This is a genomic window from Methylobacterium sp. C33D, assembly GCF_053345825.1.
In genome coordinates, this window is record NZ_JBKFAV010000027.1 from 1 (window position 1) to 56,585 (window position 56,585).

Here is a 56,585-nt window from a genome sequence, read left to right on the forward strand (position 1 = left end):
GGCCGCCGCCCTGCGCGCCCGCGCCGGGCGGGGCGCCGGCCGTGCCGGCACCGGGGAGCGCCGCGGCGCCGTCCTGCGTCGGCGCCGTGCCGGCATCCGCATCCGCCTCGGCCTTGCCCGTCCCGGTCGCGGCGCCGCCCTCGGACAGCGCGGCGACGAGGGCCAGCAGGGAGGCGGACGGGCTCGAACCCGCCGTCTGCGCGGCGGGCTCTGTCTTCTGCTGTAGCGCCGCGGCGTCGGCGACGGCCTCGGGAGTCGCCGTGCCGGCCGGGTCGGAGGTCGGATCCTGTCCGGCCGCGACGGCTTCGGACCTCTGCTGCCCGGCGGTGTCCGCCCGGCCCGTCTCGGCGCCGCGCGCCGCGCCCGCCTGTCGAGCTCCGGCGCGCGCACCCGCGGCCGAGGGCTGCCCCTCTGCCTGCCAAGCCCCTGCCGTCGGACCCGGCGAATCCGCCGCCTTGGCGAGGTCGGCCTTCTTGTCCGCGGCCCGGGCCTCGGTCTGAAGTGTCGCATCCCGCGCGCGGTCACTGGCGACCCGCGCGGCGTCCGCCTGATCGCGCAGATCGGCCTGACGGGCGCGGGCCGAGTCGGCGACGTCGCGCTGATCGGCGGCGCGGGCTCGCGCCGCCGCCGCGTCGTCGCGGGCCTGGGCGGCGCTCAAGGCGGCGCCGAAGCGGTCCTGCGCGGAATTGCCGGCCCGGGCCGCGACGCCCGCGGCTTCCCAGCCCGAACGCTGCCCCTGCGCGGCCCGCGCGGACGGGATCCACGTGGTGACATCCAACCGATCCGCCGCGCCGCTTGCCATACCGGACTCCTCTGAGCCGCTCCGCAGCAAGGCGCGCGCCACCGAACCGTCCGGCTAAGTTCCTGACATTGCTCGCTCTCTTCCCTCGGCGCGCGGGGCCTGCCCGATCGAACCTGCCGCCCGCCCGGCAGGATCTGCCCAGTGTCCGGCCCGCCCGCCCTGGAAAGCCGGGCGGAGTCCCGCTATAGACGGCCCGTGCAGCCAGGAAGCTTCCGGGCCGGCGGCTGCGGACCCTCGCGATGAACGCCCTCGATCTTCCCAGAGCCCCCCACGAGACGCGCGTCGTCGTCGCCATGTCCGGCGGCGTCGATTCCTCCGTGGTCGCGGGCCTGCTGAAGCGGCAGGGCTTCGACGTGGTCGGCGTGACGCTCCAGCTCTACGACCACGGCGCGGCGAGCCACCGCAAGGGCGCCTGCTGCGCCGGCCAGGACATCCACGATGCCCGGGCGGCGGCGGAGCATCTCGGCATCCCGCACTACGTGCTCGACTACGAGGATCGCTTCCGCGACGAGGTCATCGAGAAGTTCGCCGAGAGCTACCTCGCGGGCGAGACGCCGATCCCCTGCGTCGAGTGCAACCGCACGGTGAAGTTCCGCGACCTGCTGGGCCTCGCCCGCGACCTCGACGCCGACGCGCTCGCCACCGGCCACTACGTGGCCAGCCGGGCGCTTCCGGGCGGCGGCCGGGCGCTCCACCGCGCCCTCGACCCGGCCCGCGACCAGAGCTACTTCCTCTACGCGACCACGGCGGAGCAGCTGGACTTCCTGCGCTTCCCCTTGGGCGAGATGGAGAAGACCGAGACCCGCGCGCTCGCGAAGGATCTCGGCCTGTCGCTCGCCGAGAAGCCGGACAGCCAGGACATCTGCTTCGTGCCGCAGGGCCGGTACAGCGACGTGATCGCGCGTCTGCGCCCCGACGCGGCGCGGCCCGGCGAGATCGTCGACCTCGCAGGCCACGTTCTCGGCCGGCACGACGGGATCGTGCATTACACGGTGGGCCAGCGGAAGGGCCTCGGACTGTCCGGGCCCGAGCCGCTCTACGTCGTGCGGCTGGAGCCGGACTCGGCCCGGGTGGTGGTCGGGCCGCGCACGGCGCTGGCCACCACCCGGATCCGCCTCTCGGACCTCAACTGGCTCGGCGAGGGGCCGGCGGCGTCCATACGCGACCTGCCGGTGGCGGTCCGCGTGCGCTCGACCCGGCCGCCGCGCCCGGCAACGCTGACGGTCGGGCCGGACGGCGCGGCCGAGGTCGTGCTCGCCGAGCCCGAGGACGGCGTGTCGCCGGGGCAGGCCTGCGCGATCTACGCGGATGACGGCCCCCGGGCCCGGGTCCTGGGCGGCGGCACCATCCGGCGTGTCGACGCGTTGTCGGCCCGGCCCCGCGAGGCCGCCTGATCTCAACCTCTGGAACCTTCGAACGATGCTGAGCGAGCCGCAGATGGCCGGGCCGAGCACGGCCCTGATGCGCAAGGCCTATGCCCGCTGGGCCCCCGTCTACGACGTGGTCTACGACAAGCTCACCGAGCCCGCCGCCCGCGCGGCCGTCGAGGCTGCCGCCGAGCACGGACCGCGGATCCTGGAGGCCGGCGTCGGCACCGGGCTGGCGCTGGGATACTACCCGAAGGCCAGCTTCGTCTGCGGCGTCGACCTGTCCGAGGACATGCTCAAGCGCGCGCGCGCCAAGGTCCGGCGCCGGAATCTGGCCCACGTGAAGGGGCTCCAGGTGATGGACGTCTGCCATCTGGGCTACGCCGACGCGAGCTTCGACGCCGTCGTGGCGCAGTTCCTGATCACCCTGGTGCCCGACCCCGAGGCCGCCATGTCGGAGTTCCTGCGGGTGGTGCGCCCCGGCGGCGGCATCGTGCTCGCCAACCATTTCGGCCAGAGCGACGGGCCTCTGGCCCGGGTCGAGGAGGTCGTGGCACCGCTCTGCACGAAGATCGGCTGGTCGTCGGACTTCAAGGCGACCCGGATCGAGGCCTGGGCGCGGCGCAACGGCGTCGAGGTCCTGGGGCTGAAGCCGACCTTCCCGGGCGGGTTCTTCAAGATCCTGCGGATGCGCAAGCCCGGGTGAGCGGGACCGGCAACGCGCCCGTCGCCGAGGGCCGCGCCGGCCTCCGCGAGGGACGCTGGAAGCGTATGCGGCGCTGGCTCCCGCTCGTGCTCCTTCTGACGGTGTCGGCGGTGGTCCTGGTCTCGGGGGCCGCACAGCTCCTCAGCCTCGATCGGCTGCTCGCGTCGCGTCTCTGGCTGCGCGGCTTCGTCGAGGCCGGCTATCTCCGCGCGCTGGTCGCGGCCTACTGCCTCTATGTCGGTGCCGTCGTCGTGTCGGTGCCGGCCACGCTGATCCTGACGATGGTCTGCGGTTTCCTGTTCGGCATCGTGCCGGGGGCGCTCACCGCGGTCTGTGCCGCCACCACCGGGGCGGCCATCGTGTTCGCCATCGGCCGCGGGCCGGGCGCCGACCTGCTGCGGCGCATGGGCGGCACGCGCCTCGCCGGGCTGGCCGAGGGCTTCCGGCGCGACGCCTTCGGCTACATCGCGGTGCTGCGCCTCCTGCCGCTCTTCCCGTTCTGGGTGACCAACCTCGCCCCCGCCGCCTTCGGGGTGAAGATGCGGGTCTTCGTCCTCGCGACGTTCCTGGGGCTGCTCCCGGGCGCGCTCGTGTACGCGACCACGGGCGCGGGCATCGAGGACGTCGTCGCCACCCACGCGGCCGCCAGGGCGGCCTGCCTCGCGGTGGGGGCGGGCGGCTGCGACGAGGCCCTGACCCTCCGTGCCCTGGTCACGCCCAAGATGGTGGCGGGTCTCGCGATGCTGGCCGTCTTCGCCCTGGTCAGCATGCTGCTGAGCCGGCGCGTCCGGCGCGGCTGAACGGCGGCGCCGCGATACGCGATCCGCCGCCGGCCCCGCTTTTCCCGTGCCCGACGGCCCATGGATCCGCCTGGGGGTGGATATCGTATAGTGCTCGCCGCCGAGAGCCTGTATTCCCGCCTGCGAATCTGTGGCTTGCGAACATGTATCCCGCGAAGGCCGGACCCGGCTCGAGCTTTCTCAATCCTCTCTCCGCCGATCCTCATCCGCGATGCCCGCCCGGAGCGTGACCGGCGTGTCCCTCGAGTCCGATCAGGCCGCGGCGCCGGCAGAGCCGGCGCCCGCTCCGGCCCGCGACCTGTCCGAGCGGCGCACGGCGCGCCTCGGGCTGTCCGGGCGGCTGTTCCTCGTCACCGTCGCGTTCGTGGTGGTGGCCGAGGTGCTGACCTACGTGCCGGCGGTGGCCAATTACCGGATCGAGTGGATGTCCGACCGCTTGGCGGCCGCGCAGGTCGCCGCCCTGGTCCTCGATGGCCGGACCGGCGAGCCGGTCTCCGAGCCGCTCGAGAGCCGGCTCCTGGCCGGCGTGAACGCCCGGGCCATCGCGGTCCGCGGGGGCGGCGCCCAGCGTCTGCTCGCCATCGAGCCGATGCCCGAACAGGTCGCCGATACGGTCGACCTGCGCGACGTCACGGCCCTCTCGGCGATCCGGGGCGCGTGGCGCACTCTCGTGGCGCCGGTCCACGAGCCGATCCGCGTGGTCGGTGCGGGCGGGATCGGTTTCGACCGGGTCGAGATCCTGCTCGACGAGGCGCCGCTGCGCACCGCCATGATCGACTACGCGCTGCGCCTGCTGGTCTCCTCGCTGATCATCGCGGCCGCCGCCGCCGGCCTCGTCTTCGTGGTGCTGCAGGTGCTGATCGTGCGGCCGGTGCGGCGGCTCGCCACCAGCATCACGGCCTTCGCGGACGATCCGGAGGATGCCGGGCGGATCATCGCGCCGTCCCGCCGGAGCGACGAGATCGGCCAGGCCGAGCGGGCGCTCGGGCGGATGCAGCGCAGCCTCGCCGACCAGCTCCGGCAGAAGCGGCGGCTCGCCGAACTCGGTCTCGCGGTCAGCAAGATCAGCCACGAGCTGCGCAACCTGCTGACCGGCGCGCAGCTCCTGGGCGACCGCCTGGAGGGTACCGAAGATCCGACGGTGCAGCGCGTCGCACCCCGCCTCGTCGGGACGCTGGCCCGCGCGATCCGCTTCTGCGAGGCGACCCTCGCCTACGGGCGCGTCTCCGAGCGGACGCCGCTCCTGACCAGTACGCCGCTGGCGCCGATCTTCGCTGAGCTTCCGGATCTCGCCGCCCTGGCGGCGCATCCGGTCTCCGTCCAGGTCGCGGCAGGCGATCTCTCCGTGCAGGCCGATCCGGAGCAGCTGGGGCGGGCGCTGGCCAACCTCGTGCGCAACGCCGTGCAGGCGCTGGACGGCGCGGCCGTGCCGGAGGCCACCGTGCGGGTGGTCGCCTCGCGCACGGCGTCGGGCCGGATCACGATCCTCGTCACCGACAACGGCCCCGGTCTCCCGACCCGCGCCCGGGAGAACCTGTTCGCGCCGTTCCAGGGCTCCATGCGGTCCGGCGGCACCGGTCTCGGGCTGCCGATCGCCGCCGAGCTGATCGGGATCAACGGCGGTACCCTTACCCTCGATGCCTGCGAGAACGAGGGGATGAGCGGCGCGCGCTTCCGGATCGTGCTGCCGGAGGCCTGACGGGGCCGTCCCCGGGCGGGCGTCACCACGGCGATCGCGCGCGACGGGTCGAACCGGAGCGGCGCGACGCGGGCCGGCGTCGCCGCCTCTACTCGGCCGCCGCCCGGACGGGCTCGCCGACCCGGATGCCGAGATCGGCGAGCAGCGCCGCGTCGTCGTCCTGCCCGTTGTTGGCGGTGGTGAGCAGCCGCTCGCCGTAGAAGATCGAGTTGGCGCCGGCGAGGAAGCACAGCACCTGGGCCTCGCGGGTGAGGCTCTTGCGGCCGGCGCTGAGCCGCACGCGGGAGCGCGGCATCACGATCCGCGCGGTGGCGCACATGCGCACGAGATCGAACGGATCGACCGGCGGCTGGTCCTCCAGCGGGGTGCCGGGCACCGCCACGAGGGCGTTGATCGGCACGCTCTCCGGATGGGGGGCGTGGTTGGAGAGAACCTGGAGCATCGCGGCGCGGTCGGTGACACCTTCGCCCATCCCGACGATGCCGCCGCAGCACACGCCGATCCCGGCCTCGCGGACGTTCGCGAGGGTCTGCAGACGCTCGTCGTAGGTCCGGGTGGAGATGATGTCCTCGTAGAAATCCGGGCCGGTATCGAGGTTGTGGTTGTAGGAGGTCAACCCGGCCTCGGCGAGGCGCCCGGCCTGCGCGGGCGTGAGCATCCCGAGCGTCACGCAGGCTTCCATGCCGAGGCCGCGCACGCCGCGCACCATGGCGAGCACCGCGTCGAATTCCGGGCCGTCCTTCGGCTGGCGCCACGCGGCGCCCATGCAGAAGCGCTGGGCGCCGGCGGCCTTCGCGGCGGCCGCCTCGGCCAGGACCGTCTCCACCGGCATCAGCCGCTCGCGGGCGACGCCCGCGCCCTTGTGATGGGCCGATTGCGGACAGTAGGCGCAATCCTCCGGGCAGCCGCCGGTCTTGATCGACAGGAGCGCGGCCCGCTGGATGTCGGCGGGGTCGTTGTGGCGGCGATGCACCTGCGCGGCCCGGAAGACGAGATCCATCAGCGGCAGGTCGTGGATCGCGCGGATCTCCGCAACGCTCCAGTCGTGGCGGATGTCGCCGAGGTCGGGCTGCTGGGAACCGGGAAGGGAAGTCGCGCTCATCCGGTGTTTGAGCCGGATCGGCGGCCAGAAATCAAGCGGGCCGCGCGGTGGAAGTCCCGGCCGATGGGTCGGTCTGGACGATCATGCCGTACCAGCCCAGCCCGCGATAGGTCTCGTAGCCCGGTGTCCGATGGAACGCCGTGACCGTGCCCGTCCGCGGATCCAGCACGACTCCGCTCGTCCGGTCCTCCATCCGGCAGGACACCCGCTCGGTCAGGAGCCCGGCCTGATCCGAGGCGGCGAGCACCCGGCCGCCGGCATCGACCAGCAGCGCGCGGGTGCGGTCCCGATCCTCCGGCGCGACGCGGATCCCCGAAACGATGGCGTGGGCCTGCGGCGCCCAGTCGAAATGGATCGCCAGGACACCGAGCGGGGCTCCGTTCGCCCGGCCGTCCGACCGCACGCTGGCCGCGTAGGTGGCCACCTGGGCGCCGCCCAGCGCATCCTCCCGACGCACGTCGGCGCAGACGAACGCGTCCCCGCTCTGCAGGGCGAGCGCGTCCCGGAACCACGCTTCCCCCGCGACGCTCCGGCCCTGCAGGCCGGGGTAGCGATCGCCGCGGCCGGTCGCGAGGATCCGGCCGTCCAGGCCGCAGATCCAGAGATCCAGATAAACCGTGTAGGCCGAGAGGATGATGCCGAGGCGCTCGCCCGCGAAGGCCGCCGCGGCCGGGCCGGGATCGGCCGCGCAGGCGACGACGGCGGCGTCGGTCGCCCACCAGCGCACGTCGCAGGTCCGCTCGTAGAGGTTGCGATCGATCAGCTCGACAGCGTTGAGCGCGAGATCGACCAGGCGTTCCCCCTGGACGCGGCCCGCCATCGTCTCGACGGTGCGCTGCAGCTCGACGATGCGGCCGGCCAAGTGAAGTTCAAGCTCGCCGGCGATGACGTCCACGGATTCGCCGAGGGCGCGCACCTCCTGAGCGACGACCGCGAAGCCGCGTCCCTGATCTCCGGCCCGTGCGGCCTCGATGAGGGCGTTGAGGGCGAGGATCTTGGTCTGCGCCGTGATCCGCCGGATCCGGCCGGTCTTCTCCTGAGCCGCCTGCTTCACGGCATCGGCCAGGATCTCGATCGATCTGAGCGTCGGCGGCTCGTGGCCCGGTCCGGAGATGCCGTTCCTCGGAAAATCAATTGTCGAAGTCATGTCTGGCCCGATCGGCGGTGCGGGCATTTTACAGGTATAATATAACGCTGCCTTAATTGATCAAAACTCGCGATCTAACTTGCAATATGAAAATCGGTCCAGAATTCAATCGAAGGTATATAGACGCCCCGTCCGGCCCCGGTATCGGGCAATCACCGGTATCGCTGAGGTGTCGCGGAGACCGCGCCGCCGCCGGCGCATGGGCGGCGGCGCGACGTGTCAGTGAGTCGGCTCGCCGGCCGAGACCTTGGCGGTCCAGTCGTCGAAGGCGATGACCTTCTGGCGCTGCTCGCCGAGCCGGTCGATGCGCAGGACCATCTCGTCACCGGCCTTGAGGTAGCGCGGCGGCTTCATGCCGAGGCCGACGCCCGGCGGCGTGCCGGTGGTGATCACGTCGCCGGGCTCCAGAAGCATGAAGTGCGACGCGTAGGCGACGAGCTGGGGAACGTCGAAGATCATCGTGGCGGTCGAGCCGGTCTGACGGCGCTCGCCGTTCACGTCGAGGCTCATGGCGAGGTTCTTCAGGTCGGGAATCTCGTCGAGGGTCACCAGCCAGGGCCCGAGGGGGCCGAAGGTCGGGGCGCTCTTGCCTTTGGTCCAGGTCGGACCGCGGTTCATCTGCCACTCGCGCTCGGAGACGTCGTTGCAGATGCAGGCACCCGCCACGTAGCTCAGCGCCTCGTTGGCGTGGACGTAGCTGGCCCGCCGACCGATCACCACGGCGAGCTCCACCTCCCAGTCGGTGCTGTGCGATCCCTTCGGGATGATGACGGTGTCGTTCGGCCCGCAGAGGCTGGACGGAGCCTTGTTGAAGATGATCGGCTCCGCGGGGATCGGCGAGCCCGTCTCTTCGGCGTGGTCGGCGAAGTTCAGGCCGATGGCGACGACGTTCCGGGTGCCGCCGACGCAGGGGCCGAGGCGCACGTCCGGCGACAGCTTCGGCAGGGTCTCGGGATCCAGGGCGCGCAGACGCGCCAGGGAGTCGGGCGCGAGGGCCGGCCCGGCGATGTCGCGCACGATGCCCGACAGGTCGCGCAGCCCCCCGCTGGCATCCACGAGGCCGGGCTTCTCGTCGCCGCTCGGGCCGTGCCGGAAGAGCTTCATGGTCGCACTCCTCATCCTTCCCTGTACCGGTCTGCGCCGGACGCCGGGACCATGGCCGGGCCTCGATCCGGGTGCAAGGCCGGCCGCGGCTGCGGGTCCGCCCGCCGGGTGTCGCAGCCGGGCCACAGGACGGCGGAAAAATGCTGGGTCGACCGCGTCTGGATTTATTGTTCCTAACGTCGTCTCGGCAGGGCAGCTCGAATCAAGACTGAAAAGCGCCGCTGATTCCGCGATTTGGCGCGTGAAGTCGCCATTTACCGGCGCTGCTCTACTGCTATTCCACTCGGTGCCGAAAATGATCGGGGTCATTGCGATTCTGCCCCTTAAGCCGGCACCATGCACGAAAGGTCGCCGCATAACGGGTCTCGAATAATCGACGGCGCCCAGCAGAACGAGAAGGCTTGGGGGAACAGATGGGCGGGACGGTTCGCGCTGCGATGCTGGCGGCGACGGCGGTGATCCTCGGCGCCGGGCAGGTGCAGGCGGGGGCGTTCGGGATCCGGGAGCAGAGCACCGAGGCCCAGGGGCTGGCCTTCGCGGGCGCGGCGTCGGGATCGGGCGGCGTCTCGTCGATGTTCTGGAATCCCGCGACGATCACGATGAACCCGGGCTTCGTCGCGGAGCAGAACTTCACCTTCATCGGCCTGTCCTCGACGATCCGTCCGGATGCCGGCACCAATCCGGGCTTCGCGCGGCTGGGCGGCTCCGGCGATATCGGCCAGGGCGCGGTCGTGCCGGCGGGCGCCACCTCCTACCAGCTCAACGACCGCCTCTGGCTCGGCCTCTCCACCGGAGCCCCGTTCGGCCTCGTGACCAAGCCGCGCGACGTGTGGGCGGGCGAGGTCTACGGACGCTCGTCGCGGATCTTCTCGCTGGCGATCAACCCGGTCATCGGCTTCAAGGTCAACGAGTGGCTCTCGATCGCGGCGGGCCCGAACATCGAGTATTTCCGCCTGACCCTGCGGCAGGCGCTGCCGATTCCCGGCATCCTGCCGACCTCGTATCCGAGTTCCTTCCTCAAGGGCGAATCCTGGGGCGCGGGCTTCACCGCCGGCGCCACGCTGACGCCCCGCGACGGGACCGTGCTGGGCATCGGCTACCGCTCCTCTGTGCACCACGACATCGACGGTTCGATCGGCGTGCCGCTCGTCGCCCTGGCCCCGCTCGCCGGTCAGGTCCGTGCCAAGCTCAACACCCCCGACAAGCTCAGCGTCGGCCTGACCCAGGCGGTCTCGCCGGTGGCGCGGGTGAATCTCGGCTTCGAGTGGGACAACTGGTCGAGGCTCGGCACCATCGGCATCGTGTCGAAGACGATCGGCCTGCCGGTGAACAACCTGCCGCTCAACTACAAGGACGGGTTCACCTACGCGATCGGCGCCGAGTACGACGCGTCCCCGAACCTGACGCTGCGGACCGGCTTCGCCTACGAGACCTCGCCCATCGACTTCCGGAATCGCTCGGTGCGCCTGCCGGACGGCGACCGGTACAACGTCTCGGTCGGCGCCAGCTACCGCTGGAGCCAGCAGCTGACGCTGAACCTCGCCTACTCGCACTTCTTCCTGGACCGGTCGCGGATCCTCGCGGGCATCGGCCGCGACTACAACATCAGCAACATCGCCTTCGCGGGCGTGGTGGATTCCAGCGCCGACATCGTCTCGGTCGGCTTCCGCTACGTCTTCGGCGCGCCGCCGGCCCCGGCTCCGGCGCCGCTCGTGCGGAAGTACTGACAGCCAGCTCTGCTCGCGCGCCTCGCTGCCGCCGCCTCGGTGACCGCAGCGAGGTGACCCGGGGTCGCGCCGCGCGGACGGGTGCCGCGCTGCCTGGGTCGCATCGTTCCGCTCGCAATGACGGGGCGGCTCCGTGGGCGTCGCGGCCGGTCACCCAGTCGATCCGCGTGCGTCGTGCGCCTCAGGCGCGCATCCGCACGTAGGTGCCGGGCGCCGGGCCCAGCGACTGCAGCGCCTCGCCGCCCGGCTGCCGGGCGGGCACCCGCTCCGGCGCCTGCGCCTCGATCCACTGGAACCAGTAGGGCCACCACGAGCCCTTGGTCTCGACCGCGGCCCTGATCCACTCCTCCAGCGTCCCCTTCACGGGTCCGCCGGTCCAGTAGCCGTATTTCGGCTTGGACGGCGGGTTGATCACGCCCGCGATGTGGCCCGAGCCCGCGAGCACGAAGTCGACCTTCCCGCCGAACACCTTCGAGCCCTCGAAGACCGACAGTGCCGGCGCGATGTGGTCCTCGCGGGTGGCGAGATTGAAGATCGGCACCTGAACCTTCTTGAGGTCGAGGCGGACGTTGCCGAGCACCATCCGTCCCTGCGCCAGCGTGTTGTCGAGGTAGCAGTTGCGCAGGTAGAACGAGTGGTTGGCCGCCGGCATCCGGGTGGCGTCGGAGTTCCAGTACAGCAGGTCGAAGGCTGAGGGTGCCTTGCCCTTGATGTAGTTGTTCACGACGTAGGGCCAGATCAGGTCGTTCGGCCGGAGCATGTTGAAGGCGTTCGCCATCCGGGCGCCCTCCAGGTAGCCCTGCTCGGCCATGCGCGCCTCGACCTGGCGGATCTGCTCCTCGTCGGCAAAGACCTTCAGGTCGCCCGCGTGGGTGAAGTCGACCTGGGTGGTGAGCAGCGTCGCGCTCTTGATCCGCCGGTTGCCGGTGGCGGCCTGCATGGCGAGCGTCACCGCGAGCAGCGTGCCGCCGACGCAGTAGCCCGCCGCCGTGACCTCGCTCTCGCCGGTGGCGACGCCGATCGCGTCAATGGCCGCCTCGATCCCTTCCCGCATGTAGGACTCGAAGTCCTTGTCGGCGTGGCGGGAATCGGGATTGACCCAGGAGATGCAGAAGACCGTCAGGCCCTGGTCGACCATCCACTTCAGGAAGCTCTTCTGCGGATTGAGATCGAGGATGTAGAACTTGTTGATCCAGGGCGGGACCATCAGGAACGGGCGGCGCAGCACGGTCTCGGTGCTGGGCGCGTACTGGATCAGCTCGATCAGGTCGTTGCGGAACACCACCTCGCCGGGGGTGACCGCCATGTTGCGCCCGACCTCGAACCCGCTCGGGTCGGTCTGGCGCACGCGCAGCTGCCCGCCGCCGGCCGCCAGATCCTCCTCGTACATCTTGAGGCCGCGGACGAGGTTGGCGCCGTTCTCCTGCAGGGTGTGGCGGATCAACTCCGGATTGGTCGGCAGGAAGTTCGAGGGCGACAGCATGCTGGTGAGCTGGCGCAGGTAGAACTGCGCCTTGTGACGCGTGTGCGCGTCGAGCCCCTCGGCCTCGTCCACGAGGCTCTCGGCCCAGCGGGTGGCCAGCAGGTAGGCCTGCTTGAGGAAGTCGAAATACGGGTTGGTCGACCACTCGGCATGGGCGAAGCGCGCGTCCCGGGGCTCGGGCAGCGCCACCGGATCGGCGGGCTGGCCCTGCAGGCGCAGGTAGGTCGAGCCCCAGAGCGACAGGAAGGCCTGCGACAGGCGCGCCTGCGCCTCGGCGCTGCGGTTCGGATCGGCGAGCCAGGCCTCGGCCACCTGACCGAGCACCTTGACCGCCTCGTTCATCTCGCTGCCGGGCGCGCCCGCCTGGCCCTCGGGTCCGAGGAGGCGGGCGACGTTGCGTCCCATCGCCTCGACGAACTGTCCGGCATTGCGGGAGAGCGCCTCGATATCCGGCATCGGGGCGACCGTGCCGTCCGGCATCGCGCCGTTCGAGACCGACTTCGGTGGGGCGGTCCGATCCGGCGCCTGCGGGCTCGTCAAACGTGCCTCCCTGTGCTTCATCTGTTGACCCGATGGCGCGGGCCTCGTTTCCGACAAAATAGGGAGCGAGCCAGAGTTTTCGCCAGCCCGGCTCTGGACGTCGTCGAAACATCCGGCCGATCTTTTCATACGCATGTGACGATGGATCGTGCCATTTTGAACCCCGCCGTCAGCCCGCGCCGCGCCGGCCCGCTGCGCTGCCTGACGCGCGCGGCCGGACTGGGCGTGCTGGTCGGCGCGCTCGGCGCCTGCTCGGGCGACGTCGTCCGCTCCCTGGCCTCGGATGCAGGCTACGGGCCGCGGGTCGTCGCGGCCCCGGATTTCGTCACGGACACGCGCAGCAAGGTGCAGCCCGACTTCATGCCGGTCGGCGTCGACGCGCCGAAGCGGCCGGTCCGGGCCAAGTCGGTCACGGGTCAGAAGGCGCTGGAGGCGGAGCTGGAGGGCGCCCGCGGCCGCAACGAGGCCCGGGGACGGGCCGCCGCCAGCGCCGGGCGGGGCGCGGCCGCCACCATCAAGCCGGCCCCGGCGGCGTCGCAGTAGCGGTCTTTTTTCAGGGTCGGCGGCGGCCCGCAACTCTGGTAGAGCACGTGGTTCGCCCGACCGGCCCAGACGAGAGACGCCGGACCCGGGACGCGCCGATGGACACGCCCATGACCGACTTCCACCGCATCAAGCGACTGCCGCCCTACGTCTTCGAGCAGGTCAACCGGATCAAGGCCGCCGCCCGAGCTCAGGGCGCCGACATCATCGATCTCGGCATGGGCAACCCGGATCTGGACGCCCCGAAGCACGTGATCGCCAAGCTGTGCGAGACGGCCGGGCGGCCGCGCACGGATCGCTACTCGGCCTCCAAGGGCATCGCCGGTCTGCGCAAGGCCCAGGCAGGCTATTACCAGCGGCGCTTCGGCGTGACCCTGAACCCCGACACCCAGGTCGTGGCGACCCTCGGGTCGAAGGAAGGGTTCGCCAACATGGCCCAGGCGATCACCGCGCCGGGCGACGTCGTGCTGGTCCCGAATCCGAGCTACCCGATCCACGCCTTCGGCTTCCTGATGGCCGGCGGCGTCATCCGCTCCGTGCCGGCCGAGCCGACCCCGGCGATGTTCCCCGCCCTGGAGCGGGCCATGCGCCACTCGATCCCGAAGCCGGTGGCGCTGGTCGTGTGCTACCCGTCGAACCCGACCGCCTACGTGGCGAGCCTCGACTTCTACCGGGACCTCGTGGCCTTCGCGAAGCAGCACGAGCTGATCCTGCTGTCGGATCTCGCCTACGCGGAGGTCTACTTCGACGACAACCCGCCGCCCTCCGTGCTGCAGGTGCCCGGCGCCATCGACTGCACGGTGGAGTTCACCTCGCTGTCGAAGACCTACTCGATGGCCGGCTGGCGGATGGGCTTCGCGGTGGGCAACGAGCGCCTGCTCGCGGCGCTCACCCGGGTGAAATCCTACCTCGATTACGGCGCCTTCACGCCGATCCAGGTCGCCGCGACCGCCGCCCTCAACGGGCCGGACGACTGCATCCACGAGATGCGCAGCATCTACCGGAAGCGCCGCGACGCGCTGGTCGAGTCCTTCGGCAAGGCCGGCTGGACCATCCCGTCGCCCGCCTCCTCGATGTTCGCCTGGGTGCCGATCCCCGAGCGCTACCGGGAGCTGGGCAGCCTCGAGTTCTCCAAGCTGCTCCTGGAGAAGTCCGACGTGGCGGTCGCGCCCGGCATCGGCTTCGGCGAGTTCGGCGACGAGTACGTCCGCATCGCCCTCGTCGAGAACGAGCAGCGCATCCGACAGGCGGCGCGCAATATCCGCCGGTTCTTCGACGCCACCGACAAGACGCTGCACAACGTCCTGCCGATGGCCCGGACCGGCTAGGCCGGCCCGCGCAAATTGTTGCCGCGGGGCGACAGGCGCCGTCAAAGGTGTCGGCGCCCCGCTCCGGCGCTTGTCAGGGCCGGGCGCGATGGCCAGGGTCAGGTGCGGGGGTCTTCCCGCGTCCCGAGTGTCGCATGCGCCGCCTGAATCTGATCGCCGCCCTGCTGCTCGCCGCCGCGGCCTCGGCCTGCGCGCCGAACCCGATCATCGCCCGGGATCCGATCCCCGCGCCGGGACCGGCGGACGTGTACGCGTGCGACTCGAAGCCGTTGCCGGTGAACGCCTTCATGACGGATTGCCGCCCCGTTCCGGCGAGCCCGCAGGTCGTGCTGCGCGCGCGGGGCTGATACCGCCCGGGATTTCGGTAACCGGTCGCTCGGATGCGCCGGACAGGCCGCCCGCGATCAGCTAGACTGTAGGCCAGATGCCGGCTCGTCCGGCCCCCTGACGGAGCATCGCGTGAGCACCAAGACCCTGATCGCCGCCGGATTGCTCGCCCTCCTGGCGGGGCAGGGCGCCTCGGCCTCCGACGCCGCCTACCCGCCGGCGCCCTACCAGCCCCGCGCCTTCGTGTTCACCGCCCCGAACGGCCCGACGGTGCTGCAGACCGAGGGCTGCTGCCAGGTCGTGGTGCCGCCGGGCCGGCCCGATCTCGCCCAGCCCGCGGTGCCGGTGGCCGAGGTGATGAACGGCGGCGGCTTCGGCTACACCGGGTTCGACTACTACAACGACCAGATCACCGAGGGGCGGTTCGGCGCGCGCAAGCGGCCGAAGGAGTACGTGATCGCCCCGTCCTACATCGTGCCGCCGCGCTACTGAGACGCCTCGCTTCCTGCGGGCCTCAATCCTTCTGCGGATCGTGGCCCCAGTTCATCAGCGACATCCGCCAGGGCGAGTCCGGGTCCTTCCGGGCCGCGCCGCCCTGCTTGAGATGGCGGTGCACGTAGCCCACGACCTTGCCCATGGCGGCGTAGTCGTCATCCGTGAGGTCCGCCTTCTTCTTGTCCTTGATGGCCAGGATGCGCCGGCCCATCTCGTGGCCGGTCGATTCGCCGCCGTCCTTCTTCTGGCCGACCTCCTTGCTGGCGTCGCTGTCGAGGTGCTTCTTCAGCGCGGCCGGCGTCATGTTGACGGCCTCGTTGAACTCCTTCCACGTCGCCGCGTGATCGTCATCCGCCATCCGCGGGTCTCCTTCTTCCGTGCCGGTCGTGCCCGACAACGCGTCCGGTGCGGACCGGCTCGCATGGATCCCTGCGGTCGGGCGCCGCACGGGGATAGGGCGCGGCGGCCCGGTGGCGTTTACAGGCCGGGTCCCGGGGGGTATCACCCCGGCCGAGTACAGAACCCCGTTCCCGAACCCCTTTCCCGAAAAACCAGATGCGCGCCGAGATCGAGCAAGCCTCGGATGCCGCCAAGCAGTCTATAGGGCTGCTGAGGAGGCATCTTTGACTGGGACACAGTCGATAAACGCCTCGCGGAGCTGAACGCGGCTTCCGAGGACCCCGACCTCTGGAACGATGCCGAGGCCGCCCAGAAGGTCATGCGCGAGCGCCAGCAGCTCGACGAGGCCGTCACGGCGATCAGGAAGCTCGAGCGCGACCTCGAGGACGGCTTGACGCTGATCGAGCTCGGCGAGATGGAGGGTGACGAATCCTCGATCCGCGAGGGCGAGGCGGCGATCCTGGCCGTCGAGAAGGAGGCCGCGAGCCGGCAGGTCGAGACCCTGCTGTCCGGCGAGGCCGACGGCTTCGACACCTATCTCGAGGTGCATGCCGGCGCCGGCGGCACCGAGAGCCAGGACTGGGCCAACATGCTCCAGCGCATGTACGCCCGCTGGGCCGAGCGCCGGAAGTACAAGGTCGAGGTCGTCGAGATGACCGACGGCGAGGAGGCCGGGATCAAGGGCGCCACGCTCCTGATCAAGGGCCACAACGCCTACGGCTGGCTCAAGACCGAGTCCGGCGTGCACCGGCTCGTGCGGATCTCGCCCTACGATTCCAGCGCCCGGCGCCACACCAGCTTCGCCAGCGTCTGGGTCTACCCGGTGATCGACGACCGGATCGAGATCGAGATCAAGGAATCCGACTGCCGGATCGACACCTACCGGTCTTCCGGCGCCGGCGGCCAGCACGTCAACACCACCGACTCCGCGGTGCGCATCACCCACAATCCCACCGGGATCGTGGTCGCGTGCCAGCAGGAGCGCTCGCAGCACAAGAACCGGGCGACCGCCTGGAACATGCTGCGCGCCCGGCTCTACGAGGCGGAGCTGAAGAAGCGCGAGGAGAAGGCCAACGCCGAGGCCGCCTCCAAGACCGATATCGGCTGGGGCCACCAGATCCGGTCCTACGTGCTGCAGCCGTACCAGCTGGTGAAGGACCTGCGCACCGGCACCCAGTCCACCGATCCGGACGAGGTGCTCGACGGCGATCTCGACCCGTTCATGGAGGCCTCGCTGGCCCAGCGGGTCTACGGCGGCGGCGAGGCGGTCGAGGACATCGACTGATCGGCGGTCTCGATCCGCAACGCCGTCATCACGAGCGGAGCGAAGTGACCCAGGGCAGCACGCGATCGCTCAGCGTGGCGCCACCCGGGATTGCTTCGCTCCGCTCGCAAAGACGATATTCGGACAAGGCTCGCCGTTGCCCGCACCGAAGGATGAGCGCCGGAGGCGCCCATCCTCACACACGCATCAATACCCCAGCGCCGCCCCATCCTTGCGCGGGTCCGATCCCGCCGCCAGCGTGCCGGCCTTCCGGTCGATCCAGATGACCTGCCCCCCGCCGAGCGGCAGCGGCGCACGGATCGCCGGGTGTCCGCGCTCCGTCAATCCCGCCATCACCGCGTCGGGGATCCCGCCTTCCACCTCCAGGCTGCCGCCGTAGGCGAAGCTGCGCGGGGCATCGAGGGCCTCCTGCACGTCGAGGCCCCGGTCGAGCAGACCGGAGAGCAGCTCGACATGGCCCATGGCCTGATAGTGGCCGCCCATGACGCCGAACGGCGCGACGGCCTGCCCGTCCTTCATCAGCATGCCGGGGATGATCGTGTGCATCGGCCGCTTGCCCGGACCGACGCTGTTCGGGTGGCCGCCCTCGGTGCGGAACGACAGGCCGCGGTTGTGCAGCAGCACGCCGCTCTCGGGTGCCAGGATGCCCGAGCCGAACCCCTGGAAGATCGAGTTGATCAGCGACAGCGCGTTGCCGTCCCGGTCGACCACGCAGAGGTAGACCGTGTCCTTGTGGGCGCGGCCCTCGGCCATCTCGCGGGCGATCTCGGGATAGATCTCCGGCGCGCGGGCCCGGTCCATGTCGATCGCCCCGTGGGCGGCGGCCTTCCAGGCGTCGGAGAGCAGGTGCTCGACCGGCACGTTGGCCAGCGCCGCGTCGCCGAACAGTACGTCGCGGTGGTGGTAGCCCTGCTTGCAGACCTCGGCGAAGAGGTGAAGCCTGTCCAGTTCCGACAGGGCGCCGACATCGTAGTGCGACAGCACGTTGAGCATCATCAGCGCCGCCAGGCCCTGGCCGGCCGGCGGGCACTCGTAGACGTCGTAGCCGCGGTACCGGGTCGAGACCGGCACGACCACGTCAGGCCGCGCGGCGGCGAAGTCGTCCAGGGTGTGCAGGCCGCCGAGGGCGTTCAGCCGGCTCACCATGTCCTCGGCGACGGAGCCCGTATAGAAGGCGCGCGCGCCCGCCTCGGCGATCGTCCGGAGCGTCGCCGCCAGCTTCGGCAGGCGGACGACGCTGCCGATCGCCGGCACCTGTCCGCCGGGCAGGTAGGTCTCGGCGGCGTGCGGATCCGTGGCGACGCGCTCGGCGCCGCGCAGCCAGTCCCAACCGACCCGCTGCTGGACGACGAACCCGTCCTCCGCATAGCGGATCGCCGGCTGGAGCAGCTCGCCCAGCGAGCGGGTACCGTGCTCGCGCACCAGCAGGTCCCAGGCCGCGACCGCGCCGGGCACCGTCACGGCGTGCGGCGAGGTCGGTGTGATGGTGACGCCGTGCTCGGCATACCAGTCGGGCGTGGCGGCGGCGGGCGCCCGGCCCGAACCGTCGAGGGCGATGGGCTTGGTGGCGCCCGCAGGGGCGTAGAGGGCGAAACAGTCGCCGCCGATGCCGGTCATCAGCGGATCGACCACGCACTGAACGGCGACCGCCGCGATGCCGGCATCGACGGCGTTGCCGCCGGAGCGCAGCATCTCGATGGCGGCGAGCGTCGAGAGCGGGTGCGAGGTCGCGACGGCGGCGTTGGCGGCGTAGACCGGGGAGCGGCCGGGGGCGGAGAAGTCTCTCACGGGGTGTCCTGTCGTTTCAAACGCATCTGAATTTCCCCTCCCCGCAAGGGGGAGGAGAGGGCCGCCATCTCACCCGGCGCCAATACCCGGCAGCGCCACCCAGTGCCCCGGCGCCACCTCGGTGAGCGGCCCGTCGGGCGGCTGGTCGTGGCCGGTGAGGTCGCGCGCGGCGAGGCGCGCCCGCTCCTCGGCCGGGTCCGGCACCGGCACGGCGGCGAGCAGGCGCCGGGTGTAGGGATGGCGCGGGTCCTCGTAGAGGGCGTCGGCCTCGGCCAGCTCGACGATCCGCCCGCGCCAGAGCACCGCGACCCGGTGGCAGAGGTAGCGCACCATCCGCAGGTCGTGCGAGATGAACAGGTAGGACAGGCCCATCTCGTCCTGCAGATCCTGGAGCAGGTTCACCACCTGGGCCTGGATCGAGACGTCGAGCGCCGCGATCGGCTCGTCGGCGACGATGAAGCTGGGCTTCAGGGCGATCGCCCGGGCGATGCAGATGCGCTGGCGCTGGCCGCCCGAGAACTGGTGCGGGTAGCGGCCCATGAAGCGCGGATCGAGCCCGACCCGCTGAAACAGGGCCGCCACCGCCTCCCGCCGCTCCGGCCCGCGCATGTCGCGCCGGTGCAGCTTGAACGCCTCCGCGACGTAGTCCCCGGCGCTCATCCGCGGGTTGAGGGCCGCGTACGGATCCTGGAACACGGTCTGGATCCGCGCCCGCATCTTGCGCATGGCGCCCGCCGAGAGCTTGGCGAGGTCGGTGCCCTCGAAGGCGATCGTGCCCGAGGTCGGCGGGTTGAGCATGGTCACGGCCCGGCCGATGGTCGACTTGCCGGAACCGGACTCGCCCACGAGGCCCAGGGTCTCGCCGGGGCGGATGTCGAAGCTGACGCCCTCCACGGCGCGGAACACCGACGCCTTGCCGCCCCACCACGAGCGCAGGGGATAGTGCTTGGACAGGTCGCGGACCGAGACGATCGGATAATCCGGCCCGCTCATCGCGCGGCCTCCTGGCCCAGAAGCTTCGGCAGGTCGTACCAGGCGGCGACGAGGTGGCCCGGCGCGGCGCCGGGCGCCTGGGCGAGAGGCGGCATCTCGGTTCGGCAACGGGCCGTCGCGAAGGCATTGCGCGGCGCAAAGGGGTCGCCCGGCGGGAGATGACGCATGTCCGGGGGCGCCCCCTCGATCTGGTGGAGGCGCCGCCGCCCGGCCCGGCCGCCGGACAGGTCCGGCAGGGAGCGCAGCAGCCCGAGCGTGTAGGCGTTGCGCGGATCCGCGAAGATGTCGTCGACCGGGCCGCGCTCCAGGATTCGGCCGGCATACATCACCTGCACGGTGTCGCTGATCCCCGCCACAACCCCGAGATCGTGGGTGATCCAGATGATCGCCATGCCGAGTTCGCGCTTCAGCTCCTGCACCAGGGCGACGATCTCGGCTTGGACCGTCACATCCAGGGCGGTGGTCGCCTCGTCGGCGATCAGCAGCTTCGGCCGGCAACTGAGGCCGATGGCGATCATCACGCGCTGGCGCTGGCCGCCGGAGAACTCGTGCGGGTACTGGTCGAGGCGCGCGCCCGCGTTCGGGATGCGGACGAGGTCGAGCAGCTCCCTGGCCCGGGCGCGGGCCGCCCGGGCGTCGAGGCCGAGATGGATGCGCAGGGGCTCGATGATCTGCGCCGCCACGGTCATGCCGGGGTTGAGCGAGCTCATCGGATCCTGGAACACGAAGCCGATGGCGCCGCCGCGGATCTTGCGCAGCTCCCGCTCCTTCAGGGCGAGGAGGTCGCGCCCCTCGAACAGCACCTGACCGCCGGTGATGCGGCCGGGCGGGCGCGGGATCAGGCCGAGCATGGCGAGCACGTGCACGCTCTTGCCGGAGCCGGACTCGCCGACGATGCCCAGCGTCTCGCCCTCGTGCAGGGTGTAGGAGACGCCGTTGACCGCGTGGACCGCGCCGCCGTCGGTGTCGAAGGCGACCGCGAGGTCGCGCACTTCCAGGAGGGGCTTCGTCATGTCCGCTGCCTCGGGTCGAGGGCGTCCCGCAGGCCGTCGCCGAACAGGTTGAAGGCGAGCACCGCGAGGAAGATCGACAGGCCGGGCCAGATCGCCATCCAGGGGGCTTGGTCCATGAAGTTCTTGGCGGTGTTGAGCATGGCGCCCCAGGACGGCTCGGGCGGCTGCTGGCCGAGGCCGAGGAACGACAGGCTCGCCTCCGCGATGATGGCGGCCGCGATGGTGAGCGTCGCCTGGACGAGGATCGCCGGCACGATGTTGGGCAGGATGTGCACCCGGGCGATCCGCCAGGGCGGGTTGCCCATGGCACGCGCCGCCTCCACGAACTCCTCGGCCGCCACGGCGCGCACCTGCGCCCGGGTCAGGCGGATGAAGGTCGAGGTCGCCGAGAGGCCGATGGCGATCATCGCGTTGACGAGGCTCGGGCCCAGGAAGGCGGCGAGCGCGATCGCCAGGATCAGGAACGGGATCGCCAGGAGCGCGTCGGTGAGGCGCGAGATCGCCCCGTCGATCCAGCCGCCCGCGTAGCCGGCGAGCAATCCCAGGGGTAGGCCGAGGGACACCGCCAGCGCCACCGAGACGAGGCCGGCGCCCAGCGAGGCCCGGGCGCCGAAGATGATCCGCGAGAGCACGTCGCGCCCGACCTCGTCGCCGCCGAACGGGTGCGCGAGGCTCGGCGCGCCGCGGACGTTGGCCCAGTCGGTGGCGGTCGGATCGTAGGGGGCGATCCAGGGGGCGAAGGCCGCCATCACGATCAGCAGGCCGACGATGACGAGCCCCGCCACCGCGCTCTTGCGTGCGCGCAGGCGCCGCCAGAAGGCCGCGAGCGTACCGGGTTCCTGGATCAGAGCCGGGGCTCCGGCGGGGGCGCCGAGACCGGACGCCTCGGCGATGGGGGTGCCGGTGCTCATGCCCGCCTCAGCTTCGGGTTCACGGCCGCGGAGAGCAGGTCGGCGGCGAGGTTCAGGGCGATGTAGGTGGCGGCGGTGCAGATCACGACGCCCTGCACGGTGGCGAAGTCCCGGTTGAACACGGCATCGACCATCAGCTTGCCGAAGCCCGGCACCGAGAAGACCTGCTCGGTGAGCACCGCCCCCGACAGGAGCTGCCCGAATTCCAGCGCCCCGAGCGTGATGATCGGGATCGCGGCGTTGGGCAGGGCGTGCCGCAGGGTGACGCGCAGCGGCGAGACGCCCTTGGCGCGGGCCGTGCGGACGTAGTCGGAGCCGAGCACGCCCAGCATTGCCGCGCGGGTGTGGCGCATCATCACCGCCGCGATGGCGTTGCCCAGCACGAAGGCCGGCATCACCATGGCGGCGAGGTTTTCGGAGAGGCTCTCGAAGGGCGAGACGTAGCCCGAGGCCGGCAGCCAGCCCAGTTCCACCGAGAACAGCAGGATCAAGAGGATCCCGAGCCAGAAATTCGGCACCGACAGGCCCCACAGGGCGATCCCGTTGGCGACCGTGTCGGCGGCCTGGCCGCGCTTGACCGCCGAGAGCACCCCCATCGGCACGCCGATGGCCAGCGCCACCAGCATGGCGAGGCAGGCGAGTTCGAGCGTCACCGGCAGCTTCTCGACGATCAGCTCCGAGACCGGCTTCTGCAGCCGGATCGACTCGCCGAGATCGCCCCGCAGCACGCCGCCGGCCCAGTAGGCGTAGCGGACCGGCAGGGGCTCATCGAGATGATACTTCTCGCGGATGAAGGCGATCACCTGCGGGTCGCGCTCCTCGCCGGTGAGCGCCGTGGCGACGTCGCCCGGCAGCAGTTGCTGCAGGGCGAAGATGATCATCGAGGCGAGGATCAGGGTCGGAACCGCCAGGGCGAGGCGTCGCGCCAGGAATCGAAGCATCAGGCGCGCAGCATCAGTTGAGCTTCAGACCGGTGAAGCGCACGAGCCCGTCCGGATAGGGCACGAAGCCGGTGATCTTCTGGCTGTAGGCCCAGAGCAGCTTGCGGTGCAGGATGTAGATGCCGGGCCGGTCCTTCAGCACCTGATCGGCCAGCGCCTTCCAGGCGGCCTTGCGCTTGGCCGGATCCACGGTGCCGCGCTCGGCCTGAAGGGCCGCGTCGGCCTCGGGGCTGCAGTACTTGGGATAGTTCAGCGCCGCCTTGCAGAAGAGGAAGCTGAATGTGTTGCCGTCCGGGTCCGAGCGGCCGCTCCAGGAATAGAGCTGCGCCTCGTAATTGCCCTTGTCGGCGGCATCGAGCGCCGTGGTGAAGTCCACGGCCTGGATCTTCACGTCGAAGCCCGCCTCCTTGGTCATGGCCTGGATCACCTGGCCGACCTGCGGCGACTCGCTGTTGGCGTAGACGGTCAGCGTGATCTGCGGATGCGGCTTGCCGGCCTCCGCCAGCAGGGCCTTGGCCTTGGCGACGTCCCGCTTCGGGATCGGGTACTCGGCGACGTAGTTCGGGTTCTTCGGGTTGACCCATTGGTTCCCGGCCAGGAACTCGCCGTTATAGACGACCTGATTGATGGCGTTGCGGTCGATGGCGGCCTCGAAGGCTTCGCGCACCTTCGGGTCGGAGACCGGCGAGCCCGCCTTGTTGGGGTTGAACAGGATCTCCTGGAACCCGAGCTCATAGGTCGAGTCGAGCTTCAGCTTGGCGTCGCGCTTCACCTGCGGCACGTCGGTGGGGGCGAGGCGCTCCAGCAGGTCGAGCTGCCCGGCGCGCAGGTTGGTGAGCCGCACCGTGGCGTCGGGGATCGGCCGGAACTCGATCCGCTGGATGTGGATCGCGTCCTTGTTCCAGTAGTCGGGAAAGCGCTCGACCACGATCCGGTCCTGCGGCACCCGCTCGACGAACTTGTACGGCCCGGCGCAGACGGGCGCGGAGGCGAACTTGTCGCCCAGCCGCTCGGCCGCCTTGGGCGAGACCATCATGCCGGCGCGGTCGGTGAACTGCGCGAGCAGCGGCGCGAACGGCTGCTTCAGATTGATGCGGAAGGTGAGGTCGTCGACCACGTCAACGGAGTCGATCGGCGCGATCTCGGAGCGGCGCTGCGAGCCCGGCATCTTCATGTGGCGCTCGATCGAGAACTTCGCCGCAGCGGCATCGAGCTTCTCGCCGTCGTGGAACAGCACGCCCGGGCGCAGGTGCATGGTCAGCGCCTTCTCGTCGGGCGACAGCTCCCAGGCGGTCGCGAGCTGCGGCACCGGCTTCAGGTCGGGCCCGATATCGACCAGCTTGTCGCAGAGCGCCGCGAACACCATCCGGCTCGCGAAGGTGCGCGCGAGCGTCGGGTCGAGGGCGTCCGGATCCTCCATCATGCCGTAGCGCAGGGTCTGTGCGGCGGCGGGCCCGGCGACGGTGAGCCCGGCGAGGAGACAGGCGGCGAGACGCAACATGAGACCGGTCCGGATTGAGGCGGGAGGAGCGGTGCGGATCGGCCGCGCCCGTTCCAGGGGCGACCGGCAGTGTTGCGCGGCCGCGTGGCATGCACAATCCCAAGGCAGCATCCATGCCATACGGTCAAGATGCATCTTGTATTCAATCGTGCGGCGATCCGGTCGCCGCGGCCGGTGGGCGCCCGTCGGCGGTCCTTGAGCAGCGGCCTCGCGACCCGCGCCGTTCCCTCCGAGACCGCGACCGCCGCCCGACAGAGGCCGGGATAAGTTCAATTTTACGTTTTGCCTGAACAGCCTGGAAAAATTTCGGCCGCAGAAGATCTCGGATGCGGTTTTCATGATGAAACGGATGTGATGGTCCGGCGGCACATCGTCATGTTGCCCGCGTTGTGCTGGAACCAGCGCCGCCGCGACTTCTACGCCGTGACCGCCGATGTCTCGACCGAGGGCATCCGGTTCCGCTCCTCGTCCCGCCTCGCGCCGGGCGAGAACCTCACCTGCAGCATCCGCCATATCGGGACGCTCGAGGCCCGCATCGCCCGCGTGGCGGGCCAGGAATTCGTCGCCTGCGTCCGCGGCGGGCGCGCGACCCTCACCGATCTCGCCCGTCAGTTCGTGACGCTGGCGCGGGCCCAGGACCTGCAGCCCGAGCCGATCCGGGCTCACCGGCGGATCGTGCCGAGGCAGAAGATCGTCCAGGTCACCACGGCTTCGGGCGAGGCCATCCAGGGGCACGTCCTCAACGTCTCGGCCTCCGGCGTCGCCCTGCTCATCGACCACCAACCGGAGATCGGGGCGATCATTCAGGTCGGACGAAAGACCGCCACGGTGATGCGCCACTTCACCCACGGCATCGGCGCCGCCTTCTCGGAGCCGTTCGCGCCGTCGGCCGTCCACGAGGCGATGTCGCTCTGAGGCTCCGGCGCCGCGTCGCGGGGTGGCGAACTTCGGCCGCCGGCCCCTCGCAGCGGCTGCGGAAGGGCGCTACATCTCTGCGGGTCCAGCGAAGGATCCTCGATGAAGCGCCTGCTCTCCTCCCGACCCGCCGCATCTCTGGCGCTCCTGCCGGCAGCGCTCGCCCTGCTGCCCCAGGCGGCCTTCGCCCATCCGGGCCACGGCGCCGCGACGGGCGCGGAGGCGGGCTTCCTCCACCCGCTGCTGGGCGCCGACCACGTGCTCGCGATGGTCGCGGTCGGCCTCCTCGCCAGCCTGCGCGGCGCACGGGCGCTCTGGGCCCTGCCCCTGTCGTTCCTGGCGCTGATGAGCGCGGGGGCGGGGCTGGGCATGGCCGGCATCGCGCTGCCGCATGTCGAGCTGGGGATCGCGCTGTCCATCGTCGTGTTCGGCCTCGCCGCCATCGTCGGCCTGCGCGCGCCGGTCGCGGTGCTGGCCGCCCTGGTCGGCGTCTTCGCGGTGTTCCACGGCTACGCCCACGGCGCCGAGATGCCGGAGACCGCCTCCGGCCTGTCCTTCGGCCTCGGCTTCCTCGCGGCCACCGCACTCCTGAACGCCGCGGGGATCGGTCTCGGCGTCGCGGCGTCGCGGATCGGAGCGACGCGGGCCGCCCCGGCCCTCGGCGCCGGCGTGGCCGCGGCCGGTCTCGCCCTGCTGGTCCTGCCCGCCTGAGCGACTCGGCCGACCCGAGCCCCGCCCCGGTCGCGGGCGGGGTGCCCCGGCTCAGCATCCGCATCGATCTCGGGCCGGGGCACCGCCTCGGTCCCGGCAAGGTGCGGCTCCTGGAGATGATCGCCGAGCACGGGTCCATCGCGGGCGCCGGCCGCGCGCTGGGCATGTCGTACCGCCGCGCGTGGCTGCTGGTCGAGGCGATGAACACCGGCTTCGGCCGGCCCGTGGTCGAGGCGCAGACCGGCGGCCGGGCGGGCGGGGGCGCGCGCCTCTCGGCCTTCGGCGCCGACGTGGTGCGCCGGTACCGGGCCGTGGAGGCGGCCGCGGCAGTGGCGGCCGCACCGTTCCTGAACAGCCTGGGACAGGCCGGGGACGCGTAACCGGGCCGGGTACGGGGGCGAACCCGGATGCGATGTCACAGCCCCGCGGGGGCTGACGTCGTCGAATCCGGCCCCACGTCCCGCCGGTCGCAACACTCCCGGCAGCAAGAAGAGAACCCCCATGGCAAAACTCACGACGCTCGCCCTGATGGGCCTGCTGGCCGTCACCACCGGTGCACAGGCGGCTCCCAAGGTCGAGCGCCTGCGCGGGACCGTCGAGGCGGTGGCGGGCGGCGGCTTCACGCTGAAGACGCGCGACGGCGTGTCGGAGACCGTGGCGCTCGCCCCCGACGCGAAGGTCTCCTGGGTCGTCCCGTCGAGCCTCGACGCGATCAGGGACGGCGTCTTCATCGGCACCGCCACGAAGGGTGAGCCGCCGGTGGCCCTGGAGGTGGTGCTGTTCCCCGAGGCGATGCGCGGCACCGGCGAGGGCCACTACGACTGGGACATGATCCCCGACCGCACGGCGGGCGGTGCGTCGGTGAAGAGCGCCATGACCAACGGCACCGTGAAGGCGGACGTGCGCGCGACCGCGCCGGACGCGCCGCGCGTCAAGAGCGCGATGACCAACGGGACGGTCAAGGCGAGCAGCGGCGGAGCCGAGCGGACCCTCACGGTCGATTACGGCCAGGGCCAGTCGCTGCAGATCCTGGTGCCGCCGCAGGCGCCGGTCGTCAGCTTCGAGCCCGCCAGCGCCTCGGCGGTGGCCCCCGGTGCCAAGGTCTTCGTGATCGCCGCGCGCGGGGATGATGGCCGCGTCACCGCCCGGCGCGTCGCCGTCGGGAAGGACGGGCTGACGCCGCCTATGTGAGGCCGCCGATGTGAGGCCGCCCATGTGAGGCCGCTCCCCCGGCGAATCGCCTGAGACGGCGTGCGCCGCCCGGACCCGGGTCGGGTTCGGGCGGCCCGATGCCCGCCGGAACGGCAGGTCAGCCGCTCAGGACAGCATTCGTGCACATTCGGCGAACCGTTGCCGACTAAAGCACCCCGAGAATGTTGCCAGGCCGCAACATCGCCCTGGAACTGCCAAGGCGGCCGCGAATCCTCGTTGCTCGCGGAAACCCGTTCGCACATGGTGATCGTGCACGGGGGCATCGCCAAGCGAGAGCCCGCAGGAGCCTGCCACTTAAGACGCGGGCCAAACCTACAGAACGTGCGGCCAGACCCGGATAACCGGGCACGTCCGCATCATTGGGTCTCGAAGCTTTGGAGATGTCTATGAAGCTCTTGAAGAGCTCATTGCTCGGGTCTGCTGCTGCGTTCGCGGCGGTAGGCGCAGCTCACGCCGCCGACCTGCCGGTCAAGAAGGCGATCCCGATCGAGTACGTCCGCGTCTGCGGCGCGTACGGCGCCGGCTTCTTCTACATTCCCGGCACCGACACCTGCCTGCGTCTCTCCGGCCGCGCCCGGTTCGAGGGCGGCTACATGACCAGCTACTCGCGCCAGAACGGCAACGGCGGTGACACGTCGGGCTACCAGGGCCGGATGCGCATCAACCTCGATGCCCGCACCCAGACCGCCTACGGCACGCTGCGCGCCTTCGTCCGCCTCGATGCCGGCGCCCGCACCGGCTATTCCGGCGTCGGCACCTCCGGCACCCAGCAGCGCATCGGTCAGGCCTTCCCGGGCCTCGGCATCGACAGCTTCGGCCGTGACCAGCAGTTCGTGAACGTCGACAAGGCCTTCATCCAGTTCGCCGGCATGACCGCCGGTCGCGCCTCGTCGTTCTTCGACTTCTACGCCCACGACTTCGAGTTCGCCGGCGCCACCGCCGGTTCGGACCTGGCGTCCACCAACCTGCTCGCCTACACGGCCACGCTCGGCAACGGCCTGTCCGCCACGATCTCGGCCGAAGACCCGGTCTTCCGCCGCAGCCCGATTTTCTCGGCCTCGAACAACCCGTCCGGCGCCACGGTCAACGCCAACATCGCCAACTTCGCGCAGTCGAACTCGCCGGCCGAGGTGTTCATCGGGTACACGAACGGCCAGCCGACACGGTACAGCTTCGTCGACGTGATCCAGCGCTCGCGCATGCCCGACGTCGTCGGCGCCCTGCGCCTCGACCAGGCCTGGGGCTCGGCCCAGCTGTCGGCGGCCGTGCACGAGCTGAACGTCGGCAACGTCGCCAACGGCGCCGGCACCGGCTCCGGCTCGAACATCAGCATCCCGCACACCAGCAACTCGTACGGCTGGGCGGTGCAGGGCGGCCTGAAGATCAACGCGCCGTTCATCGCTCCGGGCGACGCCCTCTACCTGCAGGGTGCCTACGGCTCCGGCGCGCAGCTCTACACCGGCTACTCCTCGTTCAGCGGCTCCTACTCGCAGAACGCGGCCACGATCCAGGGCCAGAAGTTCAACCAGTTCTTCAACGACGCGACGGTCAACCCGTTCACGGGCCAGCTGCAGCAGTCCACGAGCTTCAGCGCGACGGCTTCGTATCTCCATTACTGGACGCCGGAGTGGCGCTCGGCCTTCTTCGGCTCGTACGGTGAGATGAACTTCTCGCAGTCGGCCCGTGCGGCTCAGGGCATCGCCTACGCGGTCGCCAACCCGTTCGGCCTGATCAACTTCGGTGCCAACGCCGTCGGGACGCCCGGCACGCGCTTCTACAACCTCAGCGAGGCGCTGCGCGATACCTACCAGTTCGTGGCGGGCGGCAGCATCATCTGGTCGCCGGTCAAGGACCTCGATATCGGTGTCGAGGGCTTCTACACCCAGATCGGCGTCAAGAACGGCCGCGTGATCGACAAGGACAAGAGCCCGACGGCCTACGCGAACGTCGCCGGCATCAACAACGGTACCTTCGTGCCGCGGACCACGACGTCGGACAGCGTCTCCACCTTCCGCTTCCGCGTCCAGCGCGACTTCTAAGCCACTCCACCGGCGCCGGGGCTCCGGCCTCCGCGCCGGTCCCCGTGCTTCAGAACCCTCAAGGCTCGGCTTCGGCCGGGCCTTTTTCGTTGTGCGCTTCCGCCCGCGGCCCGCGAACCCGTCCGCCGCGGCCGCGACCGGCCACCTGACCCGGCGCGCCCGAAGCCGGCGTGCCGCCGCCGCGCGGGCCGGGGGCCGGCGCGGTCCCGCTGGCGGAGCCCCCGATCCTGGACGTGCCCGGGCCGGACAGCTGGGCGGTCGGCGCCCCGCACGTCCCAGGTGATCCGCTGCCCTGCCGATCAGGGTCCACTGGCGCCGCGCCTCGATCGCCGTCGATCGGCGGCATCCTTCGCCCGGCACCGGCTTCCGGACGCGCCCCGCACGTCTCGCGCCGGACCGGTGCCGCCGCGTCCCGCACCCTGTGCCATCGGCAGATGTCCGGGTTTCCGGCCGGCGAGTCGGGCCTGCGCGGTTCGAGCTTCGAATCGGCCGCCGGCGACCGCCTTCCCGTCAGGGGCGCCGGCTGGGTTTCGACCGCGGCCGCCACGACTCCCTGCCGAGCGAGGCCCGCGCGGGCGCTCCGAGCCGGCTCTGAGACGATCCCGCATCGCGCGACGCCGATCGGCCGATAGCGCCGAAGTAATGACCTCTATTTTTGTTCGATAATATTCGAGTTTATCTCCTGACAGGCTAATAATTTTGGCGACTTGAATTATTTAAATACAGTTTGTTGCTGTCATACAACACAAATTTGAAAGTCAAATTGTAAATCTGAATCCGTGTTGCAAGGGAGAGTGCGCCTGCACAGTGTCTCCGAGCAAATGGGCCTCAAGTTCACTGTAGCAAGCGAAAGAGCACCAGATATCCGCGATCAAATGATCTGCTGTATTTGGTAAGTCCGGTCTTGCTCATCCGTTTGCGAGATTTGAGCTTCAAATTCCGGAGATACCGATGAGATTACTGCGATCATCGTTGCTGGGGTCTGCCGCCGCGTGCGCGGCGGTGGGCGCCGCGCACGCCGCCGACTTGCCGGCCAAGAAGGCTGTCCCGGTCGAGTACGTCCGCGTCTGCGGCGCGTACGGCGCGGGCTTCTTCTACATCCCCGGCACCGACACCTGCCTGCGCATCTCCGGCCGCGCCCGGTTCGAGGGCGGATACATGACGGCGTCGACGCGGCAGGCCGGCACGAATGCCGGCGACAGTGCGGGCTATCAGGGCCGGATGCGCATCAATCTCGATGCCCGCACCCAGACCGCCTACGGCACGCTGCGCGCCTTCGTGCGCCTCGATGCCGGGTCCCGCACCGGCTACGCCCGCTCGGGGACTCAGGCGCGTATCGGCCAGGCCTACGACGCCACGGGCGTCGACGCGGCCGGCCACGCGCAGCAATTCATGAACGTCGACAAGGCGTTCATCCAGTTCGCCGGCCTGACCGCCGGTCGCGCCGCGTCGTTCTTCGACTTCTACGCCCACGACTTCGAGATCTACGGCGCGAGCTCGGGCTCCGATGTCGCCTCCACCAATCTCCTCGCCTACACGGTGACGGCCGGCTCCGGTCTGTCTGCCACCCTGTCGATCGAGGACCCGGTGTTCCGGCGCAGCCCGATCTACGCGCCGGCCGGCACCGCCTCGCCGGTGAGCCCCGTCTTCGTCGGCTATTTCCACGGCGCGCCGATCGCGGTCAGCAGCGTCGACAGCATCCAGCGCGAGCGGTTGCCCGATGTGGTCGGCGTCCTGCGCGTCGATCAGGCCTGGGGCTCGGCGCAGCTCTCCGCCGCGGCGCACGAGCTGAACGTGGGCAACATCGCGGTGACCCGGGCGGCGGGCGCGACGGTCGGGATCGCGCACACCAAGAGCGTCGAGGGCTGGGCGCTGCAGGGCGGATTGAAGATCAACGCGCCCTTCGTCGCGCCCGGTGATGCCCTCTATCTCCAGGGCGCCTACGCGGACGGCGCGCAGATGTACACCGGCTACTGCGCCTTCACCGGCTGCTACTCGCAGCTCAACAACGGCTTCCACGGCCAGAAGATCTACCAGAGCTTCTCGGACGCGACGATCAACCCGTTCACCGGGCAGCTGCAGACGTCGCAATCCTTCTCAGCGGTCGCGTCGTTCCTGCATTACTGGACGCCGGAATGGCGCTCGGCGGTCTTCGGCTCCTACGGAGAGCAGGATTTCTCCCGCCATGCCCGTCTCGCCCAGGGCGCGCTCTACAACGTCCTGAACGTCAACGGCGCCGCCAATTTCGGCTCCAACGCGGTCGGCACGCCCGGAACGCGCTTCTACCAGCTCAGCCAAGCGCTGCGCGACACCTACCAGTTCGTCGCGGGCGGCAGCCTCATCTGGTCACCCGTGCGCGACCTCGATATCGGCGTCGAGGCCTTCTACACCCAGATCGGCGTGAAGCACGGGCGCGCGATCGATTCCGACAAGAGCCCCGCCGCTTACGCCAACGTCGCCGGCATCAACAACGGCACGTTCGTCCCGCGCACCGTGACGCAGGACTCGGTCTCGCAGGTCCGTTTCCGCGTCCAGCGCGACTTCTGAGCGGCGATGTCGGCGGCGGGGCGTCGGTCCCGCCGCCCGTCTCCGCGCGCGGCGTACCCGCGGCCCGGTCGAGTGCCGGGCCATTCCCGTGCCCTCGGACCACGACGGAGGTGAGATCTTAATCCAGGCCCGCGGGACAGGTCGCGTCCTTTGTTCCCCGGATCGCGTTGCCGCCTTTCATGCGCGCTGATACGCCGGATGTCACTTTATCTCCGCCGATCGTGCGGGACTCGACGGGTCGTGCCTCGGCGTGCGGTCGCGAGTGTTCGGCGAAACGGCCCGAAAGTGGTCAGAGATCCGGGGGGACGCCATGACCAGCACCGCTACGCCGAGCCCGATCCCATCACCGGCAGAGAACCGGGCGGAGGGCCGGCGCGCGGCCCGGTTCTGGCCGGACGTCTGGTGGCGCCTGATCGACACCAAGATCGGCATCATACCGCTGCCGATCTTCGTCGTGCTGGCGATCCTCATCGCCGTCCTGGTTCAGGAAGGCGAGATCAAGCCCGACGGGCCGACCATGATCGCCGTTCTGGTGATGGGCGGGTTCACCTGCGCGGAGATTGGCAAGCGCATCCCGATCCTGAAGAACATCGGCGCCGGTGCGATCTTCGCGACCTTCATCCCCTCGGCGCTCGTCTACTACGCCCTGGTGCCGCCGCAGATGGTGAAGGCGATCACCGATTTCACGAAGTTCACCAACTTCCTCTACATCTACATCGCCACGATCATCGTCGGCTCGATCCTCGGGATGGATCGGGAGGTCCTGATCAAGGGCTTCCTCAAGATCTTCGCGCCGCTCGCCCTCGGCTCGGTGGCGGCGGCGCTGGTCGGGACGCTGGTCGGCACGCTCCTCGGCCTCGGACCCTACAAGACGTTCTTCTTCATCGTCGTGCCGATCATGGCCGGCGGGGTCGGCGAGGGGGCGATCCCGCTCTCCATCGGCTACGCGGCGATCCTGGGGCTGCAGCAGGGCGTGGTCTTCGCCCAGGTGCTGCCGCCGGTGATGCTCGGCTCCCTGACCGCGATCATCCTGTCGGGCACGCTCAACTCCATCGGCAAGCGCTACCCGCACCTGACCGGCGAGGGCCGCCTCCAGCCCGATTCGGACGGGATCAAGTCGAGCGACGCCCAGGCCAAGGCCGAGGCGGCCAAGGGCCAGATCGACCCCGCCACGATCGGCGCGGCCGGGCTCACGGCGATCACCCTCTACCTGCTCGGCGTCATGGCCCACCACCTCGTCGGCCTGCCCGCGCCGGTGGCGATGCTGTTCCTCGCCGTCCTGGCGAAGCTCGCCAGCGCGGTGTCGCCCCATCTCCAGGCCGGCGGCTTCGTGGTCTACAAGTTCGTGCAGGTCTCGATGACCTACCCGCTGCTGTTCGCCATCGGCGTCGCGATGACGCCGTGGCACGAGCTGATGGCCGCCTTCACGCTGGTGAACCTGATCACGATCGTGTCGACCGTCGTGACGCTGATGACGGTCGGCTTCTTCGTCGGCCGCTGGCTCGGCATGTACCCGATCGAGACCGCCATCGTGAACGCCTGCCACAGCGGCCAGGGCGGCACCGGCGACGTGGCGATCCTGACGGCGGCGAACCGCATGGCGCTGATGCCGTTCGCGCAGATCGCCACCCGCATCGGCGGCGCGCTGACGGTGACCGGCACGATCGTCGCCATGAAATGGATCGGTGCCTGACGGGCACTCGGAAAGGACGTCGTCATGGCCGGTGATCCCGGGGCCGTCGGGGCCACGCTCCAGTCGCGCATCGGGGCGATCCTCCGCTCGACGAGCGGCAACTTCCTGGAGATGTTCGACTTCTTCCTGTTCGGGTTCTACGCCACCTACATCGCGCGGGCGTTCTTCCCCTCGGGCAACGAGACCACCGAGCTGCTCCTGACCTTCGGCACGTTCTGGCTCGGCGCGCTGATGCGGCCGCTCGGGGCGATCGTGCTGGGCGCCTATATCGACCGGATCGGCCGCCGGAAGGGGCTGATCATCACGCTGGCGATCATGGCGAGCGGGACGGTGCTCATCGCCTTCTGCCCGAGCTACGACACGATCGGCGTCGCGGCCCCGCTGATCGTGCTGGCCGGGCGCCTGCTGCAGGGCTTCTCGGCCGGCGTCGAGATCGGCGGCGTCTCGATCTACCTGTTCGAGATCGCCACGCCGGGCCGGCGCGGCTTCTACACGTCGTTCCAGTCGGCGAGCCAGCAGGTGGCGATCATGTTCGCCGCCCTGATCGGCTACGGGCTGAACGCCTTCCTCACCAAGCAGCAGATCGGCGATTTCGGCTGGCGCATCCCGTTCCTGATCGGCTGCCTGATCGTGCCGTTCATCTTCTTCATCCGGCGCTCGCTCCAGGAGACGCAGGACTTCGCCAAGCGGACCCGCCACCCGACCACACGCGAGATCCTGACCACGGTGGCGGCCAACTGGCGGATCGTGCTGCTCGGCATGATGCTGACGACGATGACCACGGTGACCTTCTACATGATCACCGTCTACACCCCGACCTTCGGCAAGAACGTCCTGAAGCTCACCGAGACCGACAGCCTGATCGTGACGCTGTGCGTGGCGGTCACCAATTTCGTCTGGCTGCCCGTCGGCGGGGCCCTGTCGGACGCCATCGGCCGCAAGCCGGTGCTGCTGACGATCTCGACCCTGTCGCTGCTGACGACCTACCCGGCCCTGCACTGGCTCGTGGCCGACCCGACCTTCGGCAAGATGCTCGCCGTCGAGCTGTGGTTCTCGTTCTTCTTCGGCGTCTACAACGGCGCGATGGTGGTGTCGCTCTCCGAGGTGGTGCCGGCCCATGTCCGCGCGAGCGGCTTCTCGCTGGCCTACAGCCTCGCCACCGCGCTGTTCGGCACGGCCACGCCGATGGTCTCGACTTTCCTGATCGAGAAGACCGGCGACCGGGCCGCGCCGAGCTACTGGCTCATGGCAGCGGCCGCGTGCGGCATCGTCGCGACGCTCGCGCTGTTCCGGAGCCGGCAGGGACTGGAGCGCGTGCCGGCCCACGCCTGAGGGCGGGGACCGCTCAGCTCTCCTGCCAGATCCGGATCCGTGCCTTGAAGGCGGCGCGGATATGGGCCCGGGCCGCGGCCTCGGCGGTATCGCCGTCGTGGGCCCGGATCGCCGCCACTATCGCGGCGTGCTCGGCCAGCGATTCCGCGGCGCGGTCGGGCGCCGCCAGCGTGGTGGCGCCGGGCAGCAGCACCAGCGACAGGCGCATCGTCTCCAGCGTGCTCTGCAGGAAGCGATTGCGCGCCGCCCCGTGGATCTGCCGGTGGAACAGGCGGTTGGTCCGGGCCAGGGCGGGCGCGTCCCCGAGCAGCGTCCGGTCCCGGGCGACCATCTCCTCCAGGATCTCGGTCTCGACCGTGCTGGCGTGGATCGCCGCGAGGCGGGCCGCGGTCCCTTCCAGCACCTCGCGCATGTCGTAGAGCTCGCTGACCTGCCCGTAATCGAGCTGCGCAACGCTGGCGCCCCGGTGCGGCTCGTGGGCGACGAGGCCCTGCGCCTCCAGCCGTCCGAGCGCCTCCCGCACCGGCGTGCGGCTGATCTGGAACCGCTCCGCGAGCTCGGCCTCGCGCAGCCGGCTGCCGGGGGCGAGTTCGCCCTCCTCGATCGCCCGCAGCAGGCGCTCGTAGGCGCCGGCGCCGCTGGAGCGCTCCGACTCGCTCGCCTTCATCGCAGGATCTCCCTGGACCGGGCCATAGCTCGAAACGCGGCTCGCCGGAACGCTTGCCCTAGATTGCATGCAGGCGTATACAATCTGTCCCGCGATGACGGATGGTGGAGAGACGGGCATGCAGCGGTCGGGCGATGCGCAGCGGGATGTCCTGGTGGTCGGCTCAGGCAACGCCGCCATGAGCGCGGGCCTCGCCGCCCTGGAGCGCGGCGCCTCGGTGCTGATGATCGAGAAGGCCGAGCGGGATCTGGCGGGCGGCAACACCGCCTACACGGCCGGCGCCATGCGCTTCGTCTACGAAGGCAACGACGACCTGATCCCCCTGCTCGCCGATCCGCAGGATCCGCGCCTGCCGCGCACAGATTTCGGCGCCTACACGGCGCAGAAATTCGAGCAGGATCTCCTCGGCTTCAACGATGGGCGGCCGCTGTCGCGCGAGCAGCGCATCCTGATCGACGAGAGCGGCGCGGCGCTGCGCTGGCTCGGCACCCAGGGGGTTAAGTTCGAGCCGATCTATTCCCGACAATCCTTCGAGAAGGACGGGCGCTTCGTGTTCTGGGGCGGCCTGACGCTCGCTACCCACGACGAGGGCTTCGGCCTCGCCCAGGCGGAACTGGCCGCCTTCACCCGGGCCGGCGGCGAGATCCGCTACGGCTGTCCGGCCGAGGGGCTGATCGTCGAGGACGGGCGCGTCGTCGGCGTGGAGACACCGCAGGGCGCGTTCCGCGCCGAGGCCGTCGTGCTCGCCTGCGGCGGCTTCGAATCGAACGCCGCCCTGCGGACGCGCTTCATCGGCGCGGGCTGGGACAAGGCCCGGGTCCGCGGCACGCCCCACAACCGGGGCGACGGTCTCGAGATGGCGCTGGCGCTGGGCGCGAAGGCCCACGGCTTCTACGGCGGCTGCCACGCCACGCCGATGGACCTGCACACCCCCGATTACGGCAACCTCGACCTGCCCCACGGCGAGCGCAAGCACTACCGGAAGATCTGCTATTTCCTCGGGCTGATGCTCAACGCGGACGGCGCGCGGTTCGTCGACGAGGGCAAGGATTTCCGCAACTACACCTACGCCCAGTTCGGCCGCGCCATCATGGAGCAGCCCGGGCACGTGGCGTGGCAGATCTTCGACGCCAAGGTCGATCACCTGCTCTACAGCGAGTACCGGTTCCACGATGCGCACTTCGTCGAGGCCGACACCCTGGACGGGCTCCTCGACCGGCTCGAGGGCATCGACCGGGCGGCGGCGCGGCGGACCATCGCGGCGTTCAACGCCGCCGTGGACGAGAGCGTCCCGTTCGATCCGACCGTGAAGGACGGGCGCGGCACACGGGGGCTCGCGCTGCCGAAGTCGAACTGGGCGCAGAAGATCGAGACCGGGCCGTTCAAGGCTTACCCGGTCACCGGCGGCATCACCTTCACGTACGGCGGTGTCGAGGTCGGCGACGACGGCGGCGTGAAGCGCGCGGACGGCGGCGCGATTCCCGGCCTCTACGCCTGCGGCGAGATGGTCGGCGGCGTCTTCTTCAACGGCTATCCCGGCGGTTCGGGGCTGACCTCCGGCGTCGTGTTCGGCCGCCGCGCCGGCTACGGCGCCGCCGCGAGGGCGAAGGGCTGAGGGCCGCGGCGGACCGCGACCGGTGCCCTGCCCCTTCGCGGGGGAGGGGCATGCGCGCGATCGTTTGCCCAGGGGCCGATCGCCCCCTGTCCGCGGCCCCGGCGCGGGCGTAGAAGCCCCCATGCCCGCCCGACAGGCCGTCTTCACCATCTCCCGCGGCGTCCCGTTCCTGCCGACGCTCGCCGAGGCGCTGCTCTCCGGCCGTCTCGTCGGGCCGGTGGCGGACGATCCGCTGGCGCTCGCCGCCGTCACGATCTACCTGCCGACCCGCCGCGCCGCGCGGGCGCTGGCTGCGATCCTGGCCGAGAGGCTCGGCCGGGATGCGCCCGGTCAGGCGACGCTGCTGCCGCGGATGATCCCCCTCGGCGAGGCCGACGAGGCCGAGCTCGACCTCGCCGCCGAGCCGCTGCTGGAGGACAACGCCGACCCCCTCAGCATCCCGATGCCGCCGCTGGAGCGCCGGCTGATCCTGGCGCGCCTCGTCCAGGCCTGGGCCAGGACCGTCGACCGGACCCTGCTGCCGCTGGACGCCGAGGTGCCGTTCCTGGTGCCGTCCTCCCCCGCCGACGCGGTCGGGCTCGCCGGCGACCTCGAGCGCCTGATGGACGCGCTCACCGTCGAGGGCCTGCCCTGGTCGGAGATCGGCGCGGCCGTCGAGGCGGAGTATTCCCGCTACTTCGGCCTGACCCTCGACTTCGTGAAAATCGCCGCCGAGAACTGGCCGAAGCTCCTGGCCGAGCGCGGCCTCGCCGATCCCGTCGCCCGCGCCCGCAGCCTCGTGCTGGCCGAGGAGCAGCGCCTGTCCCGCAGCGCCACGCAGGACCCGGTGATCGTCGCCGGCTCGCTGGGCTCCGTCCCCGCCACGGCCCGGCTCATCGCGGCCGTGGCCAAGCTGCCCCACGGCGCCGTGGTCCTGCCCGGGCTCGATCTCGACCTCGACGCGGCCGGATGGGACGGCATCGACACCGGCGAGGGCTTCTCGCGCGTGATCGCGCACGGCCACCCGCAGGCGGTGCTGCACCGGCTGCTCGGGCCGGAGAACCTCAACCTCGACCGCGCCGAGATCGTCGCCCTCGGCGAGCCCGATGCCGGCCAGGTGGCGCGGGCCGCGCTCCTGTCGCAGGCCCTGCGGCCGGCCGACACCACCGACGCGTGGGCCGCCCTCGAACCGGCCGCGCGCGACACCGTCGCCCGCCTCGGCCTCGAAGGGGTCGCGCTCGCCGAGGCGGCCGACGAGCGCGAGGAGGCGCTGGTCGCGGCGCTGGCGCTGCGCGAGACCCTCCAGACCCCCGGCGCCACCGCGGCCCTGATCACGCCCGACCGCGGGCTCGCCGGCCGTGTCGCCGTCGAGCTGCTGCGCTGGGGCATCGTGGCCGAGGACTCCGCCGGCCAATCCCTGGCCGGAAGCCCGGCCGGGCGGCTCGCGCGCCTCGCCGCGGAGCTCGCCGCCGACCTCGCCCGCGATCAGGCCGACGCGATCCCGGCCCGGCTGATCGCGCTGCTCTCCCATCCGATGGTCCATCTCGGCCTGCCGCGTCCCGACGTGGTCCGGGGCGCCGCGGCCCTGGAGATCGGCTTGCTGCGCGGCCCCGTCCCGGCGCCCGGCTTCGACGGATTGCGCAAGGCCCTCGCGGCCGAGCGCGCCGGGCCGCCCGAGCACCGGCCCCGGGCCAAGCGCCGCCTGAAGGACGTCGACTGGGAACTGGCCGCGGACCTGCTGGACCGGCTGGACCTGGTGTTCCGGGATTTCCCGGGCCCGGACGGGGCCGGGGAATGCGACCTCGTCACCACCGCCACGGGGCACCGGGAGGCGTGCGACCGGCTGATCGCCGGGCCGGAGGACGGTTCCCCGGCGGAGACGGACGGGTCCCTCTCCTGCCTCGACGCCCTGTTCGACGACCTGGAGATGGCCGAGCCCGGCCTGATGCCGGGGCGGTTCGACGATTACGCCACCTTCTTCACGTCGCTGGCCCGGGAGCGCCTCGTCGCCTGCTCGGGCGAGGCGCCGCATCCGCGCCTGCGCATCCTCGGGCTGCTGGAGGCGCGCCTGCTGTCGGTGGACCGCGTGGTGCTCGGCGGCCTGGACGAGGGCGTGTGGCCGGTGCGCACGCTGACCGACTCGTTCCTCAACCGGCCGATGCGCGAGCGGGTCGGCCTCAACCCGCCCGAGCGGCGGATCGGCCAGATGGCCCACGACTTCGTGCAGGCGCTCGGGTGCCGCGACGCGGTGATCACCCGGGCGCTGAAGCGGGAGGGCGCGCCGACCGTGCCGTCCCGCCTGATCCAGCGCCTGCGCGCCCTCTCGGGCGATGCCCGCTGGGACACCGTCCTGCGCGCGGGGCGCCGGCTCGCGGGCCTCGCCGCGCGGCTCGACACGGCGCCGCCGGAACCGCGGCTGAAGCGCCCCGCGCCGAAGCCGGACCCGGCCCTGTTCCCGCGCTCGCTCAGCGTCACCGAGATCGAGACGCTGGTGCGCGATCCCTACAGCATCTTCGCCCGCCACGTGCTCGGGCTCGACCCGCTCGATCCGCTGGCGGCGGCGCCGGGCGTCGCCACCCGCGGCTCCCTGGTCCACGACGTCTTCGCGGAATTCGCCGGCCGCCATCCGACGGACCTGCCTCCGGACGCGGCGGAGCGGCTGCTGAACCTCGCGGTGAACGCCTTCGGCGAGATCGAGGCGGAGTACCCGAACCTCTACGCCGAGTGGTGGCCGCGCTACGAGCGCATGGCCTCGGCCTATCTCGACTGGGAGGCGCAGCGCCGGCCCGGCCTGACGCGGGTCTACCCGGAGGTCTCCGGGCGCTGGGCGATCCCGATGGGGCGCGAGACCTTCACGCTGCGCGCCCGGGCCGACCGGATCGAGCTGCGGCCGGACGGCAGCGCCTGCATCGTCGACTACAAGACCGGGACGCCGCCCTCGGGGAAGATGATCTTCTCCGGGTTCTCGCCGCAGCTCACCCTGGAGGCGGCGATGCTGATGCACGGCGCCTTCGCGGATCTGCCGGCCGTGAAGACGACGCCGGACCTGCTCTACGTCCACGCCTCGGGCGGGCGGAAGCCCTTCGTCCCGATCCCGGTGAAGCCGCCCCGGGGCGAGGAGCGCGGCGTGGAGGCGATCGTGGCCGAGCACGCCGCGCGGCTGCGGGGGCTTGTCGCCCGGTTCATGACCGGCGAGGCGGCCTACACGGCGCGGCCCTACCCGCAATATGCCAGCCAGTACGGCGCCTACGACCACCTCGCCCGGGTGCTCGAGTGGTCGCTCGCCGGGGACGAGGGCGGGGAGTGATCCCGCCCCGTCGCGTCAGGGTGTCCCGCCCGCACCGCGGGACGAGGACGCGGATGGGCGGCGCGGTCCGAGGCTCAGAAGAACGCCTGCAGCCCCGTCTGGGCCCGGCCCAGGATCAGGGCATGGACGTCGTGGGTGCCCTCGTAGGTGTTCACCGTCTCGAGGTTCTGGGCGTGGCGCATCACGTGGTACTCGCCCATGATGCCGTTGCCGCCGTGCATGTCCCGGGCGGTCCGGGCGATGTCCAGCGCCTTGCCGCAATTGTTGCGCTTGACCAGCGAGATCATCTCGGGGGCCATCCTGCCCTCGTCCATCAGCCGCCCGACCCGGAGCGAGGCCTGGAGCCCGAGGGCGATCTCGGTCTGCATGTCGGCGAGCTTCTTCTGGACGAGCTGCGTCTGCGCCAGCGGCCGGCCGAACTGCTTGCGCTCCAGCGTGTAGGTGCGGGCGCGGTGCCAGCAATCCTCGGCGGCGCCCATCGCGCCCCACGAGATGCCGTAGCGCGCCCGGTTGAGGCAGCCGAACGGCCCCTTCAGTCCCGAGACGTTCGGCAGCAGCGCGTCCTCGCCGACCTCGACGCCCTCCATGACGATCTCGCCGGTGGTGGAGGCGCGCAGGGACAGCTTGCCCTTGAGCGTCGGTGCCGACAGGCCCTTCATGCCCTTCTCGAGGACGAAGCCGCGGATCGCGCCCTCGTGCGCCTCGGACTTCGCCCAGACCACGAACACGTCAGCGAACGGCGCGTTCGAGATCCACATCTTGGCGCCCGAGATCCGGTAGCCGCCGTCGATCTTCTCGGCCTTGGTCTTCATGCCGGCCGGGTCCGAGCCGGCATCGGGCTCGGTGAGGCCGAAGCAGCCGATCCACTCGCCCGAGGCGAGCTTCGGCAGGAACTTCTTGCGCTGCTCCTCGGAGCCGTAGGCGTGGATCGGGTACATCACGAGGGAGGATTGGACGCTCATCATCGAGCGGTAGCCGGAATCCACGGCCTCGACCGCCCGCGCCACGAGCCCGTAGGCCACGTAGGAGGCGCCCGCGCAGCCGTACTCCTCGGGGAGCGTCACGCCGAGCAGGCCGAGCTCGCCCATCTTCCGGAACAGGCCGGGATCGGTCTTCTCGGTGGCGTAGGCCTCGACGATCCCGGGGAGGAGCTGCTCCTGCGCGAAGCTCTGGGCGACGTCGCGGATCGCCCGCTCGTCCTCAGTGAGCTGATCCTCCAGCAGGAAGGGATCGTCCCAGACGAAGCGGGCCGAGGCCGGGGCCGACGGTGAGGCGCTGCCCGGAGGGCGCATCGGAGCGTTCATCGAAATTCCTCGCCTGCAGGGACGCGCGGGTCTACGCGGCCCGCACTCTTGGGCCTACCCTAGACCCGCGCGGCGCCCGGTCCAACGCGCGCGGTGACGCCGGGGCGCCGCCGTCACGCACGGCCGAGCAGCGTGAGCCAGGCCAGGGTGGTGAGCGGCGCCAGGAGCGTCGAGACAAGCACCGAGGCCGCGACCATGCCGGTCTCGGTCCGGTAGCGCGCCGCCAGCAGGTAGGCGTTGATCCCCACCGGCATGGCGGCGAACAGGGTGGCGACCCCCGCGTAGGCGGCCGGCATCGCGAAGACGTGGAAGGCCAGGATCCAGACCGCCAGCGGGTGCAGGAGATTCTTCAGGAGCGCGATCACCAGGGCACCCTTGAGGTCGAACAGAACCCGGTAGCGCTTCAGGCCGGCGCCGAGCGCCACCAGGGCGCAGGTCGAGGCCGTGCCCGCGAAGGTGTCGATGAGCGACCGGGCGATGCCGACCGGCGCGAGGCCGAGGGCCTTCATGGCCATGCCGATCAGCAGCGCCACGAAGATCGGGTTGCGCAGCAGCACCAGGGCGAGCCCGCGGATCCGCGCCAGGACCGGCAGGCCGGAATCGGACTCGATCAGGAAGGTGGCGCTGCCCATCATCAGCGGCAGGTGGACGGCCAGCAGCATGAACAGCGGGAAGGCGCCCTCCTCGCCGTAGGCCTGGAGGATCATCGGGACGCCCACGAACACCGTGTTCGACTGGCTCGCCGCGAAGCCGTGGAGGATCGCGCCGCGCCGCTCGATCCCGGCCCGACGCCGGGCGATCAGCGTGCCAACGAACCACGAGATCGCCGCGCCGCCGAAATACGCGACCCAGTACGACCAGGCGACGGTCCCGCTCATCCCCGGCCTCGTCAGCGTGGCGATGATCAGGGCCGGGACGGCGACGGCGAAGACGTATTCCGACAGCCCGTCGCTGACCTTGTCGGAGAGGAGGCCCGCGAGGGCGGCCGCCCAGCCGATCAGGACGATCCCGAAGATCGGGGCGATGATGGCGAGGGCGTTCACGGGGCCGTCGGGAGCGGAGTCTGGTGCGCGGGGGGCGACTCGGCCCATAGCACGCCGGCGCGCCGCGTCGCGCACCGCCGGGAGCTGTGCTGGCATGTCGGACGAGAGGGGATCGGGGATTCGCCGCGCCGCCGCGCGGGGCTACGGCGCCGAGGCCCACACCTACGTGACGGGACGCCCCGACTATCCGCCGGCCGTGGCCGGCTGGCTGACTGAGGATCTCGGTCTCGGGCCGGTGCGGCGGGTCCTCGACCTGGGCGCTGGCACCGGCAAGTTCCTGCCCGCCCTGCGCGCGACCGGTGCCTCCGTCGTCGCCGTGGAGCCCGTCGACGCCATGCGCGCGCGGATCTCGGACGCGCATCCGGAGGTCGAAGCCCGCGCCGGGACCGCGGAGGCGATCCCGCTCGACGCGGCGAGCCTCGACGCGGTGGTCTGCGCCCAGTCCTTCCACTGGTTCGCCACGGCCGCCGCGCTGACCGAGATCGCCCGGGTGCTGCGTCCCGGCGGCCGGCTCGGGCTGATCTGGAACGTGCGCGACGAGACCGTTCCCTGGGTCGCCGCCCTGTCGCGGATCACCGATCCGCACGAGGGCGGCGCGCCGCGCTACCGCACCGGCGCGTGGCGGACCCCGTTCCCCACGCCGGACTTCGGACCGCTGCGCGAGCGCCGCTGGCGGCACGCGCATTGCGGAACGCCCGAGACCGTGATTCTCGACCGCACGCTCTCGGTCAGCTTCATCGCGGCGCTTCCCGCCGCCGAGCGGGCCGGCGTGGCCGAGGCGGTGCGGGTCCTCATCGCCGACACGCCCGAACTCGCCGGCCCGTCGATCGTCGACTTCCCCTACGTGACGACGGCCTTCTGCAGCGCGCGCGCGTGACGGCGCACGGGTCGGCGGCCTACTTGTTCTCCAGCACCTTGATCGGGTCCGTGCGCTGGGTCGCGGGCGGCTCCTTGGTGAGAGTGGCGCCGCCCTCCCGCTGCACCTTGACGTCCTTCGGCGCACCCGGCCCGCCGACCGCGCGACCGCCCTCGGCGCTCTGCGTCGGCACCGTTCCGGACGCGAGCTCGAGGCAGGTCACCATCTCGACGTAGGACGGGTAGCCGCCCGCCTTGAACTGGTCCTGACACTGGCGCTTGGCGGCGGGGGTGTAGCTGCTCCAGTGCCGCTCGGCCTCCTTCTTGGCGTCGCGCTCGGAGCGGATGCAGCCGTCGTAATTCGCCTTGTCGCTGATGGTCGTGTTGGTGACCTGGGCCGACTGGCAGGTGCGCTCGACGTCGAGATACGGCACCGCGTCGGCCCGGGCGGAGGCCGGCGCGAGAACCAGGGTGAGCAGCGCGAAGGTGCCGGGGACCATCGTGCGGGAACGGGTCGTCATGTCGTCGGACTCGCGATCTGTGGCGGTTCGCGCCGCCGGAACTGCCGGCACAACGCGCCAGGATCCCGTTCGGCACCAAAGGCCCCGACAATCAGCTCCCGTGGGCGCCGCGCAGCGCCTGATCGAGATCGCCGTACAGGTCCTCCGGATCCTCGATGCCGGTGGACAGGCGCAGCAGGTCCGGCGGGCAGGGGCTGCCCGGACCTTCCACCGAGGCGCGGTGCTCGATCAGGCTCTCGACGCCGCCGAGCGAGGTCGCCCGCTTCCAGAGCCGCACCCGCGCCGCCGTGGCGATGGCGCCCGCCTCGCCGCCGGCCACCCGGATCGACAGCATGAAGCCGAACCCGTCCCGCATCTGCCGGCGGGCGACCGCGTGGCCGGGATCGTCCGGGAGACCCGGGTAGAGGACGCGGGTCACGTGCGGGTGTTCGCTCAGGCGCCCGGCCAGCCGCAGGGCGCCGGCCGCCTGGGCGGCCGCGCGCAGGTGCAGGGTCCGGAGGGAGCGCATCAGCAGGTAGGCCTCGAACGGCCCGAGGATGCCGCCGCTGCCGGCGCGGATCCCCCGGATCCGCTCCCAGAACGCGTCGGCCCGCGCCCCCGCCAGCACGCCCGCCACGACGTCGGAATGGCCGTTGAGGATCTTGGTGGCCGAGTGCATCACGATGTCGGCGCCGAGTTCCAGGGGCCGGGTGTGAACCGGCGAGGCGGCCGTGGAATCCACGGCGAGCCGCGCCCCCGCCGCGTGGGCGATCTCGGCCGCAGCGGCGATGTCGGTGACCGTCCAGAGCGGGTTGCCGGGGGTCTCGATCCAGACGAGCTTGGTCCGGCCGGGCTCGATCGCGGCGCGCAGGGCGTCCGGATCGTCCGTGTCCACGAAGGTCAGCGTGAGGCCGCGCCGGGGCGCCTCCTCGCGCAGCCAGCGCTTCAGCGCCCAGTACATGACCGTTCCGGCGACCACGTGGTCGCCGGGCTCCAGCGCGCCGAACACCGCGGTCGCCGCAGCCATCCCGGAGCCGAACAGCAGCGCGCCGGCGCCGGCCCCCTCCAGCATCGCCAGGACCGACTCGGCCTCGCGCACCGTGGCGTTGTCGGGCCGCGCGTAGCTGTAGCCGGAGCTGTAGCCGTTGTCGGGATCGCGGATGAAGGTGGTGGCGACGTGGAGCGGCATCACCACGGCCCGCGTCTCGGGCTCGATCCGGCCCATGGCCTGGGCAGCGAGGCTCCGGCGCGCGAATCCCGGCTCGGCGTCGCCCCGGCTATCCGACGGACCCTGCGGCGCGTTAGGCTGTGACATCTGGCGATTCTCGGCGGATGGAGACGGGCGCGTGCCACGGCGCGTGGGCCCCGGCAAGCCGCGCCACGAGCCGCGCCCGCAAGGACCGACGATCATGACCGCCGCCACACAGGTCCCCGAGGGATCGCCCCTGCCGCGCTGGCTGCGCCTCGCCGCCGCGATCCTGCCGGTTGCGGCCACCGCGGCCGTCGGCTCGGTATCGACCCAGGCGGAGATCCCGGGCTGGTACGCGAGCCTGAACAAGCCGGTCTTCAACCCGCCGAACTGGGTGTTCCCGGTCGCCTGGACGATCCTCTACACGATGATCGCGGTCGCGCTCTGGCGGCTGCTCGGCGCGATGCCGCGCACCGGGCCGAGCCGCGAGGGCTGGTGGCTCGCCCTCGCGGCGTTCCTCGTGCAGATCGCCCTCAACGCCGCGTGGACGCCGGTCTTCTTCACCGCCCACGCGATCGGCGCCGGTCTGATCGTCGTCGCGATGCTGCTGGTGATGGTGCTCTGGACGATCCGGCTGACCTGGCGGTTCGACCGGCTCGCGGCGTGGCTCCTCGTCCCCTACGCGGCCTGGGTCGCCTTCGCGACGCTGCTCAACGCCGCGATCCTGCGGATGAACTGATCGCCCGTCCCGTCGCACGCCCGGCCGTGATCGCGGGCGGTGCAAGTCCCAGGGCGCGTGTCGCGCCGGGAGGCCGCGCCGCTGTCAGGACGCGTGCTCGGGCTTCTCCTCGCCCGCGGGCCTGCCGTCATCGCGGGCCCGGTGGAGCAGGAAGATCGCGAAGACCATCGTGAGGATCAGCCCCGCCAGCACGCCCAGCTCGATCATCGAGGCCTGGAACAGCGCCTGCTTCTCCGGCGACCAGTCCTTGGCGTGCATGATCTCCGACGATTGCAGGGTGATCACCAGCACGCGCCGGATCGACGCGATCAGCCCGACGATCAGGAACGGCTCGCAGGTCAGCGTCCCCGACCGCATCGAGACCCGGACCGTGTGCAGGATCTCGATCAGCATCAGCAGGAAGAGGAGCCGGTCGATCACCTCCAGGATCTGCTGCGCGCCGCCGAGCGCCCGGATCGCCTCCCAGGTCATGCCGGTGGCCTCGACCAGCGCCACGAGCGCGGTGAGCGCCAGCAGGATGCCGAGGGCCGCGTAGATGGCGTGCTCGGTGTGCAGGAAGATCGCGCTGGCGATCTTCGTCAGGCGACCCTGGTCTTCTGAGTGTTCCGACATCATTCCCCCCTGGAATGTGCCGAGACGATCAGCTTCCGAACCGCGCGTCCAGTCCGGCGAAGCTCCGGCTCAACCGATCGGGATCAGGGGTGGCGTTACGTCGCTGCCGGTGGCCGGGGCCGATCAGTGGAAGAACGGCAGGGCGTGCGGCGCGAGGTAGCCGAAGCCGAGTAGCGCGGCCCCGGCGAGGCCCAGGAAGCCGCCGGCGAAGACCAGCAGGCTGATCCCGGTGATCACCTCGGCCGACGCCAGGACGATGCCGATCTGGAAGGCCGCCGAGGCCAACTCGTAATGGTGGTAGCGCAGCAGCGCGAGGTCGCGCCGGCCCTCGGACGCCCGGGCCTTCTCGGAAAGCTCCTTGCGGCCCTCGCCGGTCGCCGGCTCCGAATCCCAGCGCGCCAGGGTCTTGGACCACTCGGCGCGCTTGGCGGCGATCGCGTCCTGATTCGGCCCCGGCGGGAGCAGCGCCAGGGCCTCGTCGGCGGTCTTGAGCACCGTCGCGCGGATCGTCCGGGCCTGGAAATAGGCCCACTGGTTCGCGGCCTCGACGTTCGCGCCGATCGAATCCGTCTGGGACGCCTTGCCCAGCGTCTCGCTGAACGCCAGGAACAGCGCCAGCACCGAGATCAGCAGCGCCACGCGCTTGTTCGACCCCTCGACCGCCCCGTGACCACCCGACATCGCTTCCTACGTCTCCGTTGATTCGGCGGGCCGAGTCACAGCCCATCGCGGCGCGCGACGCAATGCGCGCCGCCGATCTGCGAGGCCTCGAACCCGGGCGTCCGGTTCCCTGGCGGCCCTACTCCGCGGCGATCCGTGGCGGCGGGTGCCCGTCATTCGCTGGACGGGCCGGATCGAAGGCGGCCTCGTCCTCCGGGTCGTCGCGCTCGCCCACGAACCGGCCGAACAGCCGCGTCAGCAGGCGGGACAGGTCGTCCATCAGCACGAAGATCGCCGGCACGAAGACGAGCGACAGCACGGTCGAGACGATCAGGCCGCCGATCACCGCCACCGCCATCGGCGAGCGGAACTCGCCGCCGATGCCGTAGGCCATCGCGGACGGGACCATGCCGGCCGCCATGGCGATGGTGGTCATGACGATCGGCCGGGCGCGCTTGCGGCCGGCATCGACGATCGCGACGTTCCGATCGACGCCGGCGCGGATCTGCTCCACGGCGAAATCCACCAGCATGATGGCGTTCTTGGTCACGACGCCCATCAGCATCAGGATGCCGATCACCACCGGCATCGAGATCGGCATGTGGCAGATCAGCAGCGCCAGGATCGCGCCGCCGATGGACAGGGGCAGCGAGAACAGGATGGTCAGCGGCTGCAGGAAGTTGCCGAACAGCAGGATCAGCACGCCGAACACCATCATCAGGCCGGCGCCCATGGCCAGCGCGAAGCCCTCGAAGACCTCGCCCATCACCTCCGCGTCGCCGGTCTGGCTGATCGTGACGCCGGGCGGCAGGTTCCTGGCGGTCGGCAGATTCATCACCTGGCCGATCAGCTCGGCGAGGGCGTCGGTGCCCTGCATGTCGCCCTCGAGCGCGACGCGCACGGCGCGGTCGTAGCGGTCGATTCCGGTCGGGCCCTGGCCCAGGCTGATGTCGGCGACGGTCGCGAGCGGCACGGCCGTCCCGCCCTTCACCGGAACCTTCAGGGTCTCGAGGTCGGAGAGCCGGCCGCGCACGCTCTCGGGAAGCTGCACGCGGATCGGGATCTGCCGGTCGGTGGCGTTGAACTTGGCGAGGTTCATGCCGATGTCGCCGATCGTCCCGACGCGCACGGTCTCGGCGATGGTGTCGGTGCTCACGCCGAGATCGGCCGCCACGGCGGGCTTCGGCCGGATCCGGACCTCGGTCCGGTCGAGGGGCGCCGTCGACATGACGTTGACGAGGTGCGGGACCTGCTGGGCCTCGCGCTGGAGCTTGGCGGCGACCTCTGCCACCACGGCCTTGTCGGGGCCCGCGATGATCAGCGCGAGGTCGCGCTGGCCACCCTCGCGCAGGGCCCAGAAACGCAGGTCCGGCTCCTCCCGCAGGATCGCCGCGACCTCCGCGTCGACCTGCTTCTGGGTCTTGTGACGGGCGTTCTTCGGGGTCAGGTTGATGGTGAGGCTCGCGAGCCGCACCTCCTTCTTGGCCGGCAGCTGGCGGCCACCGTCCACGAACACGCTCTTCACCTCGGGCAGCGCGCGGATCTTCTCCTCGATGCGGTCGGTGACCCGGACCGTGTCCTGGAGCCGGGCGCCCGGCGGCAGTTCGACCACGAACAGGGTGCGGGCCTGGTCCTCCGCCGGCAGGAAGCCCGCGGGCAGGAGCCCCGTGGAGGCGATGGAGCCGGCGAAGCACGCGATGCCGAGCACGAGCGTGATGAACTTGTGCCGGACCGACCAGGCGACGAGGCGGGTGTAGCCGCGCATGACGACGCCGTCGCGCTCGTGGTCCGGCCCGTGGTCGCGCAGGAAGTAGGCGGCGAGCAGCGGCGTGATCAGGCGCGCCACGAGGAGCGACATGAACACCGCCGCCGCGATGGTCAGGCCGAACTGCTTGAAGTACTGGCCGGCGATGCCACCCATGAACGACACCGGCGAGAAGATCGCGATGATCGTCGCCGTGATGGCGATGACCGCGAGGCCGATCTCGTCCGCGGCCTCCAGGGCGGCGCGGTAGGGCGATTTCCCCATCCGCATGTGCCGGACGATGTTCTCGATCTCCACGATCGCGTCGTCCACCAGGATGCCGGTGACCAGCGTGATCGCCAGGAGGCTGACGGCGTTGAGCGAGAAGCCCAGCGCGCTCATCACCCAGAAGGTCGGCAGCACCGAGAGGGGCAGCGCCACCGCGGCGATCAGGGTCGCGCGCCAGTCGCGCAGGAACAGCAGCACCACCACGACGGCGAGGACGGCGCCCTCGATCAGGCCCATCATGGCCGAGTGGTAGTTGCCGATCGTGTTCACGACGCTGGTGTCGATGAGGTCGAACCGGACGTCGGGATTGGCCGCGTGCAGCGCCGCGATCTTTTTGGCGACACCCACCGACACGTCGGCGTCGCTGGCGCCGCTGGCCCGGGAGATCGCGAAGGCGACCACCGGCTCGCCGTTGAAGCGCGCGAAGGTGCGGGGCTCCTCGGCGGTGTCCGACAGGGTCGCGAGCTCGTCGAGGCGCACCTTGCGGTTGCCCGGCACCACGATGGACGTCTTGGCCAGCGTGTCGAGGCTCGCCGAGGCGGCGAGCGCCCGGATCGACTGCTCCTGGCCGCCGACCTCGGCCCGGCCGCCGGCCATGTCGGCCGAGGTCAGGCGCAGCTGCCGGTTCACGTCCGCGGCGGTGATGCCCAGCGCCAGCAGGCGGTCGGGTTTCAGGGTGACGCGGATCTCGCGGGCGACGCCGCCGAGGCGCTCGACGCCGCCGACGCCCTTCACGCTCTGCAGGCCCCGGGCGACGACGTCGTCCACGAACCACGACAGGTCCTCGGGCGTCATGGCCGGCGCGGAGGCGCCGTAGATCATGATCGGCAGGCCGGCGATCTCCACGCGCGAGACGATCGGCTCGTCGATCGTCCGCGGCAGGTTCTGCCGGATCTTGGCGATGGCGTCCTTGACGTCGTTGGTCGCCCGGTCCTGGTTCACCTCGAGGCGGAACTCGATCGTCGTCGTCGAGGTGCCCTCCGTGATCGTCGAGAGGATGTGCTTGACGCCCTTCACGCCGGCGACCGAATCCTCGACCCACTTGGTGACCTGGGTCTGAAGCTCCGCGGGCGCCGCGCCCGACTGGGTGATCGTCACCGAGACGATCGGGATGTCGATGTTGGGGAACCGGGTGATCGGCAGCGCGCGGAAGCTCACCAGCCCGAGGATCATCAGGACCAGGAACAGGACCACCGACGGCAGCGGCTTGCGGATCGCCCAGGCGGAGACGTTGAGGCGCATGGCCGGTTCCTTCGACTGGTCCTACCGCGGGGCCGCGTCGGCGATCGGCGTGCTGGCGGGGGCCGCGACGGGACGCACCCGGTCGCCGTCGCGCAGGAAGCTCCCGGCGCGGGCCACGACGCTCTCGCCGGCGGCGACGCCGGAGCGGAGTTCCGTGAAGCCCTCGGCGGAGAGCCCCGTGGTCACGGGCCGCGCCTCGACGCGCCCGTCCTTCACAACGAGCACGCTGGCGCGGCCGTCGGCCGCGTAGAGCAGGCTGGAGACCGGGACGGCGACGCCGGTGCGGCGCGCGATCTCCACGTTGCCGCGCGCGAAGGCGCCGATGCGCAGGGCCGGATCGTCGCCGAGGCGGATGCGCACCTTGCCGAGCCGCGTCGCCCGGTCGACCTCCGGGTAGACCCGGCGCACCTTGCCGGCGAGGCGGCGGCCGTCGTCGAGGTCCAGGCTCGCCGGGTTGCCGACGTGGATGCGCGCCAGCGACGTCTCGGGCACCTCGCCCTCCAGCTCGATCTCGCCCCGGGCGATCAGCCGGAACAGCGGCTCGGCCGCCGCGGTGGCGGTGGCGCCGATCCGCGCGGTGCGGCGGTTGATGATCCCGGCCTCGGGGGCGCGGATGTCGGTGCGGGCGCGCCGCAGGGCGATCTCGGCGCCGGCGGCCCGTGCCGTGGCGAGGTCGGCCTGGGCCGATTGCAGTCCGCCCCTGGCGGCGGCGAGGCGGCCCTCGGCTCCCTGCGCCGCCGAGACGCGCTGCTCCAGCACGGCCGCGGTGCCGTTGCCGGTCTTGGCGAGCGCCTGGGCGCGCTCGAGCGCCTGCTTGGCCTCCAGGTTGGCGGCCTCCGCCTGGACGATCTGGCTCTGGGCCTGGACGATGGCCGCCTCGGCGCGGGCGACCGCCGCCGCGTTCGAGGCCTCCTGGGTGACGATCATCTCCAGCGACAGCTTGGCGAGGACCTGTCCCTTTGTGACGCGGTCGCCCTCCTCGACGAGGAGATCGGTGATGCGCAGGCCCTCGATCTCGGGGGAGACGAGGATCTCGTCGCGGGGGACCAGCGTCCCGGTGACGACGGCCCGCTCGACGATCTCGCGGCTCTCGGCCGGCACGACGGTGACCGCGGGTGCGATGGCGGCGGCGTCGGGAACCGCGGCGGTCTCGACGGCCCGGGCCGGCGCCCCGGCGAGGATCGCGAGCCCGCACAGGAGACTGAGGCGGGACGCGCGCCTACGGACGGAGTTCACGACGGGGGCCTCGCAATCGGCGCTGGACTGGTATTGCCACTCCCTCGCTTTGCAGGTCGGCGTTTTCATGGCGAGCCACTCCACCGGAGGCCGAGCATAGCGCCATCCGGCCGGGCCGTCGCCGGGCCTCGCGCCGCAGGTAATCGGCGCGGTCGGAGCGCGGCCGTTCACGGCGCTCGACCTGCAACCAGCGATGAATAGCGACGTTAATAGGCCGATGGTCTTCTCGAGACCGGGGAGGGGTCGATGAGCATTTTCCAGATCAGGCAGACGAAGAGCGGCGCGGTGCTCTGGACGGGAGCGGCCGACGACGAGCAGACGGCCCTCGACGCCATGGCGCGCGAGGCGGGCTACCGCGATTTCTCGTCCCTGCCGGATACGATCCGCGCCGACGGGATCGAGGCGGCGAAGCTCGACCTGATCTCCTGATCTCGGACCGAACCGCCTGCGCCGGAGTGGACCCCGCTTCGGCGTCGCTCCGTGGCGGAGCGTCGCGGTCCGGCCGCTCAGAGGTCCCGGACCAGGGCGTCGATCGTCGCGGCGCAGGTCCGGATCGCGTCCGGATCGTGCAGGCCGCCGATCACCGCGGGGTCGAGGGCGAGGCCCGCCGCGACTAGGCTCGGCCACGCCGCGGGCGTGGGCCAGCCGGGATGCACGATCGCGGCCCCGAGCCGCGCGAGCGCCTCGGCCTTCTCGGTCTGCTCGCCGTAGGGCCGATCCTCCGGCAAGCAGACGAAGCGCTTCCCCTGCGCGGCGGCCAGGGCGACGACGCCGTCGCCGCCGCCCCCCACCAGCAACGCCGCCCGCGCGACCCGCGCCTCGACGTCGGGGACCCATCCGTGCAGGTGCAGGTTGTCGGGCGCGGGTCCCGCGCCGGAGACCGGACCCAGGACGTGCCACGGCCGGTCCGGGACCGCCCGCGCCGCCGCGGCGAGTTCGGCGAGGCTTCCGCCCGCGCCGCCCCGGCCGAACACCACCACGATCTCGCGTCCCGCCTCGGTCGGGGCCTGCGCCGGCGCGCCGAGGAAGCCCGCGTAGAGGGTCTTGGACCGGACCCAGTCCGGGACGGCCGCGCCGTCGAGCGCGGCGGGGAAGGGGGCGAGCAGCCGCGTCGCGCCGCGGAAGGCCTCCAGGTGCGGCCGGTCCGTCCGTGTCCCCGCCAGCCGCACCACCAGGGTCGGCACCGACAGGAGCCGCGCCAGGAGCGCCACCTCCACCGAGACGTCGACGACCAGGAGCGCCGGCTCGGCCCGCTCTACCCAGGCCGCGATGCGCGCCATCCGCGCGCGGACCCCCGGATGGTTGAGCGGCGCGTAGTGCAGGGCCTCGGGCCGCTCGGCCGCGCCGTCCCGGCCGTCGAAGGCCGCGTCGCCGAGGGGGCGGTCGTCGGGCAGGTCGACGGTGTCGAGGCCGGCGGTGTCGAACCCGGCGAGGGTCCCGAGGATCGTGCAGGGCCGGTCCAGCGCTCCCGCGACGGCCCGGGCCCGCTGGAGGTGGCCGGCGCCCTGGTGATGGACGTACCAGCCGATGCCGCGGGTCACGCGGCGTCCCTCGGGGACAGGGCGAGGGCGTCGAGATCGGCGACCGCCTGGTCGAGGGCGCAGTCCCGCGCCGGCGGGCTGCGCGATTCGAGGATCCGGTCGGCGCGCTCCACGAAGGCGATGTCGTTCGGGCAGGCCCCGACGGCCGCGAGGTCGTCCGCGTCGAGGCCGAGCCGCGCGCAGGCGGCCGCGCGGGCCTCCGGATCGAGGTGGAAGGCCCGGCGCAGGGCCGCGCGGCGCAGGATCAGCGCCTGCCAGTGCGCGGCCTCCGGCAGCAGGTAGGCCTCCCCGTCGAGGACGCGGGTCCGGCGGAGCATCTCGGTGGCCATGCCACCCGAGACCCGCCCCTGGTGGCGGGACGAGACCAGCACCTGCACGTCCGGGCAGTGGCGCAGGCGCGCACCGTTGGCGCGCAGAAGCCCGACCAGGGCGTTGTCCTCGCCGCAGGGCAGAGCCGGCAGCCCCCCGACCGCCCGGTACAGGACGGCCGGGACGGCGAGGCTCGCGCCGGTATGGTCACCGTGGCGGGGCGCGGGGTCGTAGGGCGGCGGGTCGAGCAGGTCCTCCAGGCGCCGGACGCCGGACCAGTAGCGCTCGATGCGCGCGTGCAGGTCCGTGAGGGCGGGGTCCGGAGCGCCGTCGTCGTCGATCACCAGCCGGCCGCCGACGATGTCCGCGGCCTCCAGCGCGCGGAGATTGGCCGCCACCCACTCGGCCGGCAGGCGGGCATCCGCGTCGGTGGTGAGGAGGATGCCGTCCGGCTCCCCGTCGGCCTCCAGCCAGTCGGCGCCGGCGTCGAGCGCCATGCGCCGCGCCGTGCCGACATGGGCGTCCGCGCCGCCGAGCTCGACCGCGATCAGCCGCAGCGTCAGCGTCGCGAGGATGCCCGAGGCCTCGACGTCCCGCACCGCCTGGACGGTCCCGTCCGTGCAGTTGTTGGCCAGCACCACGACGCGCAGGGGCGCCCGCGCCGAGACGCCGTTCTGCGCGGCCAGGGAAGCGAGCAGGCGCGGCAGGCGCTCGGCCTCGTTCCGGGCGGGGATGCAGACGACGCAGGGTGGCGGTGCCGGGTGGTCGGCGTCCGTGGTCATGGCAGGTCTCCCGTGGCACCCTCGTGCGCCGCGGAGGTCGGGGGCGGCCCGTCGTGCCGCCGGGCTCCGGGCTCGGGTGCGGATTGCGGCGCGCGGATCCGCGCCGTTCAGCCGCGTCCTCCGGCGACGCGCAGGGCCGGCTGCGCCCGCTCGGCGCAGCGCGCGATCACGGCATCGTAGGCTTCCAGGTAGCGCCCGGTCATGGCGGCGGCGTCGTAGAGTGCCTCGGCGCGGTCGCGGCAGGCCCGGCGCGACAGGCCGGCGGCGTCCCGGATCGCCACGGAGAGATCCTGCGGATCGTCCGGGCGGGCGAGGCGGCCGCAGGACGCGTCGAGGATGTCGGGCATGGCGCCGCGCCGGAAGGCCGCCACCGGGGTCCCGCAGGCGAGCGCCTCCGCCACGACGAGACCGAAGGGCTCCTCCCAGCGCGGCGAGACGATCGCCACGCGGGCCCGGCCGAGATGGTGGGCGAGATCCCGGTGGGAGAGATGGCCGAGATGCGTCAGGTCCGGCCCGAGACGCGGGGCGATCTCGGCGGCCCAGTAGCCGGGATTGAGCTTGGGACCCGCGAAGGTCAGCGGCAGACCGGCGGCGCGGGCCGCGTCGATCGCCAGGTGCAGCCCCTTCTCGGGCACGATCCGGCCCGACCAGAAGGCGAAGGGCGGATCGTCGGCAGCCTCCGAATACGCGAAGGTCGAGAGGTCCACGCCGTTGTCGACCACCTGGGCGCCGGGCACGAGATGCGCCCATTCCTGCGCGAGCGACGGCGACACTGCCAGGAAGGCCATGTCGGGGTCGGCCTGGACCACGCCGCCGACCAGGGATTCGAAGGGCGGCGTGTGCAGCACCGTCACCCAGGGCAGGCCGATGCGCGTGCTCTCGCACAGCGGCAGGGCGTGCAGCGAATTGTTGTGGACGAGATCGAAGCCGCCGGCAGCGACCATCTCCATCATGCGCCGGTACGCATCGTGCTCGGTCCGGTCGATCGCCTCCTCGCGCTCCGGATCATGGAGCGCGTCCCCGGTCGGATCGCACAGCATCACCGGGTCGAGCGCCGGGTCGGACCCGCGGCTGGCGAACAGAGTAACGTCGTGCCCGTGCCGCTTCAGCGCGACGGTCAGGAGATGCGTGTGCATCTCCAGGCCGCCGGCGTAGGGCTGGCCGATCGGGTATTTCAGATGTGCGAGGACAGCGATCTTCACGCGCGCACCGAGTCCGGTTGGGTGGGGATTTCTGCCGCCCGCAGCGGCGCGAAAGGACTTCTTTCCGCGGCGAGGGTGGCGGGGATCATGCCGAATGTTTCTTCAACAAGCGTTGCGTTGACGGGGTCTGGAGCGACGACGAACGCGACGCTTGCCGGCTTCCTAAGCGCGGCGGCCTGAACCATTGATGATCGAGATGCGCGGGTGGCCGTTCACGCCGCGGCGCGGCACGCCCCGGGGGCCCCCGGGCCCGCGGTCGCGGAGCCCCGGGCGGCCTGTTAGGCTACGCGGCCGCGCCGGCCGTGGCGTCGGCAGGGGAGGGGTGTCGATGGGGCTTCCGTTCGGGCTGAGCGTCTTCGCCGTGGGTGTCGCGGTGCTGGCGATCATCACCCTGGCCGCCGGCGTGAAGATCGTGCCCCAGGGTTACGTCTACACGGTGGAGCGCTTCGGCCGCTACGCCCGCAGCCTCGACGCCGGCCTCGGCCTGATCACGCCGTTCGTCGAGCGCGTCGGCCGCAAGGTCAACGTGATGGAGCAGGTCATCGACGTGCCAAGCCAGCAGGCCTTCACCCGCGACAATGCCGGCGTCACCATCGACGCGGTGGTGTTCTACCAAGTGCTCGACGCGGCGCGCGCCTCCTACGAGGTCTCGAGCCTCGACCTCGCCGCCACGACCCTGACCATGACCAACATCCGCACCGTGGTCGGCTCGATGGATCTCGACCAGCTCCTCGCCCACCGCGACGAAATCAACGAGCGCCTGCTCCGGGTGATGGACGCGGCGGCCTCGCCCTGGGGTGTCAAGATCAACCGGATCGAGATCAAGGACATCGTGCTCCCGGCCGATCTCGCGGGGGCGATGGCCCGGCAGATGAAGGCCGAGCGCGAGAAGCGCGCCTCGATCCTGGAGGCTGAGGGGCAGCGCGCCGCCGAGATCCTGCGGGCGGAGGGGCGCAAGCAGTCGGCGATCCTGGAGGCGGAGGGCCGGCGCGAGGCCGCCTTCCGCGACGCGGAGGCGCGGGAGCGCTCCGCCGAGGCCGAGGCGGCGGCGACCGGGGTGGTCAGCCGGGCGATCGCCGAGGGCGACATCGCGGCGGCGAATTTCCTCGTGGCCGAGAAGTACGTCGACGCCGTGCGGGCGATCGCCACCGCGCCGAACCAGCGGGTCGTGGTAGTGCCGATCGAGGCGGCGGCGCTCGCCGGCACCCTCGGCGGCATCGGCGAGCTTACCCGTTCGGTCTTCGGCGACGGCGCCGCCGCGCCCCGGCGCACCGGGACCCCGCCGAACGTCGCGGCGCCGCGGGCCTGACGCCGGTGACGC

The 56,585-nt window shown here is 71.4% G+C and carries 49 protein-coding genes and 1 pseudogene (1 of these 50 running past the window's edge); 25 read left to right on the forward strand and 25 right to left on the reverse strand.

All coding sequences use genetic code 11. The features are described from left to right. A pseudogene (locus ACLBXO_RS20820) lies at positions 1–802 on the reverse strand (flagellar hook-length control protein FliK); the annotation flags it as partial. 239 nt (positions 803–1,041) lie between these two features. Here ACLBXO_RS20820 and mnmA point away from each other — a divergent pair. The 4 genes from mnmA to ACLBXO_RS20840 all read left to right on the forward strand — a co-directional run bounded on the left by mnmA (position 1,042) and on the right by ACLBXO_RS20840 (position 5,374). Beyond that, positions 1,042–2,196 (forward strand): tRNA 2-thiouridine(34) synthase MnmA, encoded by a 1,155-nt coding sequence (gene mnmA / locus ACLBXO_RS20825; RefSeq protein WP_447686537.1) that lies wholly within the window; start codon positions 1,042–1,044, stop codon positions 2,194–2,196. Positions 2,197–2,221: 25 nt separating this feature from the next. Then, a complete protein-coding gene (locus ACLBXO_RS20830) occupies positions 2,222–2,875 on the forward strand; it encodes a class I SAM-dependent methyltransferase (RefSeq protein ID WP_056531444.1) in 654 nt (217 codons plus the stop codon). After that, entirely contained in the window at positions 2,872–3,675 is an 804-nt protein-coding gene (locus tag ACLBXO_RS20835; RefSeq protein WP_447686538.1) for a TVP38/TMEM64 family protein, read from the forward strand. Before ACLBXO_RS20830 ends, ACLBXO_RS20835 begins: the two co-directional genes overlap by 4 nt. Positions 3,676–3,886: 211 nt before the next feature. Continuing rightward, positions 3,887–5,374, forward strand: a complete 1,488-nt coding sequence (locus tag ACLBXO_RS20840) for a sensor histidine kinase (RefSeq protein ID WP_331315411.1) — start codon at positions 3,887–3,889, stop codon at positions 5,372–5,374. 88 nt (positions 5,375–5,462) lie between these two features. On the opposite strand, the gene bioB is transcribed toward ACLBXO_RS20840, so the two are convergent. The 3 genes from bioB to ACLBXO_RS20855 form a co-directional block, all read right to left on the reverse strand. Then, the gene (bioB, locus tag ACLBXO_RS20845) at positions 5,463–6,476 is read right to left on the reverse strand and encodes a biotin synthase BioB (protein ID WP_447686539.1); all 1,014 of its coding nucleotides are present in this window, start codon (positions 6,474–6,476) and stop codon (positions 5,463–5,465) included. A 31-nt stretch (positions 6,477–6,507) separates the two neighbouring features. Further along, on the reverse strand, positions 6,508–7,650 hold the full coding sequence (locus ACLBXO_RS20850; protein WP_447686540.1) for a methyl-accepting chemotaxis protein: 1,143 nt from the start codon (positions 7,648–7,650) through the stop codon (positions 6,508–6,510). 192 nt (positions 7,651–7,842) lie between these two features. Then, a complete protein-coding gene (locus ACLBXO_RS20855) occupies positions 7,843–8,727 on the reverse strand; it encodes a fumarylacetoacetate hydrolase family protein (protein ID WP_091979324.1) in 885 nt (294 codons plus the stop codon). Positions 8,728–9,140: 413 nt separating this feature from the next. On the opposite strand from ACLBXO_RS20855, the gene ACLBXO_RS20860 reads away from it, so the two are divergent. After that, positions 9,141–10,454 (forward strand): OmpP1/FadL family transporter, encoded by a 1,314-nt coding sequence (locus tag ACLBXO_RS20860; RefSeq protein ID WP_447686541.1) that lies wholly within the window; start codon positions 9,141–9,143, stop codon positions 10,452–10,454. 181 nt (positions 10,455–10,635) lie between these two features. Here the strand turns inward: ACLBXO_RS20860 and ACLBXO_RS20865 are convergent, their stop codons facing one another. Then, positions 10,636–12,417 carry a PHA/PHB synthase family protein gene (locus ACLBXO_RS20865; RefSeq protein WP_447686581.1) on the reverse strand — a complete coding sequence of 594 codons (1,782 nt, stop codon included), beginning with the start codon at positions 12,415–12,417 and terminating at the stop codon, positions 10,636–10,638. A 201-nt stretch (positions 12,418–12,618) separates the two neighbouring features. On the opposite strand from ACLBXO_RS20865, the gene ACLBXO_RS20870 reads away from it, so the two are divergent. From ACLBXO_RS20870 to ACLBXO_RS20885, 4 genes are all read left to right on the forward strand, one after another. Continuing rightward, entirely contained in the window at positions 12,619–13,020 is a 402-nt protein-coding gene (locus ACLBXO_RS20870; RefSeq protein WP_447686542.1) for a hypothetical protein, read from the forward strand. 110 nt (positions 13,021–13,130) lie between these two features. After that, positions 13,131–14,348, forward strand: coding sequence for an LL-diaminopimelate aminotransferase (locus ACLBXO_RS20875; RefSeq protein WP_447686582.1), 1,218 nt, complete (start codon positions 13,131–13,133; stop codon positions 14,346–14,348). Between the two features lie 134 nt (positions 14,349–14,482). Next, positions 14,483–14,695, forward strand: a complete 213-nt coding sequence (locus ACLBXO_RS20880; RefSeq protein ID WP_012321979.1) for a hypothetical protein — start codon at positions 14,483–14,485, stop codon at positions 14,693–14,695. Between the two features lie 112 nt (positions 14,696–14,807). Then, a complete protein-coding gene (locus ACLBXO_RS20885; RefSeq protein ID WP_273561444.1) occupies positions 14,808–15,167 on the forward strand; it encodes a hypothetical protein in 360 nt (119 codons plus the stop codon). A gap of 22 nt (positions 15,168–15,189) precedes the next feature. On the opposite strand, the gene ACLBXO_RS20890 is transcribed toward ACLBXO_RS20885, so the two are convergent. Continuing rightward, the gene (locus tag ACLBXO_RS20890; RefSeq protein WP_447686543.1) at positions 15,190–15,528 is read right to left on the reverse strand and encodes a DUF3140 domain-containing protein; all 339 of its coding nucleotides are present in this window, start codon (positions 15,526–15,528) and stop codon (positions 15,190–15,192) included. A 197-nt stretch (positions 15,529–15,725) separates the two neighbouring features. Here ACLBXO_RS20890 and prfB point away from each other — a divergent pair. Further along, a protein-coding gene (gene prfB / locus ACLBXO_RS20895) for a peptide chain release factor 2 (RefSeq protein WP_447686544.1) occupies positions 15,726–16,854 on the forward strand; the annotation gives its coding sequence in 2 pieces (ribosomal slippage) (positions 15,726–15,794 and positions 15,796–16,854; 1,128 coding nt in all). A 186-nt stretch (positions 16,855–17,040) separates the two neighbouring features. On the opposite strand, the gene ggt is transcribed toward prfB, so the two are convergent. From ggt to ACLBXO_RS20925, 6 genes are all read right to left on the reverse strand, one after another. Beyond that, positions 17,041–18,642: a gamma-glutamyltransferase gene (ggt, locus tag ACLBXO_RS20900; protein WP_447686545.1), complete on the reverse strand. Its 1,602-nt coding sequence runs from the start codon at positions 18,640–18,642 to the stop codon at positions 17,041–17,043. A 69-nt stretch (positions 18,643–18,711) separates the two neighbouring features. After that, entirely contained in the window at positions 18,712–19,635 is a 924-nt protein-coding gene (locus ACLBXO_RS20905; protein WP_447686546.1) for an ABC transporter ATP-binding protein, read from the reverse strand. Continuing rightward, on the reverse strand, positions 19,632–20,648 hold the full coding sequence (locus ACLBXO_RS20910; protein ID WP_447686547.1) for an ABC transporter ATP-binding protein: 1,017 nt from the start codon (positions 20,646–20,648) through the stop codon (positions 19,632–19,634). Before ACLBXO_RS20910 ends, ACLBXO_RS20905 begins: the two co-directional genes overlap by 4 nt. Next, complete coding sequence (locus tag ACLBXO_RS20915) at positions 20,645–21,559, reverse strand: ABC transporter permease (RefSeq protein WP_447686548.1); 915 nt, start codon at positions 21,557–21,559, stop codon at positions 20,645–20,647. Before ACLBXO_RS20915 ends, ACLBXO_RS20910 begins: the two co-directional genes overlap by 4 nt. Further along, positions 21,556–22,500, reverse strand: a complete 945-nt coding sequence (locus ACLBXO_RS20920; protein WP_447686549.1) for an ABC transporter permease — start codon at positions 22,498–22,500, stop codon at positions 21,556–21,558. Before ACLBXO_RS20920 ends, ACLBXO_RS20915 begins: the two co-directional genes overlap by 4 nt. A gap of 13 nt (positions 22,501–22,513) precedes the next feature. After that, positions 22,514–24,001, reverse strand: a complete 1,488-nt coding sequence (locus tag ACLBXO_RS20925; protein WP_447686550.1) for an ABC transporter substrate-binding protein — start codon at positions 23,999–24,001, stop codon at positions 22,514–22,516. Between the two features lie 375 nt (positions 24,002–24,376). Between ACLBXO_RS20925 and ACLBXO_RS20930 the strand changes: the two genes are divergently transcribed. The 8 genes from ACLBXO_RS20930 to tcuC all read left to right on the forward strand — a co-directional run bounded on the left by ACLBXO_RS20930 (position 24,377) and on the right by tcuC (position 34,450). Beyond that, complete coding sequence (locus ACLBXO_RS20930; protein ID WP_331315388.1) at positions 24,377–24,916, forward strand: pilus assembly protein PilZ; 540 nt, start codon at positions 24,377–24,379, stop codon at positions 24,914–24,916. 102 nt (positions 24,917–25,018) lie between these two features. After that, on the forward strand, positions 25,019–25,627 hold the full coding sequence (locus ACLBXO_RS20935) for a HupE/UreJ family protein (RefSeq protein WP_447686551.1): 609 nt from the start codon (positions 25,019–25,021) through the stop codon (positions 25,625–25,627). 41 nt (positions 25,628–25,668) lie between these two features. After that, positions 25,669–26,007: a winged helix-turn-helix domain-containing protein gene (locus tag ACLBXO_RS20940; RefSeq protein WP_331315384.1), complete on the forward strand. Its 339-nt coding sequence runs from the start codon at positions 25,669–25,671 to the stop codon at positions 26,005–26,007. Between the two features lie 121 nt (positions 26,008–26,128). After that, a complete protein-coding gene (locus tag ACLBXO_RS20945; protein ID WP_447686552.1) occupies positions 26,129–26,818 on the forward strand; it encodes a metal ABC transporter permease in 690 nt (229 codons plus the stop codon). 407 nt (positions 26,819–27,225) lie between these two features. Further along, positions 27,226–28,878: a porin gene (locus tag ACLBXO_RS20950; protein WP_447686553.1), complete on the forward strand. Its 1,653-nt coding sequence runs from the start codon at positions 27,226–27,228 to the stop codon at positions 28,876–28,878. 951 nt (positions 28,879–29,829) lie between these two features. Beyond that, positions 29,830–31,425, forward strand: a complete 1,596-nt coding sequence (locus ACLBXO_RS20955; protein ID WP_447686554.1) for a porin — start codon at positions 29,830–29,832, stop codon at positions 31,423–31,425. Between the two features lie 310 nt (positions 31,426–31,735). After that, a complete protein-coding gene (locus ACLBXO_RS20960; protein ID WP_331315378.1) occupies positions 31,736–33,118 on the forward strand; it encodes a 2-hydroxycarboxylate transporter family protein in 1,383 nt (460 codons plus the stop codon). Between the two features lie 24 nt (positions 33,119–33,142). Beyond that, the gene (gene tcuC, locus ACLBXO_RS20965; RefSeq protein WP_331315377.1) at positions 33,143–34,450 is read left to right on the forward strand and encodes an MFS transporter; all 1,308 of its coding nucleotides are present in this window, start codon (positions 33,143–33,145) and stop codon (positions 34,448–34,450) included. Positions 34,451–34,463: 13 nt separating this feature from the next. Here the strand turns inward: tcuC and ACLBXO_RS20970 are convergent, their stop codons facing one another. Next, positions 34,464–35,117: a GntR family transcriptional regulator gene (locus ACLBXO_RS20970; protein WP_447686555.1), complete on the reverse strand. Its 654-nt coding sequence runs from the start codon at positions 35,115–35,117 to the stop codon at positions 34,464–34,466. A 118-nt stretch (positions 35,118–35,235) separates the two neighbouring features. On the opposite strand from ACLBXO_RS20970, the gene tcuA reads away from it, so the two are divergent. Both tcuA and addB read left to right on the forward strand, forming a co-directional pair. Then, positions 35,236–36,732, forward strand: a complete 1,497-nt coding sequence (gene tcuA, locus ACLBXO_RS20975) for an FAD-dependent tricarballylate dehydrogenase TcuA (protein WP_447686556.1) — start codon at positions 35,236–35,238, stop codon at positions 36,730–36,732. Positions 36,733–36,853: 121 nt separating this feature from the next. Further along, positions 36,854–40,018, forward strand: a complete 3,165-nt coding sequence (addB, locus tag ACLBXO_RS20980; protein ID WP_447686557.1) for a double-strand break repair protein AddB — start codon at positions 36,854–36,856, stop codon at positions 40,016–40,018. A gap of 74 nt (positions 40,019–40,092) precedes the next feature. Here addB and ACLBXO_RS20985 read toward each other — a convergent pair whose 3' ends face one another. Beyond that, a complete protein-coding gene (locus ACLBXO_RS20985) occupies positions 40,093–41,322 on the reverse strand; it encodes an acyl-CoA dehydrogenase (RefSeq protein ID WP_331315371.1) in 1,230 nt (409 codons plus the stop codon). A 113-nt stretch (positions 41,323–41,435) separates the two neighbouring features. Then, the gene (locus ACLBXO_RS20990; protein ID WP_447686558.1) at positions 41,436–42,365 is read right to left on the reverse strand and encodes an AEC family transporter; all 930 of its coding nucleotides are present in this window, start codon (positions 42,363–42,365) and stop codon (positions 41,436–41,438) included. A gap of 94 nt (positions 42,366–42,459) precedes the next feature. Here ACLBXO_RS20990 and ACLBXO_RS20995 point away from each other — a divergent pair, with 94 nt between their 5' ends. Next, a complete protein-coding gene (locus tag ACLBXO_RS20995; RefSeq protein WP_447686559.1) occupies positions 42,460–43,242 on the forward strand; it encodes a class I SAM-dependent methyltransferase in 783 nt (260 codons plus the stop codon). A gap of 19 nt (positions 43,243–43,261) precedes the next feature. Here the strand turns inward: ACLBXO_RS20995 and ACLBXO_RS21000 are convergent, their stop codons facing one another. Both ACLBXO_RS21000 and ACLBXO_RS21005 read right to left on the reverse strand, forming a co-directional pair. Next, the gene (locus tag ACLBXO_RS21000; RefSeq protein ID WP_331315366.1) at positions 43,262–43,741 is read right to left on the reverse strand and encodes a hypothetical protein; all 480 of its coding nucleotides are present in this window, start codon (positions 43,739–43,741) and stop codon (positions 43,262–43,264) included. Between the two features lie 91 nt (positions 43,742–43,832). After that, entirely contained in the window at positions 43,833–45,035 is a 1,203-nt protein-coding gene (locus tag ACLBXO_RS21005) for a trans-sulfuration enzyme family protein (protein ID WP_447686560.1), read from the reverse strand. A gap of 94 nt (positions 45,036–45,129) precedes the next feature. On the opposite strand from ACLBXO_RS21005, the gene ACLBXO_RS21010 reads away from it, so the two are divergent. Then, positions 45,130–45,648, forward strand: coding sequence for a TspO/MBR family protein (locus ACLBXO_RS21010; protein WP_331315363.1), 519 nt, complete (start codon positions 45,130–45,132; stop codon positions 45,646–45,648). 84 nt (positions 45,649–45,732) lie between these two features. On the opposite strand, the gene ACLBXO_RS21015 is transcribed toward ACLBXO_RS21010, so the two are convergent. The 4 genes from ACLBXO_RS21015 to ACLBXO_RS21030 all read right to left on the reverse strand — a co-directional run bounded on the left by ACLBXO_RS21015 (position 45,733) and on the right by ACLBXO_RS21030 (position 51,499). Beyond that, positions 45,733–46,260 (reverse strand): phosphate-starvation-inducible PsiE family protein, encoded by a 528-nt coding sequence (locus ACLBXO_RS21015; protein ID WP_331315361.1) that lies wholly within the window; start codon positions 46,258–46,260, stop codon positions 45,733–45,735. 123 nt (positions 46,261–46,383) lie between these two features. After that, a complete protein-coding gene (locus ACLBXO_RS21020; RefSeq protein ID WP_331315360.1) occupies positions 46,384–46,941 on the reverse strand; it encodes a DUF4337 domain-containing protein in 558 nt (185 codons plus the stop codon). Positions 46,942–47,059: 118 nt separating this feature from the next. Further along, positions 47,060–50,194: an efflux RND transporter permease subunit gene (locus tag ACLBXO_RS21025; protein WP_331315358.1), complete on the reverse strand. Its 3,135-nt coding sequence runs from the start codon at positions 50,192–50,194 to the stop codon at positions 47,060–47,062. Between the two features lie 21 nt (positions 50,195–50,215). Beyond that, positions 50,216–51,499: an efflux RND transporter periplasmic adaptor subunit gene (locus tag ACLBXO_RS21030; protein WP_447686561.1), complete on the reverse strand. Its 1,284-nt coding sequence runs from the start codon at positions 51,497–51,499 to the stop codon at positions 50,216–50,218. 177 nt (positions 51,500–51,676) lie between these two features. Between ACLBXO_RS21030 and ACLBXO_RS21035 the strand changes: the two genes are divergently transcribed. Next, the gene (locus ACLBXO_RS21035) at positions 51,677–51,859 is read left to right on the forward strand and encodes a hypothetical protein (RefSeq protein ID WP_020090787.1); all 183 of its coding nucleotides are present in this window, start codon (positions 51,677–51,679) and stop codon (positions 51,857–51,859) included. A 77-nt stretch (positions 51,860–51,936) separates the two neighbouring features. Here ACLBXO_RS21035 and ACLBXO_RS21040 read toward each other — a convergent pair whose 3' ends face one another. From ACLBXO_RS21040 to ACLBXO_RS21055, 4 genes are all read right to left on the reverse strand, one after another. Continuing rightward, positions 51,937–52,971, reverse strand: coding sequence for a glycosyltransferase (locus tag ACLBXO_RS21040; protein ID WP_447686562.1), 1,035 nt, complete (start codon positions 52,969–52,971; stop codon positions 51,937–51,939). Beyond that, on the reverse strand, positions 52,968–54,062 hold the full coding sequence (locus ACLBXO_RS21045; RefSeq protein ID WP_447686563.1) for a glycosyltransferase: 1,095 nt from the start codon (positions 54,060–54,062) through the stop codon (positions 52,968–52,970). The genes ACLBXO_RS21040 and ACLBXO_RS21045 overlap by 4 nt, the downstream gene beginning before the upstream one ends. A 107-nt stretch (positions 54,063–54,169) precedes the next feature. Further along, positions 54,170–55,264, reverse strand: coding sequence for a glycosyltransferase family 4 protein (locus ACLBXO_RS21050; RefSeq protein WP_447686564.1), 1,095 nt, complete (start codon positions 55,262–55,264; stop codon positions 54,170–54,172). Then, positions 55,261–55,449: a hypothetical protein gene (locus tag ACLBXO_RS21055; protein ID WP_331315349.1), complete on the reverse strand. Its 189-nt coding sequence runs from the start codon at positions 55,447–55,449 to the stop codon at positions 55,261–55,263. The genes ACLBXO_RS21050 and ACLBXO_RS21055 overlap by 4 nt, the downstream gene beginning before the upstream one ends. Positions 55,450–55,592: 143 nt before the next feature. Between ACLBXO_RS21055 and ACLBXO_RS21060 the strand changes: the two genes are divergently transcribed. Beyond that, the gene (locus ACLBXO_RS21060) at positions 55,593–56,573 is read left to right on the forward strand and encodes an SPFH domain-containing protein (RefSeq protein ID WP_331315347.1); all 981 of its coding nucleotides are present in this window, start codon (positions 55,593–55,595) and stop codon (positions 56,571–56,573) included. 5 nt (positions 56,574–56,578) lie between these two features. Further along, positions 56,579–56,585 carry the beginning of an NfeD family protein gene (locus ACLBXO_RS21065; protein ID WP_331315346.1) on the forward strand. Its footprint extends 449 nt past the window's final position, so only the first 7 of its 456 coding nucleotides appear in the window; its start codon is at positions 56,579–56,581; its stop codon lies beyond the right edge, outside the window.

Excerpts from the sequence above, each read along its gene's own strand:
- mnmA (WP_447686537.1), top strand. The coding sequence starts at position 1,042 with ATGAACGCCCTCGATCTTCCCAGAGCCCCCCACGAGACGCGCGTCGTC.
- ACLBXO_RS20830 (WP_056531444.1), top strand. The coding sequence starts at position 2,222 with ATGCTGAGCGAGCCGCAGATGGCCGGGCCGAGCACGGCCCTGATGCGC.
- ACLBXO_RS20840 (WP_331315411.1), top strand. The coding sequence starts at position 3,887 with ATGCCCGCCCGGAGCGTGACCGGCGTGTCCCTCGAGTCCGATCAGGCC.
- bioB (WP_447686539.1), bottom strand. The coding sequence starts at position 6,476 with ATGAGCGCGACTTCCCTTCCCGGTTCCCAGCAGCCCGACCTCGGCGAC.
- ACLBXO_RS20850 (WP_447686540.1), bottom strand. The coding sequence starts at position 7,650 with ATGCCCGCACCGCCGATCGGGCCAGACATGACTTCGACAATTGATTTT.
- ACLBXO_RS20855 (WP_091979324.1), bottom strand. The coding sequence starts at position 8,727 with ATGAAGCTCTTCCGGCACGGCCCGAGCGGCGACGAGAAGCCCGGCCTC.
- ACLBXO_RS20860 (WP_447686541.1), top strand. The coding sequence starts at position 9,141 with ATGGGCGGGACGGTTCGCGCTGCGATGCTGGCGGCGACGGCGGTGATC.
- ACLBXO_RS20865 (WP_447686581.1), bottom strand. The coding sequence starts at position 12,417 with ATGCCGGACGGCACGGTCGCCCCGATGCCGGATATCGAGGCGCTCTCC.
- ACLBXO_RS20870 (WP_447686542.1), top strand. The coding sequence starts at position 12,619 with ATGGATCGTGCCATTTTGAACCCCGCCGTCAGCCCGCGCCGCGCCGGC.
- ACLBXO_RS20875 (WP_447686582.1), top strand. The coding sequence starts at position 13,131 with ATGACCGACTTCCACCGCATCAAGCGACTGCCGCCCTACGTCTTCGAG.
- ACLBXO_RS20880 (WP_012321979.1), top strand. The coding sequence starts at position 14,483 with ATGCGCCGCCTGAATCTGATCGCCGCCCTGCTGCTCGCCGCCGCGGCC.
- ACLBXO_RS20890 (WP_447686543.1), bottom strand. The coding sequence starts at position 15,528 with ATGGCGGATGACGATCACGCGGCGACGTGGAAGGAGTTCAACGAGGCC.
- ACLBXO_RS20905 (WP_447686546.1), bottom strand. The coding sequence starts at position 19,635 with ATGAGCGGGCCGGATTATCCGATCGTCTCGGTCCGCGACCTGTCCAAG.
- ACLBXO_RS20910 (WP_447686547.1), bottom strand. The coding sequence starts at position 20,648 with ATGACGAAGCCCCTCCTGGAAGTGCGCGACCTCGCGGTCGCCTTCGAC.
- ACLBXO_RS20915 (WP_447686548.1), bottom strand. The coding sequence starts at position 21,559 with ATGAGCACCGGCACCCCCATCGCCGAGGCGTCCGGTCTCGGCGCCCCC.
- ACLBXO_RS20920 (WP_447686549.1), bottom strand. The coding sequence starts at position 22,500 with ATGCTTCGATTCCTGGCGCGACGCCTCGCCCTGGCGGTTCCGACCCTG.
- ACLBXO_RS20925 (WP_447686550.1), bottom strand. The coding sequence starts at position 24,001 with ATGTTGCGTCTCGCCGCCTGTCTCCTCGCCGGGCTCACCGTCGCCGGG.
- ACLBXO_RS20930 (WP_331315388.1), top strand. The coding sequence starts at position 24,377 with ATGTTGCCCGCGTTGTGCTGGAACCAGCGCCGCCGCGACTTCTACGCC.
- ACLBXO_RS20935 (WP_447686551.1), top strand. The coding sequence starts at position 25,019 with ATGAAGCGCCTGCTCTCCTCCCGACCCGCCGCATCTCTGGCGCTCCTG.
- ACLBXO_RS20945 (WP_447686552.1), top strand. The coding sequence starts at position 26,129 with ATGGCAAAACTCACGACGCTCGCCCTGATGGGCCTGCTGGCCGTCACC.
- ACLBXO_RS20950 (WP_447686553.1), top strand. The coding sequence starts at position 27,226 with ATGAAGCTCTTGAAGAGCTCATTGCTCGGGTCTGCTGCTGCGTTCGCG.
- ACLBXO_RS20955 (WP_447686554.1), top strand. The coding sequence starts at position 29,830 with ATGAGATTACTGCGATCATCGTTGCTGGGGTCTGCCGCCGCGTGCGCG.
- ACLBXO_RS20960 (WP_331315378.1), top strand. The coding sequence starts at position 31,736 with ATGACCAGCACCGCTACGCCGAGCCCGATCCCATCACCGGCAGAGAAC.
- tcuC (WP_331315377.1), top strand. The coding sequence starts at position 33,143 with ATGGCCGGTGATCCCGGGGCCGTCGGGGCCACGCTCCAGTCGCGCATC.
- ACLBXO_RS20970 (WP_447686555.1), bottom strand. The coding sequence starts at position 35,117 with ATGAAGGCGAGCGAGTCGGAGCGCTCCAGCGGCGCCGGCGCCTACGAG.
- tcuA (WP_447686556.1), top strand. The coding sequence starts at position 35,236 with ATGCAGCGGTCGGGCGATGCGCAGCGGGATGTCCTGGTGGTCGGCTCA.
- addB (WP_447686557.1), top strand. The coding sequence starts at position 36,854 with ATGCCCGCCCGACAGGCCGTCTTCACCATCTCCCGCGGCGTCCCGTTC.
- ACLBXO_RS20985 (WP_331315371.1), bottom strand. The coding sequence starts at position 41,322 with ATGAACGCTCCGATGCGCCCTCCGGGCAGCGCCTCACCGTCGGCCCCG.
- ACLBXO_RS20995 (WP_447686559.1), top strand. The coding sequence starts at position 42,460 with ATGTCGGACGAGAGGGGATCGGGGATTCGCCGCGCCGCCGCGCGGGGC.
- ACLBXO_RS21000 (WP_331315366.1), bottom strand. The coding sequence starts at position 43,741 with ATGACGACCCGTTCCCGCACGATGGTCCCCGGCACCTTCGCGCTGCTC.
- ACLBXO_RS21005 (WP_447686560.1), bottom strand. The coding sequence starts at position 45,035 with ATGTCACAGCCTAACGCGCCGCAGGGTCCGTCGGATAGCCGGGGCGAC.
- ACLBXO_RS21010 (WP_331315363.1), top strand. The coding sequence starts at position 45,130 with ATGACCGCCGCCACACAGGTCCCCGAGGGATCGCCCCTGCCGCGCTGG.
- ACLBXO_RS21015 (WP_331315361.1), bottom strand. The coding sequence starts at position 46,260 with ATGTCGGAACACTCAGAAGACCAGGGTCGCCTGACGAAGATCGCCAGC.
- ACLBXO_RS21020 (WP_331315360.1), bottom strand. The coding sequence starts at position 46,941 with ATGTCGGGTGGTCACGGGGCGGTCGAGGGGTCGAACAAGCGCGTGGCG.
- ACLBXO_RS21025 (WP_331315358.1), bottom strand. The coding sequence starts at position 50,194 with ATGCGCCTCAACGTCTCCGCCTGGGCGATCCGCAAGCCGCTGCCGTCG.
- ACLBXO_RS21030 (WP_447686561.1), bottom strand. The coding sequence starts at position 51,499 with ATGAAAACGCCGACCTGCAAAGCGAGGGAGTGGCAATACCAGTCCAGC.
- ACLBXO_RS21035 (WP_020090787.1), top strand. The coding sequence starts at position 51,677 with ATGAGCATTTTCCAGATCAGGCAGACGAAGAGCGGCGCGGTGCTCTGG.
- ACLBXO_RS21045 (WP_447686563.1), bottom strand. The coding sequence starts at position 54,062 with ATGACCACGGACGCCGACCACCCGGCACCGCCACCCTGCGTCGTCTGC.
- ACLBXO_RS21055 (WP_331315349.1), bottom strand. The coding sequence starts at position 55,449 with ATGGTTCAGGCCGCCGCGCTTAGGAAGCCGGCAAGCGTCGCGTTCGTC.
- ACLBXO_RS21060 (WP_331315347.1), top strand. The coding sequence starts at position 55,593 with ATGGGGCTTCCGTTCGGGCTGAGCGTCTTCGCCGTGGGTGTCGCGGTG.